This is a genomic window from Anaeromyxobacter oryzisoli, from assembly GCF_022690765.1.
GTDB classification, from domain to species: Bacteria; Myxococcota; Myxococcia; order Myxococcales; family Anaeromyxobacteraceae; genus Anaeromyxobacter; species Anaeromyxobacter oryzisoli.
The window spans coordinates 1-42,716 of sequence record NZ_JALCZA010000040.1; the positions used below are offsets into that span (position 1 = coordinate 1).

Consider the following 42,716-nt stretch of genomic DNA (forward strand, 5'->3'; position numbering starts at 1 on the left):
ACGCCGCCAGCCCCGCCGCCCCGGCGGCCGCCTGGAGCGACCCGGTGATCGCGCCGCCCGATCCCCCGATCGCCCCGGAGCCCGAGGACGCGGCGGCGCCGCTCGCCCCGCCGCCGCCGCCGCTCCGCGCCGGCGCGCTCGCCGACCTACCCGCGCCGCGGCTCCTCGCCCTCGCCGCCCGGGCCCGCCTCTGCGGGCGGATGGACTTCGACGGCGAGCTCTCGCGCTCGCTCTGGTTCGAGGATGGCCGGGTCGTGGGGGCCTCGAGCGCGGATCCCGCCGAGCGCGTCGAGGAGCTGGCCCTCCGGCTCGGGCTCGTCACCCGCGAGCAGCACCGTCAGATCGCCGGGGCCGCCGCGTCGCTCCCCTCCCGCCGCGCGGCGGTCCTCCTGCTCGAGCGCGGCTTCCTCAAGCCCACCGAGCTCACCGGCCTCGTCCGGCGCCGCACCGAGGAGGTCGTCTTCGGGGTGTTCGCCGACGCGGAGGCGCGCTTCGGCTGGGCCGGAGAGGCGGTCCCGGGCGACGAGCGGACCGCCCTCGAGCGCGGGACGATCGCGCTCGCGGTGGAGGGCGTCCGGCGCCGCTGGCTCGCGCCGCGCGTGGACGCGCTGCTCGGCGGGCCCGGGACGCTCCTGTCCCCCGCCGAGGGCGGCCCCGGCCCCGCGGATCTGGGGCTGTCCGCGGAGGAGCGGCGCGCGGTGGCGCTGGCCGACGGGCTGCGCACGCTCGACGAGATCGTCGCGGCGAGCCCGCTCGACGCGCTCACCACCCGGCAGCTCCTCGCCGCGCTGGTCCTCGTGGGGGCGCTCGCCGTGCGGGTCCTCCAGGCCGGGGGCCCCCAGGCCCAGCGCGCCCAGGCGATCGACCTCGGGCGCGTGCGGGAGAAGCTCGATCAGGTCCGGCGCGCCGACTACTTCACGGTCCTCGGGGTCGGGCGGCTCTGCACCCCGCACGAGGTGCGGGAGGCTTCCGACCGCCTGCTCGCCGAGCTGGATCCCCAGCGATACGGCGGGGCCCGGGACGAGAGCCTGCCGGCCACGCTGGCCGAGATCCAGGCGGTGGTGAAGGACGCGCGCGACGTCCTCGCCGACGACCGGCTCCGCGACGAGTACCTGCGCGGCCTCGGCGAGTAGGTCCGTCGGAGCTGCCGCGTGCACGGCAGCCCCTTCCGCGTTACAGGAGGGATCCGGTAGAAGAGGCAACAATGGTTCGTGAAATCGTCATCTGGCCCGATCCCGTCCTGAAGCAGATCGCGAAGCCGGTGGACCGGGTGGACGACTCCATCCGCCGCCTCCTCGACGACATGGCCGAGACCATGTACGCGGCCGAGGGCGTCGGGCTGGCCGCCCCGCAGATCGGCGTGCAGAAGCGCGTGATCGTCATCGACACCTCGCCGCGGCAGGAGGGGCAGCGCCTGCTCCACCTCGTGAACCCGGAGATCGTGCGGCTCGAGGGGAAGACCACGTACACCGAGGGGTGCCTCTCGATCCCCGGCGAGGCGGAGGACGTCGAGCGCGCCGCGAAGGTGTGGGTGCGGGCGCTCGACTACCACGGCAAGCCGTTCGAGCTCGAGGCGGACGACCTCCTCGCGATCGCCCTGCAGCACGAGACGGATCACTTGAACGGCACGCTGTTCGTCGATCACCTCTCGAGCCTCAAGCGCGAGCTGATCCGGAAGCGGATGAAGCGGCTCAAGGCCGACCGCGCCGCCGAGCAGCGCGAGCGCGCCGCCAGCCGGGAGAGCGCGCTGTAGGCCCGAGAACCCGGGACGCGGAGATCGGTCACGGGCACGGCCTCTCCGTGTGCCGTCACCGTGACCGTGACCGGGGTCTCCGTGACCCGTGAAGCGTGTCCCCTGTCCCGTGACTCGATCCCGTGCTCCGTCGGAGCCCGGGGCCAGGGGCTACGGGAGGCGGGACACGGGACACGGCAGATCGGTCACGGTGACGGGCACGGTCACGGACGCCGCCGCGAGCGCCCGCGCCCCGCCTAGAACTCGCCGATGGGGAGCACCTTGCGGCCGTAGACCTCGTTCAGGATCTGCGCGGCGCCGAGGTACATCGCGCCGAGGCCGCAGAGGATCCCCTCGTAGCCGGCGATCCGGGTGATGAGCGGGTTGCCGGTGGCGTCGCCGAGCCCGAGCAGGATGAAGAGGACCACGAGCGCGAAGAACACCAGCATGATGGCCCGGTTCATCTTGAGCGTCGCGATGAAGAGGACGATCGAGAAGAGCCCCCAGAGGAACAGGTAGGCCGCCATCGCGTTCTTGTCGGACGCCTCGACGATGCCGAAGCGCGGCATCACGATGAGCGCGACGAGGGAGATCCAGAAGAAGCCGTAGGACGTGAACGCCACCGTCCCGAACGTGTTCTTCTTCTTCCACTCCATCGCGCCGGCGATGATCTGGGCGATCCCACCGTAGAACAGCCCCATCGCCAGGATCATGCTCCCGATGCCGATGATCCCGGCGTTGTGGAGGTTGAGGAGCACGGTGGTGAGGCCGAACCCCATGAGGCCGAGGGGAGCCGGGTTCGCGGTCGTGTCCTTGATGACGGTCTCGGCCAGCGCTGCGGCGCGCTGCAGCTCGACGGGCGCGACGTCCTGGAGTGTCGTCGTCCCGGCGGTCCTGGTCTGGTTCACGGCAACCTCCATTCGATGAGTGAGTCTGCCGTGTAGCACGAATTGCGCACGATTTGAACGCGACACACCAACCATTGCGCGTACCGGCTGACGCCCGTCAATCCACATGGACGCCCAGGGGCGACCAACCGTCGCAACGCACCAGATGCGCGCACGTCATGCAGGGCCGCATCCGGCTGCCATCGGTTTTCGCGCAGTCGGTGCGCCGCGGCGTTCGGCCCCCGGAAGCGTGCGCGCGATCGCGCCTCTCCCTAGAACTCCTGCCATGCACCCCGCCGAGACCGACCGCGAGCACCTCCTGCCACTCTCCAGCGACGAGGTGCTCCGGCGCCGTTTCCTCGTGGTGAGGGATCGCATCCCCGGCAACCTGCGGTTCGGCGTGCTCCTCGAGGCGCTCGACCTGCTCGCGGGCGAGGCCGCGATGATCCACGCGCGCCGCACCGTCCCCGGGGCGCGGGTCGTCACCGCCGCGGTGGACGAGATCCTGGTGCGCCACGTGCTGACCCCGGAGACCGACCTCCGCTGCCGCGCGCGGCTCAACCACGTCGGGCGGAGCTCGATGGAGGTCGGGATCCGCGTGGACGCGCCGGCGACCGGGGTCCACCTCGCGTCCTGCTACTTCACGATGGTCGCGCGCGACGGCGACGGCCCCGACGCCCGGAGCGTCCCCGTCGAGCCGCTGGAGCCTGCCGACGACGTGGACCGGGCGCGCGCGACCCGCGCGATCGCGCGCCGCGAGGCTTACCGCGCGCAGGCGGCGAGCGCCGTCGAGCCGCCCCGGCGAGACGAGTTCGACCTGCTCTCGCGCCTCCACCGCGAGCAGGCCGAGCGGAGCTTCGCCGGCGCGCGCGCGCGCGACCTGACCGCCGAGAGCTGGGAGCGCACCTACCCGGAGCAGGAGAACGCCTCGCGCATCATCTTCGGCGGCTACATCATGCGGCGCGCGTACGAGCTGTCGTCCATCTGCGCGGAGCGGATCGCGCCCGACCGGCCCATCGTGGCGGCGGTGAACCGCGTCAACTTCTTCCACCCGGTGAGCATCGGCGACAAGCTCCGCTTCACCAGCCGGATCGTCTACACCGAGGACGCCGCGATCTGCGTCGAGACGGCGATCGAGCGGGTGAGCCGCGATCGCGCGGTCCGCGCGCTCTCCAACTCCTGCCTCTTCACGTTCGTGAACGTGGACGCGGAGCTCCGCCCGAGGGCGGTGCCGGAGGTCCACCCCTCCGACTGGGAGGAGGACGCGCGCTACCTCGTCGCGCGCCGGGCCCTCGCGGCGCTGCGCCGGCGGACCGGGACCTGGCTCGGGGGGTGAGAGCTTGTCGAAGAATTCGACGAGCTCTCAGGCCGACCCGCGTGAGCGGGGCGGCGGGTGGGGTGAAGCGCCCGAATTCACTTCGGGCGCGAGGGGCGGGCGACGGCCCGCCCCTCCTGGATGGTCAAGGCCCGTCGATTGTTCGACGGGCCTTGAGCGCGCGCGCCGCTCCGCTTCGGGCCCGCCGCGGAGCTCCCATGCCCCGAGGCCCGACGCCGGTTAGAGGCGTGCCGGCCTCTCATGGCCATCACAGCCGCTCGTCGATGGCGCGGTTCGACATCGCGTCCGCCTGCGCGTTCTCCTCGCGCGAGATGTGGCGGACCTCGATCGAGGAGAAGCCGTGCAGGAGCGCCTGCGCCTCCTCGTGCAGCGGCCGGAGGTGCTCCGCCTTGACGGCGTAGTCCCCGTGGAGCTGCTTCACGAGCAGCTCGGAGTCGGAGAGCACCTCGAGCTCGTGGATCCCCATCGCCTTGGCCCGCTTGAGGCCGAGGATGAGCCCCATGTACTCGGCGACGTTGTTGGTGGAGTCGCCGAGGAACTTGCCGACCTTCGCGACGATGTGGCCTTCGGGGTTCACGATCACCGCGCCCGCGCCGGCCGGGCCGGGGTTCCCGCGAGCGGCGCCGTCGGTGTAGAGGCGCGTCCGCCGCGCGGCCTCGGCGGCCTCGGCCGCCTCCTGCGCGGCCCGCTCGGCGGCCTCCGCCGCGGCGCGCTGCTTCTTGCGGCGATCGCGCTCCACCTTCGAGAGCTCCATCGCCTCGTCGAGCTCGGCGGCGGAGCGCCGCGCGGCCCGCTCGACGTCGCTCTGCTTGCGAACCTTGACGCCCTTGGAGCCGCCGCTCGGCGCCGGCTCCTTCGCGCCCTCGATCTCCTCGACCCGATCCGCGGCGGCGTCGATGAGGCGCCCGAGCGCGTCGCGGTCGTAGCCCGGGTAGCGGGCGAGCGTCCGCGGGAGATCCTCGTTCGCGGCGATGAAGCGGAGCAGCTCCGCCAGGACGGCCCGGGCCACGTCTACGCCGTGGAGACGGCGGGCGGGTTCACCGCCTCGGCCGCGTAGATGATGCGGTTGCAGTTCGGGCAGGTCTCGATCGAGTTCGCGCGCTGGAGCGTGATCGCGAGCTGCGGGGGGATGTTGCGGTAGCACCCGTGGCACGTCATCCCGACGACCTGCGTGACGGCGACGCCGCCGCGGCGCTTCTTGATGTGCTCGTACTTCGCGAGCAGCGCCGGGTCCACGGACTTGGCCGCCTCGGCCCGCCGCGACTCGAGCGCCTGGAGCCGCTGCTCGGCGTCCGCCCGCGCGGTGTCGAGCGCCTTCGCGTCGGACTGGGCCCCCTCCTCACGCTCGGCGAGCGCCTCGCCCTTCGCGGCGAGCGCCTTCTGGACCTCGCCCGCCTGCTCGGCCAGCTCCTTCACGTGCTCGGCCTGGCTCTCGTTCGCCTTCTTCGCGATGTCGATCTCGCGGGAGAGGGCGGCGTACTCGCGCGGCGTCTTGATCTCGCCGAGCCGGCCCTCCCACTTCTTCACCTTGTCGCGCTCCAGGCCGAGGAGCGACTCGAGCTGCCGCCGCTCGCGCTCGTTGCCCTCCATCCGGCTCTTCTCGTCGTCGTAGGCGCGCCGCGCCTCGAGGACCCCTCGATCGACCTCGGCGCGTCTGGCGGGGATCGCGTCGAGCTCCCCTTTCACCTCGTTGCTCTCGAGGTCGATCCGTTGCAGCTCCTCCAGCGCCTTCAACTTCTCACGCAGCGACGACAAGTCTTTCTCTCCTCGTATCGGTGGGCCCACCAGGATTCGAACCTGGATCGCATCGGTTATGAGCCGAGCGCTCTGACCGTTGAGCTATGGGCCCGGTCCGGCCCTGGGGAGCACCCTGTATCACAATCCCCGTCACCTGGGTGCCCTCCGCCTAGTTCTCCACGAAGCTCTTGAGCCGCTTCGACCGCGACGGGTGGCGGAGCTTGCGGAGCGCCTTCGCCTCGATCTGGCGGATGCGCTCGCGCGTGACCTCGAAGTCCTGTCCGACCTCCTCGAGCGTGTGGTCGCTCTTCTCGCCGATGCCGAAGCGCATGCGGAGGACCTTCTCCTCGCGCGGCGTGAGCGTGGCGAGCACCTTCCTGGTCTGCTCGGCCAGGTTCATGTTGATGACCGCGTCCGAGGGGCTGACGAGCGACTTGTCCTCGATGAAGTCCCCGAGGTGGCTGTCCTCCTCCTCGCCGATGGGCGTCTCGAGCGAGATCGGCTCCTTCGCGATCTTGAGGACCTTGCGGACCTTGTCGAGCGGCAGCTCCATCTTCGCGGCGATCTCCTCCGGCGTCGGCTCGCGGCCGAGCTCCTGCACGAGGTAGCGGCTCGTGCGGATGAGCTTGTTGATCGTCTCGATCATGTGGACCGGGATGCGGATCGTGCGCGCCTGATCCGCGATCGCCCGCGTGATCGCCTGGCGGATCCACCACGTCGCGTAGGTCGAGAACTTGTAGCCGCGCTTGTACTCGAACTTGTCCACCGCCTTCATGAGGCCGATGTTGCCCTCCTGGATGAGATCCAGGAACTGCAGGCCGCGGTTCGTGTACTTCTTCGCGATGGAGACCACGAGGCGGAGGTTCGCCTCGACGAGCTCGGTCTTCGCCCGCTCGGCCTTCCGCTCGCCGTCGCCGATCATCCGGTAGGTCCGGCGCAGCTCCTCCACCGGGACCTCCGCCTCCTCCTGGACGCGCAGGATCTTGCGCCCCGCGGTCCGGACGGACCGGTCGAGCTCCTCGACCTCCTCGAGGGGGACGCCGAGCTTCTTCGCGAGCTTCTTGCGCTCGCCCTCGTCCTCGCGCGTCTCGCGGAGGAGCCGCCGCAGCTCCTTCACCGGGACCGACGTGCGGCGCTCGCACTCGTACAGCTCGCGCTCGGCCTCCTCGACCCGCTTGATGAAGCTCTTCAGCTTCAGGACGATCCGGTCGATCTGCTTCTTGTTGAGCTGGATCGCCTCGAGGTTCTCCATCATGTCCGCCTCGACGGCGCGGACCTCGTTCCTCAGCTCCTTGCGCTTCACCTCGGAGAGCTTCTTCCCGCCGAGGGCCTCGCGGAGCTTCGCGGCGTCGCGGTCGAGCTTGCGGATCAGGTCGATGTGCGTGAGCACGTGCTCGACCTTCCGCTCCTCCTCCTTCGGGATCTTCGGCCGCTCCGGCTCGGCGCCCTCGGCGACGGCGACGGCGGCCTCGCCCTCGACCGGCGCGGCGCCCCCGCCCTCCTCCTCGGCGCCGCCCTCGGCCTCGGCGCTCTCGAGCGACTCGTCCTCGGTCTCGGTCTCCTCCTCGCCCTCGCCCTGCTGCTCCTCGCCGGCGTCCTTGATGATCTCGCGGACGCGGATCTTGCCCTTCCGGAGCCGCTCGCCGAGCTCGAGGATCTCGCGGATGGCGATGGACGACGAGAGCACCGCCGCGAGGATCTCCTTCTCGCCCTCCTCGATCCGCTTCGCGATCTCGACCTCGCCCTCCCGCGTCAGGAGGGAGACCGACCCCATCTTGCGCAGGTACATGCGCACCGGGTCGTTCGACTTGCCGTAGCCGGCGTCCTCCTCCTCCTTCTCCTCGGTCTTGTCCGCCGCCTCCTTCTCCTCCGGCTCCGGCGGCTTGTCCGGGAGCTTCATCTTCTTCTCGGCGCCGTCCACGACCTCGATGTCGTGCTCGCCGAACATCGACATGACGTCGTCGATCTGGTCCGACCCGACGTCCGACGGCAGCGCGTCGTTCACCTCGTCGAAGGTGACGAAGCCCTTCTCGCGCCCGCGCTCCATGAGCGCCTTCATCCCGGGGCGCTCGGTGATGTCGGACATGTCGTCCTGCGCGAGGTCGACGTCCTCCTCCTCCTCCACCTCCGCCTCGTCGCCCTCCGCCTCGGCCTCGCCCTCGGCCTCGACCTCCTCGGCCTCCTCGGACGGCGGCCCGCCGCGGCGCGGCTTGGCGCCCTTCACCGCCGCCTTCTCGGGGGCGTGCTCGACGACCGCCTGGACCTTCTTCCGTTCGGGCTTCTCCGCCGCGGCCTTCTCGGCGCGCTCGGCCCGCTCGGGGCGGGCGTCGGGCTTCCCCGCCTTGCGGATCGCGGGGCCCTTCGCGCGGACGACCTCCGCCGCCTTCCTCGCCTTGACGCCGCGCTCCTCCCTGCCGCGCTCCTCCTTCCGCGAGGCGGGCTTCACCTTCGCCTTCGCGGCGGGCTTCTTCGTCGGCTTCTTCGCGGCGTGGGCCTTCGTGGTCATCTTCCTCTTCTCCTTCGACGACGGCGCGGCTGCTCGATGGTGCTCGTTCTTAACGCGTCCCGGGCGAATGAGCCCGGACAACTCTTCGAGAATGCTCCGGAGTCGGCCTTTCATCCGGATCGCTCCAGCTCCCGCAGGATCTTCTTCTGATCGCGGATGGCGTTCAGCAGGCGCTGGGCGTCGTCCATCCTCGCGCTCCCCGCCCCGGTCACCCGCCTCAACGCCTCCGCGTATTCCTCGTCCAGATGCTCCAGCCGCGCCTTGACCGCGGACCGCCGGAGCTCCCGATCCGCGTGCTGCGGCTCGAGCCGGGCCGGCCCGGCCAGCTCCCGGACGCGCGTGACGATCGCCCGGTTGGCGGTCGCCTCCAGCCGGGCGATGGCCTCGTCAAGGGCGACCGCCCCGCGGCTCAGGTCGCGCGCCAGGTCGGCGAGCGGCCCCGGCGGGAGCAGCTCGGCGAGCTTCACCTCCTCGGCGACCGGCCCCAGCTCGGGGTGGGAGGCGAGGATCCCGAGCGCGTCCGCGGCGGGCCCCGGCAGGAGCAGCTTCACCCGCGCGCCCCTCCCGCCCATGCCGGTGCGGGGCGGTCGCGCGGGCGCCGGAGCGGGCCTCGGCCCCTCCGGGGGAGGACCGGCGTCCGAGCGTCCGGCGCCGGGCTTCCCGCCCGCGAGCTCCGCGTGCAGCGCGCCGCGGTCGAGGTCGAGCCGCTTCGCGATCGCGTCTTCGAAGACTGAACGCGCGAGCCCCTCCGGAATCATCCGGACGAACGGGAGGAGCTCCCGGATGGCCGCGAGCTTCTGCTCGAGCGCCGCCTCCCGCGGCCGGCCCTGGCAGGTCCGGTCGACGGCCCGGTCGATGAGGAACTCCGACAGCGGCGCCGCGCGGGCGAGGAGCGCCTCGACGCCGGCCCGGCCGTTGGCCCGGGCGTACTCGTCGGGATCTTGCTTGCCCTGCTCGGAGGGGAGCACCGCCACCTTGCCCGCGAGCCCGGCCGGGAAGAGCGCCTGGGCGGCCTTCGCCGGCGCGGCGAGCCCGGCCACGTCCCCGTCGAAGAGGACGGTCACCTCGCGGCAGTCGCAGCGCTGGAGCAGCTCGACGTGCTCGTTGGTGAGGGCGGTGCCGCAGACCGCGACGGCGTTCCGGACCCCCGCCTGGTGCAGCCCGATCACGTCGAAGTAGCCCTCGACCAGGATCGCCTGCCGCGCCCTGCGGATGCTCTCGCGGGCGAGATCGAGGCCGTAGAGCACGCGCGACTTCTTGTAGAGCGGGGTCTCGGGCGTGTTGAGGTACTTCGCGCCCTTCGAGGCGCCGAGGGCGCGGCCGCCGAACCCGATGACCTGCCCGTCCATGCCGGAGATGGGGAACATGAGGCGATCGCGGAAGCGGTCGTAGGTGCCGCCGTCCTTCTCCCTCTCGATGACGAGGCCCGCCCGCTTCAGGGCCTCGAGCCCGATCCCCTTCTCCGCGAGCCGCCGCGGGAGGTCGTTCCACGCGTCCGCCGCGACCCCGAGCCGGAACGTCCGGATCGAGTCCTCCGAGACCCCCCGCCCCGCGAGGTAGGCGCGGGCCGGCTCGCCGTGCCGGCTCGCGAGGCGCGCCGCGAAGTACCGGGCCGCGGCGTCGCTCGCGGCGAGGACCTCGTTGCGCTCCTTGCGCCGAGCCCGCTGCTCGGCCGAGTCCTCCTCGGCCGACTCCGGGATCTCGACGCCCACCTCGAGCGCCAGCGCCCTCACCACCTCGGGAAACTCCTTCCCCTCGAGCCGCTGCAGGAACCCGAAGACGTCGCCGTGCGCCCCGCAGCCGTAGCAGTTGAAGTGCTTGTCCTCGGGGTAGACGTGGAAGCTCGGCGTCCTCTCCCCGTGGAAGGGACAGTTGCCCTTCCAGGTCCGGCCCGACCGCTTGAGCTCCACGTGGCGGCCGATCACCGCCACCACGTCCACGCGCGCGCGGATCTCGTCGATGAGCGCGTCGGGGATCAGGGACTCCCACCGCCTTTCGATCGCAGCGGGGGGAACCGAGACCTCCCGGCTCCCCCCATCCCGCGCGCTCGCCGCGGGCCGCCCGTCCTGCGGCCGCCCGGGCCTACTTCCCGGTCAGCCGCGCCTTCACCATGTCCGAGACGGTCTTCCCCTCCGCCCGGCCCTGCACCTCCGGCATGAGCGCCTTCATGACGGCGCCCATGTCCTTCGGGCCCTTCGCGTTCGTCTGCGCGATCGCCGCGTCCACCTTGGCGCGGAGCTCCTCCTCGGTGAGCTGCTGCGGCAGCCACGTCTGGAGGATCTTGATCTCCGCCTCTTCCTTGTCGGCGAGATCCTGCCGGCCGCCGGCCTTGTACTGCTCGACCGAGTCGCGGCGGCGCTTGACCTCCGAGGCGATCACGCCCAGCACGCCCGCGTCGTCGAGCGGCTTCATGAGCTCGATCTCGCGGTACTTGACGGCGCTCTTGAGCATCCGGACGACGCTGAGCTTCAGCGCGTCCTTCTCGCGCATGGCGGCCTTGAGGTCCTGATCGAGCTGTTCCTTGATCGCCATGATCCGATCCGGGGTGCGAGACGGTGTCGGGGAGACTAGAAGCCCTTCCGCATCTTCTTGAGCGCGCGCTTCTTGGCGGCGAGGGCCTTCTTCTTCCGCTTCACGCTGGGCTTCTCGTAGTGCTCGCGCTTGCGGACCTCGGAGAGGATCCCGGCCTTCTCGCACTGCTTCTTGAAGCGCTTCATGGCGTTCTCGAACGACTCGCCATCCTTGACGCGCACTCCGGTCATTCGCTTCCTCGTGTCCTGCAGTTGTTGTTGTCGAGGCTCGCGCCTTCGAAAGTGAAGGAGCCGGGCGCCCTCGGACGCCCGGCTCTCCACGCGGCTGAACGGCGGCTATTACGCGAAAACCCTCTCCGCGTCAAGGGTTTCCGGGCTTCACGGGGTGGGGCTGACCCTGCCGGTGCTCGAGGATCGTGTAGACCTCGCTCGGCGTCACGTCGGCCGACGCGAGCAGGACGAGCAGGTGGTAGATGAGGTCGGCCGCCTCGTGGGCGAGGTGATCCTTCGTGTCCTTGCCGTCGAAGAGCGCCTGGTGCGCCTCGTTCACCTCGTAGGCTTCCTCGATGATCTTCCGCCGGATCCGCGGCGGCGCGTCGAGGAGCTTGCGGGTGTAGCTGCCCGTGGCGGCCGCGTGGTCCGCCTTGCGCGACTCGATGATCGCCCAGAGCTTCGCGAGGAAACGCTCGTCTGCCATTCGAACTCCTGCCTTTCGGAGAAACAGCTTCGGGTCCCCGTGTGACACGCTGGCCCGGTCTGCCGCACGGTGTAGAGCACGGCATCCCCGTCGCAGTCGAGGGCGATCGCACGGAGCTCCTGGATGTGGCCGCTGGTGTCCCCCTTTCGCCAGAGGGACCTGCGGCTGCGCGACCAGTAGGTCGCCCGGCCCCCCTCGGCGCTCGCGACGAGGGCCTCGCGGTTCGCCCAGGCGAGCATCAGGACGGTCCCGTCCTCCTCCTGGGCGATCACCGGGACGAGGCCCCGGTCGTCGAACTTCACGCGGGCGAGCAGCGCGGGGGATAGCTCCACGGGGCGTGCCGCCACGGAGCGTGCCGCCTTCTTCGGGCTCACGGGGCTCATGGCCGGACGTCGATCCCCTTCGCGCGGAGGTACGCCTTCGCCTCCTGCACGGTGTGCTTGCCGTCGTGGAAGATCGAGGCCGCGAGCGCCGCGTCGGCGAAGCGGAGCCCCTCGGCGAGGTGCTCGAGCGTGCCGACGCCGCCGGAGGCGATCACCGGGACCGTGACGGCGGCGCAGACCTTCTCGAGCAGCTCGAGGTCGTAGCCCGCCTGCGTCCCGTCGCGATCCATCGACGTGAGCAGGATCTCCCCCGCGCCGCGATCGGCCACCTCGCGGACCCAGGCGAGCCCCTCGACCCCGGTCGGCCGCGAGCCGCCGGCGACGAAGACCTCCCACTCCTGCGGCCCGCTCCCCTTCGGCCGGCGCTTCACGTCCACCGCGACGACCAGGGCCTGCGCGCCCGCGATCCGGGAGAGGCGGTTCACGAGCGACGGGTCCTTCACCGCCGACGAGTTCACGCTCACCTTGTCGGCGCCGGCGTGGAGCAACGCCACGAAGTCGTCCTCGCTGCGGACCCCGCCGCCCACCGTGAGCGGCGCGAACACGCGGGCCGCGGTCCGGGTGACGAGGTCGAGCAGCGTGCCGCGGTTCTCCAGGGTGGCGGCGATGTCGAGGTAGGTCACCTCGTCGGCCCCCTGGGCGTCGTAGCGCGCCGCGGCCTCCACGGGGTCGCCCGCGTCGCGCAGGTTCTGGAAGTGGATCCCCTTCACGACGCGCCCGTTCTTGACGTCGAGGCAGGGGATGATCCGCTTGGCCGGCATGTCGTCTCGTCCTCTAGGCCTTCGCGGCCGCGATCGCGTCGCGGAGCGCGATCCGGCCCTCGTAGAGCGCCTTGCCCACGATCACCCCGGCGACGCCCGCCGCGCGGCACGCCTCGACGTCGGCGAGGCTCGCCACGCCGCCGGAGGCGACCACCTGCACCCCGGCGTCGGCCTGGAGCCGCGCCGCGCCCGCCGCGTCCACCCCGGCGAACATCCCGTCCCGCCCGACGTCGGTGTACTCGACGAGCGAGACGCCCGCCGCCTTGACCCGTCGCGCGACCTCCGCCGCGGCGAGGCCGGTCCCCTCGAGCCAGCCCGCGATCTTCACCTCGCCGTTCCGGGCGTCGATCCCGCACCGGATCCGGCCCGGGAACCGGCGGCACGCCTCCTCGACGAGGCCGAGCCGCTCCACCGCCGCCGTCCCGAGCACCGCGTACCGCACGCCGAGGGCGAACACCTTCTCGAGGTCCGCGATGGTGCGGAGCCCGCCGCCGAGCTCGACCTCGATCCCCCGGACCTCGCAGATCGCCCGCACCGCGTCGAGGTTCACCGGCCAACCCGCCTTGGCGCCCTCGAGGTCCACGACGTGCAGGAGGGTGGCGCCGGCGCGGGCGAACTCCTCCGCCTGCAGCGCGGGGCGCGACGCGTAGACCTTCTTCGTCGCGTAGTCGCCCTTCTCGAGGCGGACCACCTCGCCGCCGATGAGGTCGATGGCCGGGATGACGAGCATGCGCGCGGGCTCCTAGATCGAGACGAACCGCTGGAGGAGCGCGAGCCCGACCTTCTGGCTCTTCTCCGGGTGGAACTGGACCGCGAACAGGTTGTCCTTCGCGAGCGCGGCGCAGTAGTCGCCGCCGTGCGTCGCGACGAGGGCCACGCCCGGCGCGTCCGCGGGGGCGGCGTACGAGTGGGCGAAGTAGACGTACTGTCCGTCCATCGGCGCGAACAGCGGCACGTCGCGGGCGACGAGCCGGACCGGCGACCAGCCGATGTTCGGGAGCTTCGCGCCGGCGGGGAGCCGGGCGACGGTGCCGGCGAGGACGCCGAGCCCCCGGGCGCCGCCCGCCTCCTCCCCGCGCTCGAAGAGGATCTGGAGGCCGACGCAGATGCCGAGCACCGGGGTGCCCTTGCGGATCGCCTCGAGGAACGCGTCGGCGACCCCGCTCCGCCGCATCGCCTCGGCGCACTCCGGCATCGAGCCCTGGCCGGGGACGACCACGCGGTCGGCGCTCCGGACCACGGCGGGATCGCGCGTCACCACGACCTGCGCGCCGACCTCGCGCAGCGCGTTCTCGACGGAGCGGAGGTTCCCGGCGCCATAGTCCACGAGCGCCACGGTCCCGGCGGGCTTGCGCGCCACTAGAGCATCCCCTTCGTCGAGGGCAGCGCCGTCCCCTCGCGCGCGGTCGCGGCGCGGAGGGCGCGCGCGGTCGCCTTGAAGATCGCCTCCACGACGTGGTGGAGGTTCCGCCCGTAGCGGACGTTCACGTGGAGGCAGATCCGGGCGTGGTTCACGAGCGCCTGGAGGAAGTCCTGCGTGAGGTCCACGTCGTAGGTGCCGATGAACCGCTTCCCGGACGGGAGGCCCGCGTTGAAGGTGAGGTGCGGGCGGCCGGAGAGGTCCACCACCGCCTCGACCAGCGCCTCGTCGAGCGGCACGATCGCGTGGCCGTAGCGGGCGAGGCCGGCCTTGTCGGCGGTGGCCTGCCGCAGCGCCTCGCCGATCCCGATCCCCACGTCCTCGACGGTGTGGTGGGCGTCCACCTCGAGATCGCCCTTCGCCTGGACCGTGAGCGCCATCCCGCCGTGGCGCGAGATCTGGTCGAGCATGTGGTCGAAGAAGGGGACGCCCGTCGCGATCCGCGCCTCGCCCGGCTCGAGGCGGAGCGCCACCTCGACCTGGGTCTCCTTCGTCCGGCGGGCGACCTCGCCGCGGCGGACCTTCGGCCGCGCCGCCGCTCCCGCCGGCCTCCTCGCCTGCGCGCGCCTCATCGCCGGCTCCGGGGGGCGCGGCGCCCGGCTCGCGGCCCGCGGCGCGCTGCGCGGGCGTCCTTCTTCCCGCGCGCGCCCTTCTTCCCGTGCGCCGCCCGCCGCGCCGGCGCCGCCTTCGCGACCCGCACCGCGACCGCGCGCCAGTGGCCCTCGAGCCCCTCGGCCCGCGCGAGCGCCTCGACCGCCGGCGCCACCGTGGCGAGGGCCGCGGGGGTGAGCTCGAGCACGCTCATCCGCCGCCGGAACGTCGCGACCGAGAGCGGGGAGGCGAACCGGGCCGTCCCCGCCGTGGGGAGCACGTGCGAGGGGCCGGCGAGGTAGTCTCCCACCGCCTCGGGCGTGCTCGTCCCGACGAACACCGCGCCGGCGCGCGAGAGCTTCGGCACGAGCCGCGCCGCGTTCCGGGCGTGGAGCGCGAGGTGCTCCGGCGCGAACTCGTCGGCGAGCCGGACCGCCTCGGCGAGACCCGCCGCGACCACCACCGCGCCGCGATCCTCGATCGAGCGGGTCGCGATCTCGCGCCGGGGGAGGTCCGCGAGCTGCCGCGCGACCTCGGCCAGCGCCGCGTCGGCCACCTTCGCCGACGGGGTGACGAGCACCGAGACGGCCCGCGGATCGTGCTCCGCCTGGGCGAGGAGGTCGGACGCGACCTCGGCCGGATCCGCGGCGGCGTCGGCGAGGACGAGGATCTCGCTCGGCCCGGCGATCATGTCGATGTCGACCTTGCCGAACACGAGCCGCTTGGCGGCCGCGACGTAGGCGTTGCCCGGCCCGCAGATCTTGTCCACCGCGGGGATGGTCGCGGTGCCGTAGGCCATCGCCGCGACGGCCTGGGCGCCGCCGACGCGGTAGAGCCGCCCCACCCCCGCGACGTGGCAGGCGGCGAGCGTCCAGGCGTCCATCTCGCCGGTCCCCCGCACGCCGGGCGAGCAGACGATCACCTCGCGGACCCCGGCCACCCTCGCCGGGATCGCGGTCATGAGCACGGAGGACGGATACCGGGCCGTCCCGCCCGGCACGTACAGCCCGACGCGGGCGAGCGGCCGGACCACCTGGGCGAGCGTCGCCCCGGTGGCGTCGCGGCGGGCCTTCACCTCGGAGTCGGTCTCGCGGGCGTGGAAGTCGGTCACCCGCTTCGCGGCGAGGGAGAGCGCCCGCCGCCCCTCGGCGGGGAGGCTCCGGAAGGCGGCGCGGAAGTCGTCGGGGACGAGGGCCACCCCGGCGGCGGTGCCCGGATCCCAGCCGTCGAAGCGGCGCGTGTACTCGAGGAGCGCCTCGTCCCCACGGGCGCGGACGTCCTCGACGATGCGCAGGGCGGCCTCGCGGACGGGGGCTTCGTCCTCGTCCGAGCCACGGGCGCAGACCTTCTCCCAGGCGGCGCGGAACGAGGGATCGCGGCTGTCGAGCTTCTGCACGGCGGGGTCCTCCGGAAGAACCCTGTCTTATAGACGACTTCGCTTCGCGGGGCGACTTCCGCCTACCGAGCCGCCCATCGCCGCCCGCCCGCGCCCCCGCGCGCACCGAGGTCCATCTTCTGTGCAGGACATCGAGGACGGGTTCAAGCGCGCGGCCCCGCGCGCACCGGGGTCACGGCTCAGGCGCCGCGGCCGCGACGGCCCTGCTACATTGAAACGATGGATCCGCGGACGGACCTGTGGCTGCAGAACCTCGTGGACGAGCGCGACGGCGCCGCCCTGTACGAGGGGCTGGCCCGCCACGAGAAGGATCCAGCGAGGGCCCGGAGCTTCCGCGAGCTCGGGGAGGCGGAGCGCCGGCACGCGGAGATCTGGCAGCGCAAGCTCGAGAAGGAGGGCGTCGCCCTCCCCGCGGACCACCCGAGCTCGCGGGTGCGCGCGCTCGTGTGGCTCGCGCGGCGGCTCGGCTCGGCCGCCGTGGTCCCGATGGTCCTCGAGACCGAGGCGGGCGACGCGGACAAGTACGACGAGCAGGGCGGCGAGGCCACCGCGATCGCCGAGGAGGAGCGCGCCCATGGCCAGGTGCTGACCCGGATGAAGGGGACCGGCCCGGACGGCGCGCGGTACCTCATCGCGCAGCGCGAGCGGTGGCACCGCGGCGGCGGGCGCGCCGGGGCCGTCCGCGCGGCGATCTTCGGCATGAACGACGGGCTCGTCTCGAACCTCTCGCTCATCCTCGGGGTCGCCGGGGCCGGGGTCGCGCCTCGCGCCGTCGTCGTGACCGGCTTCGCCGGGCTCCTCGCCGGCGCGTTCTCGATGGCGGCCGGCGAGTACACCTCCGTGGCGAGCCAGCGCGACCTCCTCTCCCGCCAGATCGCGCTCGAGAAGCGCGAGATCGAGGAGGCGCCGGAGGAGGAGGCGGCGGAGCTCGCGCTGATCTTCAAGCAGAAGGGGCTCTCCACGGAGCAGGCGAGCCGGACCGCGGCGGAGCTCCTGAAGGACCCGGCGAGCGCGCTCGACACGCTGGTCCGCGAGGAGCTCGGCCTCGACCCCGAGGACCTCGGCTCGCCGCGCGAGGCGGCGGTCTCGTCCTTCCTGATGTTCTCGGTCGGGGCGATCGTGCCGCTCGTCCCGTTCCTCGTCGCGTCGGGGAACGCCGCCGCCGTCGGGAGCGCCGCCCTCGCGGCCGGCGTCCTCGCCGGCGTGGGCGGGCTGATGGGGTTCCTCTCCGGCACCGGCGTGTGGAGGTCGGCGGCGCGGATGGTCGGCCTCGCCGCCCTCGCCGCGGGCGTGACCTACGGCGTCGGCCGGCTCTTCGGCGCGACCGCGGGGTGAGGGACGTGGGCGCGCGCGGGCCCGGACCCGGACCCGGACCCGCACCCGAACCCGCACCCGAACCCGTCACCGTGCCCGTGACCGTGACCGTTCCCCGTGCCCGCATCCCGCCTCCCGTGTCCCGTGATCCGTGTTCCGACGTCGGAGTCGGACGGATCACGGGAACCGACGGGCGCGCTCGGACGGTCACGGGAACCGACGGCTTGGTCGGACCACGGAAATCGGGCCACGGGCCACGGAACCCGGTCCACGGTCACGGAGCAGCCGGTGACGGTGACGGGCACGGAACACGCCAACGGGTGCCGCTGCCGGACGGGGCAGCGGCTCGGCCGTCACTCGACGTCGCCCTCGTCCGCCCTCGGCGGCGGCGCCGGCTCCTCCTCCTCCGCCGCCTCCGCCGCCGCGAGCACCTCCTCGCGGATCCGCTCGACGAGCTCGCCCGCGACCTTCCCGGTGCGCCGTCTTGCGTAGTAGCGCGAGACGCTCGGGAGCGAGAAGCGGTTCATCGTGACGCTGTGGGTCGCCATCGCGTTGAGCCGATCAATGTCGATGAACCACTCCGGGAGGTACACCGGGCCGACGCAGAGCCCCTCGTCGATGAGCCCCCGGACCAGCTCCGCGTCGTCCACGCTCATCTTCCCGGCGAGGAACGCCCGGACGAGATCGACGTCGCGCGCCTCGAGGGAGGCCCGGAGGAAGTTGAAGGTCCGGCAGTAGCCGCGCTGGTAGGCGGCGTCCTTGGTGAACGGCGCGCCCCCCTCGACGACGCCGCCGCGGAAGACCCGCTCGCTCATGAGCGCGGCCTTCTCGGGCGGGAAGCGGGCGAGCAGGTACCGGTAGACCTCGAGGAAGTCGGCGCCGCGGGCCGCCATGTCGATGGCGATGGTGCGCTCGCCGAGCTCGATGTAGCGCTCGTCGGAGATGTTCCCGGTGAGGAACTCCGAGATGATCCCGCCGCCCTCCTGCGACTCCGTGTAGCGGGGCAGCCCGACCCCGAGCACGGTCAGCACCGGCTGGAGGTAGCCGTTCATCGAGGTGAGGACGTGCCAGAGCCCCTCGTGGTGGGCGAGCGCGCGGACCTGGCGGTCGGAGAAGCGGGCGCCCTTGCGGAGCGTGACGCGGGTGGCGCCCGCGGCGGCGTTCGCGGTGAGGCGCGTGGCGACGACCACCTTCACGTCCCCGCCGAGGAGCGGGCCGCAGATCTCGGCGATGCGCTTCGCCGCCTGCTTCGCCGTGAACGTCGCCTCCTCGTCGCGCGCGCGCGGGCGCGACGCCCACATGCGCGCGATGGCGAGGTTGTCGGCGTTGTGATCGGGGAAGCGGTCGCGCGGATCGCCGTAGATCCGGCGCGAGAGCTCGTAGAAGCGCCGGGTCCCCCGCGCGGCGACGAGCTCGACCATCATCGCGAACTCGTCGCACTTGCGCCGGAGCAGCTCCTCCACCGGGTTCCGCCCGCGGATCTGGCGCCGGATGTCCCGGAGCTCCCGCCCCTTCTCCGCCGGGTCGAAGCCCAACGCCGGGTACTCGGGGCGCGGCAGCTCCCGGGCGCCCCGCTTGAAGAACCGCTCGTGGACCTGTGGCCCCCAGTTGATGGCCCGGAGCACGCGGATCGGCCGCTGCGCGTGGACGATCGCGTCGGAGAGGCGTCGGAGGTACTCGCGCGGCACGCCGGGACCGTACCACGGTCCGCCGTCCGGCCGGTCGCGGGCGCGCGGCGGCCCCTCGGCGTCCGCGCGATCGCGTGATCTCGCTCCTTCGGCGCGGGCACGCCCGTTGCTCACCGGCCAGGCGAGGAGACCGCCATGAAACGAATCGAGTCGATCCACGTCGCCCCCACCAGCGAGACCCGTGCCCTGCCCGGCCGCTTCCAGTCCGCCCTGCAGGGCGCCGCCAGCGGGCTCGCCCGCGGGCTCGCCGCCACCGTGCAGCTCGCCGCCCCTTACGTCCCGGGCGGGACGGTGCTCTCGGCCGCGGTCAACGGGGCCGTCGCCGGCGCCAGCGGGAGCGCGCGGGCCGGCGCGCCGGCCGGGTCGAGCGCGCCCGACGACGTGCTCGGCGCGACGCGCCAGCTCCAGGAGGAGGCCCGGACCTTCAACCTCCAGTACCTCCAGCTCCAGGAGAACATGCAGCGGGAGAGCCGCGAGTTCACCGCGCTGTCCAACGTCATGAAGGTGAAGCACGACAGCGCGAAGGCGGCGATCCAGAACATCCACTAGTCAGCGCCGCCCCCCGAACCCCCGCCCGCGTGGCGCGCGCATTCGTGGGCTCATCTCCCCTGTCGCGCGCCACCAGGAGCCACCATGCCCCTCGCCCCCGTCGCGGCGCCGGCGCTCCCTGCGTCGGCGCCCACCGTCACGGCCCGGCCCCGCTCCTTCGGGGCGGTGCTCGAGGCGCTCGGACCGCGCCAGCCCGCGGCCGCTCCGCCCGCACGCCCCGCCGTGCCCGTCGCCCTCGCGATGGTGGAGCGGGCCCAGGCCCGGCTCGACGCCGTGCTCGCCGCGGCACGCTCCGGAAGGACCTTCACCGCCCAGGAGCTGCTCTGGCTGCAAGCGGAGGCCTACCGGACCGCGCAGACGGTGGACCTCGCCGCGAAGCTGGTCGAGCAGGGCGCGCAGAGCGTGAAGCAGGCGATCAACACGCAGGTGTGACTTCAGGCGCCGGGCTTCAGGTGCCTGAGCCCGAGGCCGAGGGTCGTCGCTCCCCGGACGCCCGGCCGATCACGAAAGGATCTCCGATGCGCTCGCTCATCTGGCTCGCCCTGCCCGCCGCTCTCGCCGGCTGCGGGCGCGAGGAGCTCTTCCACCGGCTCGACGAGCCCCAGGCGAACGAGGTGCTGGTGGCGCTCGACGAGGGAGGGATCGCGGCGCGCAAGGAGCCGGAGGACGGGACGGAGGGCGGCTGGCTCGTGTCGGTCGCCTCCGGCGACGCGGCCCCGGCCCACCGCCTCCTGTCGGCGCGCGATCTCCCGCGCGCACGCCCGCCGGGGTTCGGCGACGTGTTCTCGAAGGGGTCCCTGGTTCCGACGCCGGTGGAGGAGCACGCCTTGTACCTGCACGCGCTCGCCGGCGAGCTCGCGCGGAGCGTCGAGGCCATCGACGGCGTCGTCGGGGCGCGGGTGCACCTCGGGCTGCCGCAGCCGGATCCCCTCCGCCCGGGTGAGCGCGCCGCGCCGCGCGCCGCCGTGCTGGTGCGGTGCCGGCCGGCCGCGTGCGCGGCGGTCCGCAGCCTCGAGCCGGGCGTGCGCGCGCTCGTCGCGGGCGCGGCGGACGGGCTCCGCCCCGAGGCGGTCGCGGTGGTGATCTCGGAGGCGACGGAGGCGAGCCCGCCTCGCGCCGACGGGCGCCGACGTTCGCCGGTGCTCCTCGCGATCGCCGCGCTCGCCGCGCTCGCCGCCGCCGGGATCGGCGGCGCCGGCCTCTTCAGCGGACTCCGGAAGGGGAGCGCGTCGTGACCGCGTGCCGCGAGGCGCTCGCCTCGGAGGATCGCCGCCTCGCCGCGCTCGCGGCGACCCTCCTGCCGGAACGGGCGCGCGTCCTGCTCGCACGCGGTCCAGTCCCCGTCGCTGCGGACGAGACCGCGCGCCTCGCAGCGCTGCCCCGGGGCGACCGCCTCGCCGCCCTCGCCGGAGCCCTCGCCGTCGAGCTTCCTGCCGCACGCGTGACGGCGGCAGCTGCCGCCGAGCGTCCGGCGGTGGCGAGCCTGCTCCGCTGCGTCGCGACCCGAGGCGCGGCGTTCGCGGCTTCCGCGGCCCTGCTGCGGCTCTGCCGCGAGCGGCTCGGGGGTCCCGACGACGCGCCGTAGCGCGGCACGATTCGCGCGAGCAGATGCCAGCGTCTGGCGGTACCTGCGCTCGTGCCGGGGTTCGCAGCGCTCCTGGGCACCTCGCGGTCCGGCCGCCACACGGCGGGACCGCTCCGCGGGGCGGGCGATCCGCGAAGCCGTCCAGGTTCCCGTGCTCCGTGGCCCCGTCCGTTCCGCGGACCGTGGGGTCGGCGCCGCGGCCGATCGGCGTACGGGGGCGCTCGCCAACCCCGCGTGGTTCCTCGGAGCACGCGCCGGCACGTCCCTTGGACTCGATGTCGGCGATGCCGTTCCCGTTCGAGCTCCCCTCGCTCTCCTGCGGCTTCGCCGAGCTCACCCGCGCGGCGCGGGCGTCCGGTGCCGAGATCGCGCGCGCCGCGGCCGCGTCCCTCGCTCGCGTCACGGGCGGCCCCGTCTCGGTGCAAGGCGTCCCCGTCCCCGGGCCGGCCGCTCCCCGCGCGGTCGCTGCGCGCGTGGCGATCGACCTCGCCGCCCTGCCCGCCCCGGCGGTCCTCGAGATCGAGCCGGCGCTGGTCGTGCGGCTCGTCGCCCGCCTCGCCGGCGGGGACGGGGCGCCGGAGCCCGCGAGCGCGCTCACGCCGATCGAGGCGACCGCCCTCGAGCTCCTCGCCCTCGCCGCGGTGGACGGGGCGTGCGAGGTCGAGGGGATCGACGCCGCGCTCGCGCCGCGCCTCGCCCGCGGCGTGCGCGAGCCGGCCGGCGCGCTGGCGATCGAGCTCACCGTGGACGTGCGCGGTCTCCGCGGCCGTGGCCGCCTGCTCGTCCCGTCCGCGGCGCTCCGCGCCCTCGCCGGCCCGCTCGATCCCGCAGCGTCCCCGGTGCGGGTTCCGGCCTCCGTCCGGCGCGGAACGGCCGCGCTCGACCGCGAAGAGCTCCAGGCCCTCGCGCCCGGCGACGTGGTCCTCGTGGATGGGACCGACGGCCCGGCTGCGCTCGTCCTGCCCGGCGGCGCGTCCGCGCGCGGGCTGCTCGACGAGGACGGCACCTTTCACGTGGAGGAGACGCAGATGGCCGATCGGCTGGTGGAGCTGCCGGTGACGCTCGCGGTCGAGCTCGCGCGGGTGGAGCTGACCCTCGGCGAGCTCGCGAGGCTCGAGCCAGGGGCCGCCCTGCCCCTCGCGCTCGACCGGCGCGGCCTCGTCACCCTGCGCGCAGGGGAGCGGGCCGTGGCCCGCGGAGAGCTGGTGGACGTCGACGGGGCGGTCGGGGTCCGGATCCTCGCGGTGGAGGGCGCGCCGTGACCCCCGGTTGCGCCCGCCTCCTCCGCCTTCGGAGCGGCCGCGCGGCCCTGCTCCTCGGGGTCGGCGTGGTCGCCGCGGGGATCGCCGCTCCCGCGCCGGTGGCGCTCACCGCGGCCCGCGCCGCGATCGCCCTCGCCGCGCTCGGCGCTGCGGCCGCCCTCGTGCGACGCCGACCCGCCCCCTCGGTCGTTCCCGACCTCGCGGTGCTGGCGCGCGCGCCGCTCGGGAAGGAGACCGGGATCGCCCTCGTCGAGACGGGCGGGCGCCGGCTCCTCGTCGGCTTCGGCCCCGGCGGGGTGGCCGTGCTCGATCCGGCCGCGGGCCGAGGGCGAGAGGAGGACCGACCGTGATCGCCTCACCGCTCCTCGCCTCGCCTGGGCCGGTCGCGGAGCGCCCGGCGGAGATGCTCGTCCTGCTCGCCGCCCTGGCGCTCGTGCCGGTGGCGCTCGTGATGCTGACCTCGTTCTTGAAGATCGCCGTCGTCCTCTCCATCGCACGCTCCGCCCTGGGCGCGCCGCAGGTCCCCCCCAACACGGTCGTGACGGGGCTCGCGCTGGTGCTGACCCTCCTCGTGATGGCGCCCGTCGCGGAGCGCGCCGCCGAGCGCGTGCGGGCGGGCCCCGTGGAGCGCGGCGCCGCGGGCAGCCTCTCCGCCCTGGCGCGCGGGGCCGGTCCTCTGAAGGAGTTCCTCGCGCGCTTCGCCCGGCCCGACGATCGCGCCGCCTTCCTCGACGTCGCGACGCGGCTCCGCGGACCGGATCGGCCCGCGCCCGGCGAGGACGATTTCGCCGTCCTCGCCCCCGCCTTCGTCGTCTCCGAGCTGCGCCGCGCCTTCGTCATCGGCTTCCTGGTGTTCGTGCCGTTCCTGGTCGTGGACCTGGTCGTCTCGAACGTGCTGCTCGCGCTCGGGCTCACCCAGCTCTCGCCGACCTCCGTCGCGCTCCCGTTCAAGCTCCTCCTCTTCGTGGCGGTGGACGGGTGGAGGCTCCTCGCCCGCGCCCTCGCCCTCTCCTACGCGGGGTGACCGATGGATCCCGTCCTTCTGCACCTCGGCCGCGAAGCGCTCCTCCTCGTCCTCCTCGTCTCGGCCCCGCCCCTCGGCGCCGCCCTCCTCGTCGGGATCGTCGTCGGCGTCCTCCAGGCCGCGACCCAGGTCCAGGAGCAGAGCGTGGCCGTCGTCCCCCGGCTCGTCGCGGTGCTGGGCGCCCTCGCGATCGCGGCACCCTGGATCGGCGCGCGCGTCGTCCGGTTCGCGGCCGCCTGCCTCGAGCTCGTCCCGAGGGTCGCCCCGTGACGGCGCCCCTCGTCGAGGCGGGCCTCCCCGCCGCCGCCGCGCTCCACGCCCTCCGCCTCCTCCCGGTCGCGCTCGCCTCGCCGTTCCTGGGCGGCCCGCTGGTGCCGCCGGTGGTCCGGGTCGCCCTGGCCGGCGGCCTCGGCCTCGCCGCCGCGCTGCTCCGTGGCGGCCCGGCGCAGGCGCCCGACGCGCTCGCCCTGGCGGTCGCCGCAGCGCGCGAGCTCGCCGTCGGCGTGGCAATCGCCGTCCTCGCCTCCGCGCCGGTCGAGGCCGCCCGCGCCGCGGGACGCCTCGCGGACACCTTCCGCGGCGCGACCCTCGCCGAGCTCCACGTCGCCCCCATCCGCCAGCGCGAGAGCGCCTCGGGCGACCTCCTCGCCCAGACGGTGGTAGTCCTCGCGGCGTCGGCGGGCGGCGACCGGCTCGTCGTCTGCGGGCTGCTCGACGGGTTCGCGGCGCTCCCGGCCGGCGCGCCGTTCGCCCCAGGCCCGCTGCGGGAGCTCCTCCTCGCCGCGACCGCGGCGGTGCTCTCGACGGCGGTGGCGATCTCCGCCCCCGCCGCGGCGGGCGTGCTCGCGGCCGATTTCGCGCTCGCTCTGGTCGGCCGGGTCGCCCCGCAGCTCGGCGCCGTGAACGCCGCCCAGCCCGCGCGCGCCGCCCTCGGCCTCCTCGCCCTCGCGGCCGGGGCGAGCGCCGCGGCCGGGCGGCTCGTCGCCCTGGTGGCGCTCCCCGGACGGCTGACCGGCGCGCTCGGGGGGACGTCGCCGTGAGCGGGAACCGCACCGAGGAGCCGACCCCACGCCGCCTGCGCGAAGCGCGGCGCCGCGGCGAGGTCGGCGCGAGCGGCGAGCTCACCGCCGCGGCCGCCTTCGCCGGCGGCCTGCTCGCGCTGGCGATCGCCGGGCCCTCCCTCGCGAGGGACCTCGCGGCGCGCCTGCGGAGCGCCCTGGTCCGCGCGCCGATCGAGGCGCTCGATCCCCGCGCCGTGCTCGCCGATGCGTCCTCCGCGGTGCTCACCCTGTCGCTCCCTTTCTGCGCGGGCGCCCTCGCCGCGGCGGCGCTCGCCGGCGCCCTCCAGGCCCGGTGGAACCTCTCGCTCGAGGCGGTCCGTCCGCGGCTCGAGCGGGTGAACCCGGCCGGCGGCCTGAAGCGCCTCCTCTCGACGGCGCAGCTCGCGGCGGCCGCCCTCGCCCTCGTGAAGGCGGCGGTCCTCGTCGCGGTGGCGTGGACCTGGGTCCGCGGCGCCGGCCCCGCCCTCTCCGGCCTCGCCCGGGTGGAGGTGCCTGCGATCTGGCGAGCGCTGCCGCTCCTCGGCAGCCTCGCCGCGCGCCTCGCCCTCGCGGCCGCGCTCCTCGGCCTCGCCGATCTCGGCCTCGCCCGCCGCCGTCACCGGCGGGCGCTCCGGATGACGCGCGACGAGGTCCGCCGCGAGCAGCGCGAGGACGAGGGCGACCCGGCGCACCGCGCCGAGCGGCGCCGGCGCCACCGCGGGCTCCTCGAGGCGGGACCGATCTCGCGGGCGACGGTGGTGGTGGTGAACCCGACCCACGTCGCGGTGGCGCTCCACCACGACCGGGCAGGCGAGGACGCCCCGCGCGTCGTGGCCAAGGGGACCGGCGAGGCGGCCGCGCGGATCCGGTCCGCCGCGCGCCGCGCCGGCGTGCCCGTCGTGCGCGAGGTGGCCCTCGCCCGGGCGCTGCACCGGCTCGCCGAGGTCGGGGACGAGATCCCCGAGGAGCTCTACGAGGCGGCCGCCGCCGTGCTCGCCCACCTCTACGGCCGAGAGGAGATCCCGGCGTGAACGTCCTCCACCTCTTCCTCGGCCGCCTCCGCGGCGCCGGCGACGCGCTCTTCGCGCTCGCGGTCCTCGGGATCGTGCTGCTCCTCGTGACGCCGCTCTCCCCCGCCGCGCTCGACGCCCTCCTCGCGCTGAACCTCGCCACGGCCGCGACCATCCTGGTGGTCACCCTCTTCGCCCGCGACGCGCTCCGGTTCGCGAGCTTCCCGACCCTGCTCCTCCTCACCACCCTGTTCCGGCTCGCGCTGAACGTGAGCTCGACGCGGCTCGTGCTCTCCCGCGGCGAGGCCGGGCGGGTCATCGAGGCCTTCGGCCGCGTCGTCGTGCAGGGCGACTACGTCGTCGGCGCGGTGGTGTTCGCCATCCTGACCCTCGTCCAGCTCCTGGTGATCGCGAAGGGCGCGGAGCGAGTCGCCGAGGTCGCCGCCCGGTTCACGCTGGACGCCCTCCCCGGGAAGCAGATGGCCGTGGACGCCGACCTGCGCGCGGGCGCCATCGAGCAGGCGGAGGCGCGGCGCCGCCGGCGCGCGCTCGAGCGGGAGAGCCAGCTCTACGGGGCGATGGACGGCGCCCTCAAGTTCGTGAAGGGCGACGCCATCGCGGGCGTCGCCATCGTGCTCGTGAACGTCGCCGGCGGGCTCGTCGCCGGCATGCTCCGGGGGATGGACGCGGGCGAGGCGGCGCGGCGTTACACGCTCCTCGCCATCGGCGACGGCCTCGTCTCCCAGCTCCCGGCGCTGCTCGTCGCAGTGTCGGCCGGCGTGGCGGTGACGCGCGTCGCGGCGGAGGAGGAGGGCGCGAGCCTGCCCGCCGAGATCGGGCGCCAGCTCCTCGCGCACCCGGCCGCCCTCGGCGCCGTGGCGGCGCTCCTCGGGGGGCTCGCCCTCGCGCCGGAGAGGAGGAGGAACGGCGGGGCCGCCTTCGGCGCCCACCGGCTCGCCCGGCGCCGCGCCGGGGCCGGGTCCGGCGCCGGGCCCGCGCGCCCCTCCGCGCCGGACGCGGCGGACGCAGGCGAGGACGACCCCTACCCTCCTCCGGCGCCGGTCGTGGTCGAGCTCGCGGACGACCTGCTGGCGCTCGCGCGCGACGGCGGGTTCGCGTCCGAGGGGCTCGCCGGGCTGCGCGAGGCGCTCTGGCGCGACCTCGGCGTCCGCCTCCCGGGGATCGCGATCCGCCGCGCGGCCGCGCCGGCCGGGACCTGGCGCCTCCTCGTGGACGAGGTCGCCGCGGGGTCGGGCCGTGCGCCCGCGGACGAGGTGGTCGCCCTCGCGCCCCCCGACGACCTCGCGCTGGTCGGGATCGCGAGCGCTCCCGAGCTCGACCCGGTGACCGGCCGGACGGTCTGCGTCGTCGGCACGGCCGACGCGTCACGCGCGGCGGCGCTCGGGCCGATCCGCGGCCCCCTCGAGCGCGTCCTCGCCGGGGCCGCCGGTGCGCTCGCCGCCAACGCCGCCGACCTCGTGGGGGTGCAGGAGGTGCAGGTGCTGCTCGACGCGCTCGAGCCCGCCGCGCCCGCGCTCGTGCGCGAGGCGTCCCGCCAGCTCCCCGCGCCGCTCCTCGCCGACGTCCTCCGCCGGCTCCTCCAGGAGCGCGTCTCGGTGCGCCCCCTGCGGACCATCCTCGAGGCGCTGCTCGAGGCGGGAGGCGCGCCGCGGGGTCCCGCCGCGTTGACGGAGGCGGCCCGGAGGGCGCTGCGGCGCCACCTCGCGGAGGTTCATGCGGGAGAGGGGCCCCTCCCAGCCCTGCTCCTCGATCCGGCCGCCGAGCGATCCCTTCGCGAGGCGATCGCCGGGGAGGCGATCGCGCTCGACCCGGCGGTCGGGGCGGCGCTGCTCGAGTCCGTCGGGGCGCAGCTCGACGCGCACCGGGATCCCCCGGTCCTGCTCGTGAGCCCCGATCTGCGCCGGCCGCTGCGCGCCTTCCTCGCGGCGCGCTGGCCCCGGATCGCGGTCCTCGCGTACGAGGAGCTTCCGCCCGAGCTCGCGATCCGGCCCCTGGGTCGGATCGAGCTCGGCGCGGCGTGACATGGAGCGGCCCGCCCGCTCGCGAGGAGCGGCGCGGGCCGGTCGTGAGAAGTCGCGAGGTTAGGTGAAGGATCCGTCAGACGCCGGCGGCCACGGGCGGCGTCCCCTCGGGCGTGCCCTGGTTCTCGCCCGGCGTGGTCTCCCCGCTCCCCTCGGGCTTCGCGCCCTCGGGCTTCGTCAGGAGATCCGGACGGTTCACGCGGTCGCGCAGCTCCTTGCCGGTCCGGAACAGGATCCCGCGCTTCGGCTTCACCGGAATCACCTCTCCGGTCTTGGGGTTGCGCCCCTGGTAGCCGTCGTAGTGCTTCACGTGGAAGGCGCCCAGGCCACGGATCTCGATGTTCTCGCCCTTGCAGAGCGCATCTTTCATCGAGTCGAAGATCGTCTCGATGGTGGCTTCCGCCTGCTTCTGCGTCACACCACGCTTCACGACGAGGATGTTGATGAGGTCCGACTTCAGCATCGGCGCTCCGAGATCGCTTGCGGCCCCCGCCCATGGCGAGCCGATCGGGATGCGCAAAGCCTAGCCGAAGGCTCCGAAATCAGCAAGGGTTCCACGGGCATGCGTAGTTCCGGGCCCGTTCGGGGTCGGGCGAGGCGCCACGGCTCAGCGCGTCGGGACCGGCCGGGCCCCCGCCTGATCGGGGGGTGGCGGTCGGATCATCCGGTCGGTATCGCCCCGCTCCGAGGCCCGTTCCTGGTCGCAGAGCGCCCGGAACGTCACCGTCTCGAGATCTCCGGCAGCCCGCTGCTCTATCCCATCCAGAACACTCGCCAACACCCCGGCGCTGCTGCCGCCCGCCCCCTTGGTGATCCGGCGGGGACCCGCGGCCGCCTGTCGCACATCCCAAAGGGTGAGCCTCTCGAGCGGCCTGGAGGGCACCAGGCCGCCATCGGCGACGGCGAGGATCAGCCCATGTTGCCGCAGCGCCGAGATGGCGTCCCCCGCCTGATCGGCCGCGACCGCGAGACGCGTCGCGAGCTGGCCCGAGTCGGGTGCCGGCCGCCCCTCGTCGTAGGCGCGCGCCACGATCAGCAGCGCCTGCCCGGCGAGGAGCTCTCGGCTCACCCGGGAGCCGCCGTTCCCCGCCCCGATCAGCGTGGAGGCGTACTGGACGACGTAGGCGAGCCGGGCTCCGAAGAGCAGGATCGTCCACGACACGAACAGCCAGAACAGGAAGATCGGCACCGCCGCCACCGAGCCGTAGATGGCGTGGTACCGGAAGATCTTCGCGACCGCGAAGGTGTAGCCCCACTTCGCGAGCTCCCACGCGACGCCGGCCGCCAGACCGCCGGCGAGCGCGGCGGTCGGGCGCACCCGCGCGTTCGGGACGACCTGGAACAGGAGCGCGAAGAACGCGCTGGTGAGGACGGTCGAGGCGATCACCGCCAGCGCCTGGATCCCGGTGCTCGCGAAGAACGTCCGCGTCGCGTGGCCCAGGGTCACGGAGCCGGCGAGGAGGAGCGGGCCGAGGGTGAGGCCGAACCAGTAGATCACCCCCTGCTGCGCGAGGGAGCGGCGCCGCTTGATGCCCCAGACGTCGTTCACCGCCCGCTCGACGTTCGAGAAGAGCGTGACCGCGGACCAGACGAGCAGCGCGCCGCCGACGAGCCCGGCGCTGGTCGCGTGGGCGTTGCGGATGAAGCGGTCGAGGTAGGGCCCGATGGTGGACTGGGCCCCGACGGCGAGGTTCTCGAACAGGAACTCGTGGACCCGATCGGCGATCCGCTCGGTCCCGGTGAAGGCCTGCATCACCGAGAACGCGACGACCAGCGCCGGCACGAGGGCGAAGAGCGAGATGTACGTGAGCGCCATCGCCCGGAGGCGGACGCTCTCGACCTCGATGACGTGGAGCGCGGTCTCGATCGCGCCGGACGCGTTCCGGGCCCAGCGCCGGATCCGCACGCCGGGACCGTCCGCATCCGCTGCCATCACGCCTTCTCGCCGCCCGAGCCCGCCGAGCTCGCGGCCGGGTCCGCCGCGGCGTTCGCCCCGCCGGAGGTCGCCGGCGCGGCCTGCTCCACGCCGCCGCGGTTCCGGTCCTGCCCGCCGCCGCGGTCGCCCCGGCGCTCCCGCCCGCGCCGCTCCCGGTTCCCGCCGCCGCCACCACCCTGCTCGGCGCGCTCCTGGCGGCCGTAGATGTCGAACTGCTCCTGGTGGTAGCCGTTCTGCGTCTTCACCTGGATCGTCTTGTTGAAGCGGTCCATCAGGTAGCGCAGCTCGTCCCGCTCGGTGTTCTGGAGGATGCGCGCGACCTCGGGGTGGCAGTTCACCACCAGCACGGGCTCCGGGAAGTGCGGCGCCTCGCGGCGGATCTCGCGGAAGATCTCGTACGCGACGGTGATCTTCGACTTCACGTGCCCCTTGCCCTCACAGTAGCTGCAGGGCTCCATCATCATCCGGGTGACCGACTCGCGGACGCGCTTGCGCGTCATCTCCACGAGGCCGAGCTCGGAGATCTTGAGGACGTTGGTCTTGGCCTTGTCCCGCCCCAGCGCGTCCTGCAAGGCCTTGAAGACCTTCTCGCGGTTCTGGGCCTTGTCCATGTCGATGAAGTCGATGATGATGATGCCGCCGATGTTGCGCAGCCGGAGCTGGTAGACGATCTCCTTCGCCGCCTCGACGTTGATCTTGGTGATCGTCTCCTCGAGGTTCTTCTTCCCGACGTAGCGCCCCGAGTTGACGTCGATGGCGGTGAGCGCCTCGGCCTGGTCGATGATCAGGTAGCCGCCGCTCTTGAGCCAGACCTTGCGCTGGCTCGCGCGCTTGAGCTCCTGCTCGATGCCGTACGCGTCGAAGATCGGCTCCTTCTCCGCGTAGTACTCGATCTGGCTCTCGAGGTGCGGCGCCTGCTCGCGCACGAAGCGCAGGATCCGCTCGTACTCGTCCTGGTCGTCGATGACGAGCTTGCCGACGTCGGCCGTGAAGAGGTCGCGCGTCGCGCGGAGGATGAGGTCGAGGTCGCCGTGCAGCAGGGCCGGGGCGGAGACCTTGTCCTTCGTCCGGATGATCTCGTTCCAGACCTGGATGAGGAAGCGGATGTCGGCCTCGAGCTTCGCGGCCTCGACGTTCTCGGCGACCGTGCGGACGATGAACCCGGTGCCCTCGGGGCGCATCCGGTCCACGATCTCGCGCAGGCGCCGGCGCTCGCCGTCCTTCTCGATCCGCCGCGAGATGCCGATGTGATCGACCGTCGGCATGAAGACGAGGTGGCGGCCCGGGAGCGAGATGTGGCTCGTGATTCGGGCGCCCTTCGTCCCGATCGGATCCTTCGCGACCTGGACGATCACCTCCTGGCCCTCCTTGAGGAGGTCCTGGATGTTCTTCGGCTCCTTCGAGCGCTTCTCGTCGCGGTGCCCGTTGCGACCGCCGCGATCGCGCTCGCCGCGCTCGCGCCCCTCGCGCCGGCCGCGCTCCTCGCGCCGCCGGCCCTCGCGCTCGCGATCCCCGCGCGCCTCGCGGGCGGACTCGCGCCCGGGCGCCTGGATCCGGTCCTTCTCCGGAGCGACCTCCGGCGCCGGCGCGACGGCGACCGACGGCTCGGCCGGCGTCGCGGCGGTCTCGGCGGCGGCAGTCGACGGCTCGACCGCGGCGGCCGGCGCCTCGGCCGGGGCGGCGGCAGGCTGCGACGCGACCTCGCTCGTGGCGGTCGAGGCGGCGTCGGCGAGCTGGGGAACGGGGAGGCCGGGGACTGCGGGGACCGGCTCCATCCCCACCGCCCGCGTGAGCGGAATCGGGGTGAGCGGGGGCGGCAGCTCGGCCTCGCCCGCCGGAGCGGCTGCCTCGGGAGCGGCGACGCTCGCGGCCTGCGCTGCCGACGGCTCCGTCGCGACCGCGCCCTCGGCGGGGACCGCGGCCGCCGCGACCTCGGAGACGGGCGCAGGGGCGCCCTCGGAAACGGGCGCAGGAGCGCCCTCGGATGCGGGCGCGCCCTCGCCGGCCGCCGTGGGAGCCGGAGGCTCCGCGACGACGAGCCGGGCGCGCTCCTCGGCCTGCTCCGCCTCCTCCTCCGTCGGGACCTCGGGCACCTCCGCGCGGTGCTCGCCCTCGGTGAGCTCGAACTCCTCCGAGAAGTCCGGGTCGCCGTAGACGTCGCCGACGTACAGGAAGGCGGCCTTCTCGAGGCCGATGTCCACGAAGGCGGCCTGCATGCCGGGGAGCACGCGGACCACCCGCCCCTTGTAGATGTTGCCGACGATCCCCTGCTCGCGCTTCCGCTCGAGGTAGTACTCGTGGATCGTCCCGCTCTCGACCAGCGCCACGCGCGTCTCCGCGCCGGCGGCGTTGATCACCAGGATGCTGTTGCCCGCCATGGGTCACCTCTCTCGCCCCGGCGAGGCGCGGGGAGAGCGAGGCCCCAACCGGCGGGCCACGATCGCGTGCGCCCCGGTGGTGCCGGGCGCCTCGGATCGGCTGTCGAGCTCACGCTCAAAGCTTCGCGTCTCCTCGCGCCCGGCGGCCGCGTCGTTGTTCGCGGCACCAGCGGGGCGCGTTCGTTTCCTTCAGGCGTCTACGTAGCGAGGCGCGCGGGGCTGCCCTCCGGGGCTCTGCCCGCTCCTCGCGAAGCTCACGCCTTCCTTCAGAACCTTCACTCCCTGGGGCGGCATCCCGTCACCGAAGATGGCCGCCAGCACCTCGGCTGGCTTGGCGCTCCCCGACGGATCCGCCCTCAAGCTGAACGCGACCGACCCCGCACCTTCGACCGCGAGGTGTGTCACGATTTCCTTCAAGTCTATCTCCCTTCCCTTCCTCGCCGCGACCTTCTGGTTGCGGCCACGGTGGCGGCTCTTCGGGGCGGCCGCCCGGGTGACGAGCGCCCGGTCGGCCTCCTGGAACGCGGCCACCCGCGCTGCCAACGCCGCATCGTCCCAGATTTCCACAGGGAAGTCGGCGCGGTAATGGACGGCACGCTGCGCCTCGGAGATCGACGGCGCCCGCGGATCGAGCAGCGTCGCCTCGTCCGCCCGTAACCCCTCCGGGAGCTGTGCGGCAAGCTGCCGCAGAACCTCGGCCGGCTCGGCCGGGCCGACGAGCTCCAGGTCGAGGTGCTCGCAGACGCTCTCGACGCCGACCGGCAGCGCCGGTCCGAAGGAGACGCGCGGCTTCGGGTGGAAGCCCTGCGAGTACGCGACCGGGAGGCCGGCCCGGCGGATCGCCCGGAGCAGCGCGTGCATGGTCTCGAGGTGCGACAGCGCCACCAGGCGGCCGAGCTTTGCGTAGCGAACGCGCACGAACGAGCGGGTCGCCGGCTCGGGCGACCGCGGGGGCGCGGGCGGCTCCGGGACGTAGTCCTTCGCCTCGTAGATCCGGTTCTTCACCACGCGGTGGTCGCAGGCCCCGCAGACGGTGCACGGGCCGCTCACGCAGTCGCGGACCTCCTCCAGGCCGCGCGAGGCCGCGAGCTGCTTCGCCAGGTAGCCCTTCGTGACGCCGCAGTCGATCCGATCCCAGGGCAGGACCTCGTCGAGGCCGCGCCGGCGGTGGGCGAACCAGTCGAGCCCGACGCCGTGCTCGCGCTCGCAGGCCTCGAACGCGGCGATCCAGCGCCCCTCGTCGAACCACTCGGTCCAGCCGTCGAGCCGCTGGCCCATGCGGTAGGCGGCGAGGACGGCGGTGCCGGCGCGGCGGTCGCCGAGCGCGAGCGCCCCCTCGATCGACGACTGGCGCGAGTCGTGCGGCTTGAACTGGATCGCGCCGCTCCGGCCGCCGAGCGCGGCGGTGACGAGCCCCTGCCGCCGCCGCGTCTCCGCGGGGGAGATCATCGGCTCCCACTGGAACGGCGTGAAGGGCTTCGGGACGAAGGTGGACGCGCCGAGGTGGATCGCCACCGAGCCCTGCCCCTTCGGCAGCGCGCGCCGCGCCACGGAGAGGCACCGCCGCGCGAGCTCCGCGATCGCGATCACGTCCTCGTCCCGCTCCTCGGGGAGCCCGATCATGAAGTAGAGCTTCAGGAGCGACCAGCCGTTCGAGAAGATCGACTCGACGGCCCGGAGCAGGTCCTCCTCGCGGTTGCCCTTGTTGATCACCGCGCGCATCCGCTCCGTCGCCGCCTCCGGCGCGAGCGTGAACCCCGTCTTCCGGATGCGCCCGATCCGCTCCGCGAGGGCGTCGCTCATCGTCTCGGTGCGGAGCGACGGCAGGCTCAGCGCGATCTTCTCGCCCTCCCAGCGGGCGAGGAGATCGTCGAGGAGCGGGTTCAGCGGGGCGTAGTCGCCGGAGGAGAGCGACAGGAGGCCGACCTCCTCGTAGCCGGAGGCCCTGAGCCCGACCTCCGCGAGGTGGAGCACCTGCTTCGGATCGCGCTGCCGGGTCGGCCGCGTGATCATGCCGACCTGGCAGAAGCGGCAGCCGCGGGTGCACCCGCGCTGGAGCTCGACGGGCAGGCGGTCGTGCACCGTCTGCATGAAGGGCACGAGGGGGCGGGAGTACGCGGTGGTCGGGAGCGCGTTCAGGTCCGGCATCAGCCGGCGCACGACCTGCTCGTACCCGGGGAGGAGCGGCTCGAGGGCGGCGAGGGTCCGGCTCGCCGGGTCGTACACCGGCCGGAAGAAGGATGGGACGTAGACGCCCGGGATCCGCGCGAGCCGCTCGAGCAGCTCGCGCCGGGTCGCGCCGCCGCGGCGGAACCCGCTCGCCGCGACCGCGTCGGCGATCTCGAGCGAGACCTCCTCGCCCTCCCCCACCGCGAAGCAGTCGAAGAAGTCGGCGACCGGCTCCGGGTTGTAGGCGCACGGCCCGCCGCCCACCACCAGCGGCTCCGAGTCGCCGCGCGCGCGGGCGAGGAGCGGGATGCCGGAGAGGTCCAGGAGCGCGAGCGCGCTCGTGTAGGCGAGCTCGAACTGGAGGGTGATCCCGAGGACGTCGAAGTCCCGGACCGGCGCGCGGGACTCGAGCGTGAACAGCGGGTACCCGGCCTCGCGGAGCATGCCCTCCATGTCCGGCCACGGCAGGAACACCCGCTCGCACGCGACGTCGGCCCGGTCGTTGAGGAGGTGGTAGAGGAGCCTGAACCCCAGGTTCGACATCCCGACCTCGTAGGTGTCGGGGAACGCCAGGGCGAACCGGACCCGGGCGGCGTCGAGGTCCTTGCGCACCGCGCCGAACTCGACGCCGACGTAGCGGGAAGGCTTCTGGGCGCGCAGGACGAGGGCGTCGAGCGCGGCTTCGGAGGGGAGCTCGGTCTTCATGGGCCTCGCCGGGCCGCGGGTTCGAGCCGCGTGTCGCCCGTCGCTCACGTCGTAACCCGCGGGATCCGGATGGGAATCCGGTGGGGCGGGGGATCTACCACGCCGGTCCCCGCCGCCACAACATTTCGCCCGTGCCGGTGGGCGGGCGGAGGCGCCGGGGAGCGCCGATCGCCCGTGGGCTCGAGCCGCCGCCCGGTCCCCTACCGGAGCCCTACCGGCGAATCACGAAAGGCTCCGCGGGATCGCTCCCGTGCGCCCTCCACGTCACCTCGACCCCGTCCACGCGCGCCGCCGGCGGCCCGCGGTGGCACCAGGCGACGAGCGCCTCGACGTCGTCCCGCCTCCCCTCCGCCTCGGCCTCCACCCGCCCGTCGGCGAGGTTGCGGACCCAGCCGCCGAGCCGCAGCCGGCGGGCCTCGTCCACGGTGGCCTGCCGGAACGCGACCCCCTGCACCAGGCCGGAGACGACGATGTGGGCACGGACGCGATCCATCTCTCCTCCATTCGGCCGACGCGCGAGGCGCCGGGCGCGACGATCACTCGGCGAGGAGCCTCGTGAACTCCTCCTCGCCGATCACCCGCACCCCAAGCTCGGTCGCCCTCTTCAGCTTGGATCCGGCGTCCTCGCCCGCCACCACCAGGTCGGTCTTGCGCGAGACGGAGCCGGACACCTTCCCGCCCCGGCGCTCGATCTCCGCCTTGGCCTCGTCGCGGCTCAGGCCGGCGAGCGTCCCGGTGAGCACGACCGTCTTCCCGACGAACGGCCCGCGGGCCTCGACCCGCTCCGGCGCGGGGCGGACGCCGGCGGCGAGGAGCCGCTCGACCACCCGCCGGTTCTGCGGCTCGCCCGTCCAGGCGCGGATCTCGCGGGCGGTCTCCGGGCCGACGTCGCGGACGGCGAGCAGGTCCTCCTCCGTCGCGTCCATGAACCGCTGGATCGTCCCGAAGTTGCGCGCGAGGGTGGCCGCGGTCGCCTCCCCGACCTGCGGGATCCCGAGGGCGTTGAGGAGGCGGCGCAGCGTCGTCGCCTTGGACCGCTCGAGCGCGTCCACCAGGTTCTGCGCGCTCTTCTCGGGCAGCTCGGGGGCCTTCTCGCCCGGCGCGAGCTTCCGCGGGCGGCTGAACGCGCGCTGCCAGGCCTCGAAGGGGACGTCGTAGAGATCGGCCGCGTCGCGCACGAGCCGCTGCTCGACGAGGAAGGCGGCGGTCTTCTCGCCGACGCCCTCGACGTCCAGCGCGCGGCGGGAGGCGAAGTGGACCAGGCGGCCGGCGAGCTGCGCCGGGCAGGCGGCGCCGGTGCACCGCCACACCTTCTCGCCCTCCTCGCGCACCACCTTCGCCCCGCACACCGGGCAGCGCTCCGGGAACCGGAACTCCCGCTCGGCGCCGGTCCTCCGCTCCGGGAGCACCTTCACCACCTCGGGGATGACCTCGCCGGCGCGCCGCATCAGCACCCAGTCGCCGATCCGGACGTCCTTGCGGCGGAGCTCGTCCTCGTTGTGGAGCGTCGCGTTGGTCACGGTCGCGCCCGAGAGCTGCACCGGGTTCACCACCGCCACCGGCGTGAGCACGCCCGTCCGGCCCACGGAGGCGAAGATGTCCACGACCTGGGTCGCCTCCTCCTGCGGCGGGTACTTGTACGCCACCGCCCAGCGCGGCGAGCGGGACGCCGCGCCGAGGCGCAGCCGCCAGTCGAGGTCGTCCACCTTCACCACGATCCCGTCGGTGTCGTACGGGAGCTCGAAGCGCCGCTCCGCCATCCGATCGCGGTAGGCCTTCACCTCGGCGATCCCGCGGCAGCGCCGGTTCTCCGGGTTGGTCTCGAAGCCGAGGGCGGCGAGCTCCTCGAGCTTCTGCCAGTGCGTCTTCCAGCGGCCGTTCCCGGGGATGAGCGCCTCGTAGGCGATGAACGAGAGCGGGCGCCGCGCGGTGATGCGCCAGTCGAGCTGGCGGAGCGAGCCGGCCGCCGCGTTGCGCGGGTTCGCGAAGGGCTCCTCGCCCGCGCGGAGGAGCTGTCGGTTCATCGCCTCGAAGTGGGCCTTCTGCAGGAGCACCTCGCCCCGGACCTCGAGGCGCGGGGGCGGAGCGCCGGCGAGCCGGTGCGGGATCCCGCGGTTCGCGCCGAGCGCGCCGATGGTGCGGAGGTTCGCGGTGACGTCCTCGCCGGTGGTGCCGTCCCCGCGCGTGGAGCCCGACGCGAGCGCCCCGTCCTCGTAGACCAGCTCGACCGCGAGGCCGTCGAGCTTCGGCTCCACCACGTAGGCGACCGACTCGCCGGGCGCGAGGCCGAGGTTCCGGCGGATGCGGTCGTCCAGCTCGTCCAGCTCCCCGTCGGTCGTCACGTTGCCGAGCGAGAGCATCTGCTCGCGGTGGCGGACCTTCGCGAACCGATCGCCGGGGGCCCCGCCGACCCGGCGGGTCGGCGAGTCCGGCGACGCGAGCTCCGGGTGCGCGGCCTCCAGCTCGACGAGCTCGCGCATGAGCCGGTCGTACTCCGCGTCGGAGAGGATGGGGTTGTCGAGGACGTAGTAGGCGTGATCCGCCTTGCGGATCGCCGACACGAGCTCGCGGATCCGGGCGGCGGGGGAGGCTGCGGCCATGCGCGGAGCATCGCCCGGGCCGGCCGGGCGGGCAACGCCGAACGGCGCCCGGCCGCTCGGAAGGTGGTCGGGGCCGCGGGGCCGCCGCGACGGAGATCGCGCGGAGCGCGCGACGACGAGGCCGCCGAGCTCCGCGGGGCCGCGGTGCCCCGGGGTCGGACGCGTCCCACCGGCGCCGCCGGCGCGTCCCGGGCGGGCGGCTGCGTCCGTTGACACCTTTCAGGCGAGCGCCTACGTTTGCAGTCTCTCCTCGGCCTCCTCCTCGAGACCGCACGCCGCTCCCGACGGCCCCGCCCGCTGCACCGGGCGAACTCGCTCCCCGAGACAGACATGCCCGCCGCCGCACCGACCGCCACGCCCGCCCCGTCCAGCCTCACCGACCTCAAGCACCTGAAGGTGGCCGAGCTCGCGCGGATGGCCCGCGAGCTGAACGTCGAGGACGCCGGCGCGATGAAGAAGCAGGACCTCATCTTCGCGATCCTGCAGGCGCAGACGAAGGCGGCGGAGCAGGCGAAGGAGGAGATGGAGGTCGGGGGCGAGGGGACGCTCGAGGTGCTCCCCGACGGCTTCGGGTTCCTGCGCAGCCCGGACTTCTCCTACCTGCCGGGCCCCGACGACATCTACGTCTCGCCGTCCCAGATCCGCCGCTTCGGGCTCCGCACCGGCGACACGGTCCGCGGGACGGTGCGGCAGCCCAAGGAGGGCGAGCGCTACTTCGCGCTGCTCAAGGTGGACTCGATCAACGGCGAGCCCCCCGACGAGAGCCAGGCGAAGGCCCTCTTCGACAACCTCACGCCGCTCTACCCGACGGAGCGGCTCCGGCTCGAGCACGACCCGAACGAGATGACCACGCGGGTGGTCGATCTCTTCGCCCCGATCGGGAAGGGCCAGCGGTGCCTGATCGTCTCGCCGCCGCGCGCGGGCAAGACCGTCCTCCTCCAGAACATCGCCAACGCGGTCACGACCAATCACCCGGAGTGCACCCTCATCGTGCTGCTCATCGACGAGCGGCCCGAGGAGGTCACCGACATGGAGCGGACGGTGAAGGGCGAGGTGGTCGCCTCGACCTTCGACGAGCCCGCCTCCCGGCACGTGCAGGTCGCGGAGATGGTGATCGAGAAGGCCCGTCGCCTGGTCGAGCACAAGCGGGACGTGGTGATCCTGCTCGACTCGATCACCCGCCTCGCCCGCGCCTACAACTCCACCGTGCCCCCGTCCGGCAAGATCCTCTCGGGCGGCGTGGACTCCAACGCGCTCCACAAGCCGAAGCGGTTCTTCGGCGCCGCGCGGAACATCGAGGAGGGCGGCTCGCTCACCATCATCGGGACCGCGCTCGTGGACACCGGCAGCCGGATGGACGAGGTGATCTTCGAGGAGTTCAAGGGGACCGGGAACTCCGAGATCGTCCTCGACCGCAAGCTGATGGAGAAGCGGATCTTCCCCTGCATGGACATCGGGAAGAGCGGCACGCGCAAGGAGGAGCTGCTCCTGCCCGCGGACTGGCTCTCGAAGATCTACATCCTCCGCCAGACGATCCTGAACGGGCTCGACAACGTCGAGGCGATGAAGTTCATCCTCGACAAGTTCCGCCAGGTGAAGAACCACGACGAGTTCTTCAAGATGATGGTGGGCGGGGGCAAGTAGCCGATCCCATCGTGGCCCGGCGGGCGTCCGGCCGCGCGGCACGGCCCAGGGGCACAGACGAGGGGTTGACCTGCCCGCCCGATCCGGTTAGATCGCGCGACTCCCATTCACCGGGCCCGGACCATCGCCCGACCTGCGCGATGCAAGCGGCCCAGAGGCGAACATGAAGGAAGGCATCCACCCCGACTACAAGGCCGCCAAGGTCGTCTGCGCGTGCGGGAACGTCATCGAGACCCGCTCGGTCCGCGGCGACTTCCACATCGACATCTGCGCCGCGTGCCACCCGTTCTTCACGGGCAAGCAGAAGATCATGGACACCGCGGGGCGCATCGAGAAGTTCAAGACGCGCTACGCCGCCGCCACCGCGGCGAAGGCCGAGGCCCCCGCGAAGCCCGCGCCGGCGCCGAAGAAGGCCGCCCCCGCGGCCCCCAAGGAGAACCGGGCCGCGAAGCGTGCGAAGGCCGGCAAGTCGAAGCCGAAGACCGAGGCCGCTCCGGCCGAGGCCGCCGTCGCGCCGGCCGCCGAGCCCGCCCCCGAGGCGAAGCCGGAGTAGCCGGAGCTTCTTCGATCGAGGCTGCGGGATCTGGACGGCGCCCCCCGGGGCGCCGTCTTCGTCTGCGGGGTCGATCGGCGCGGACCGCCGGGCCGAAGGCGGACCGCCGGGCGAGCGCACGCCATCCGCGCGGTCGGGGAGGCGCGCTTGCGATCCCCTCCTCCGCGATCTAGAGGGTCGCGCATGACGACTCCCGATCGGCCGCGCCCGTCGCGGCGCGGCCTCACCGAGTACCTGTTCCTGATCGGGTTCCTCGTCCTCGCCGCCGCCGGCGCGGTCGCCGTGTTCGGCGACGAGCTCCGCGCCGCGTTCGGCGTCCGCCCGCTCCCCGGCGCGGCGGCGCGCGCGCCGGACGCCCCGCTCCGCTGACGGACGCGCCGAGCGGCGGCGGTGTATCCTCCGCCGGGTGAGCCCGCTCGTCCTCATCGTCGACGACGAGAGCCCGAACCTCGAGTCGCTCGGGAAGATCTTCGGGCGGGAGGGGTGGCGCGTCGCCCTCGCCGCCTCCGGGGCCGCCGCCCTCGACGTGCTCCGGCGCGAGCCGCCCGCGGTGGTCGTGACGGACCTCATGATGCCCGGGATGAGCGGCGAGGAGCTGCTCCGCGCCGTGAAGACGATCTCGCCCGACACGGAGGTGGTCCTCATGACCGCCTACGGCACCGTCGAGGCGGCGGTCGCCGCGATGAAGCAGGGCGCGTACGACTTCATCACGAAGCCCTTGAAGCGCCACGCGATCGTGAAGTGCGTGCGGCAGGCGCTCGAGAAGGCGTCGCTCGTCGCGGAGAACCGCGCCCTCCGCGCGCGGATCGCCGAGCTCGCCCCCGCGAGCGCCGGCCCCGGGCCGCTCCTCGGCGACGCGCCGGCGTTCCGCGCGGTGCTGGACACGCTGCGGCAGGCGGCGCCCACCTCGGCGACGATCCTCCTCACCGGCGAGAGCGGCACCGGCAAGGAGCTCGCGGCGCGGCTCGTCCACGACCTCTCCCCGCGCGCGGCCCGGCCCTTCGTCCCCATCAACTGTGCGGCGATCCCGGAGAGCCTGCTCGAGTCCGAGCTGTTCGGCCACGAGCGGGGGGCCTTCACCGGCGCGGTGGCCCGCAAGGACGGCCGCTTCGAGCGCGCCGACGGCGGCACGCTGTTCCTGGACGAGGTGGGCGAGATGTCACCCGCCGTCCAGGTGAAGCTCCTCCGCTTCCTGCAGGACGGCGTGCTCGAGCGCGTGGGCGGGACCGAGCCCGTGCGGGTGGACGTGCGGATCGTCGCCGCGACGAACCGCGACCTCGCCGCCGAGGTGCGGAGCGGCCGGTTCCGGGAGGACCTGTTCTACCGGCTCGACGTGGTCTCGGTGCGGCTCCCGCCGCTGCGCGCGCGCCGCGAGGACATGGCGCTCCTCGCGCACGCGTTCCTCCGGCGCTGCGCCGAGAAGCACGGGAAGCCGGGCGTCGCGGGGTTCACCCCCGCCGCGCTCGCCGCGCTCGAGCGCTACGGCTGGCCGGGGAACGTCCGCGAGCTGCAGCACGCGGTCGAGCGCGGCGTCATCTTGACGGACGGTGAAGCGGTAGACGTGGACGACCTCCCCGAGGCGATCCGCGCCGGCGCGCCGTCCGCCCCGCCGACGTCCGGCGGCGCCCCGGCCGGCGGCCCGCCCGCGCTCACGGTGCCGTTGGGGACGCCGATGGAGGAGATCGAGCGGCTCGTGATCCGCGAGACGCTCCGGCAGACGAAGGGCGACAAGAACCTCGCCGCGCAGCTCCTCGGGATCGCCCCGCGGACGATCTACCGGAAGCTCGATCGCGACGAGGACGGCCGGCTCGTCGAGCCCCCGCCCGAGCCCCGGGAGTAGTCCCGGCCGCGGTGCCAAATTGGCGCCCGCGCGGGCGCCGCCCAGGTGCGATTGCCAGTTTGGCAAGGGCGGCGGGCCGGCGGCCGGCCGGGCGGCGCCGGCGACGGGATTTCCCCGTGTTCGCGCGGGGTTCAACGAGCAGTCCGGACCGGGCCGATGGCACGTCCGTTGCTATTTCGGCTCCAGGGCAAGGCCCCCATGCTCGATCTCTTCTTCCGCAAGTACGCCTGGACCGCGAACCTCGCCCTGCTCTTCGTGGCGGCGTGGCTCTCGGCGAAGACGGTCAACACGTTCGTCGGCGCGGTGATCCGTCCGAAGCCGGCGGTGGATCTGAACCTCGCCGCCGTCCCTCCCTCGCGCCCGGTGCTGCCCCTCGCGATGGACGAGGCGAAGCTCTACCACCTCATCGGCCAGTCCCCGCCGAAGCGCGAGGAGGAGGCCGGCGCGACGGCGGCCCCGTCGCGGCCGCAGAACTGCCAGGACCCGCGCGCCACCCCGGTGCGCTCCGATCTGCGGCTCCAGCTCGTGGCGACGGTGATCGCGGAGCGGCCGAGCTCGTCGCTCGCGACGATCTCCGACCTGTCGAGCCGCCAGACCGCGGTCTACGGCGTCGGGGAGCAGGTCGGGGGCGCCGAGCTGCTCGGGCTCGAGCGGGTGAAGGACGACGGCGACGCGACCGGGAACGCGTTCAAGATCGTGGCGGTCATCTGCAACGCCGGGACGAAGGAGTACCTCGACTTCGAGGGCGGGGGCACGGCGGACGCGATCCCGCCGGCGGGCAACATCGGCCGGGCGCCGGTGCCTGCCCCAGGCTTCCCCGGGCGGCCGGCGGCGCCGGTCGGGGGTGTCCGGGCGGTCGGTCCGGACAAGTACACCATCGACCGGAACGTCATCGACTCCACCCTGTCGAACCTCAACAACATCGCGACGCAGGCGCGGATCGTCCCCTCCTTCAAGAACGGCGTCGCGAACGGCTTCAAGCTCTTCTCCATCCAGCCGGGATCGCTCTACGCCTCCATCGGCATCGAGAACGGCGACGTGATCCAGCGGATCAACGGGTACGAGATCAACTCTCCGGAGAAGGCGCTCGAGCTGTACCAGAAGCTCCGGGAGGTGGGACACGTGACCATCGACGTGGAGCGCCAGGGCAGGCCCATCCAGAAGCAGTACGACGTGACGCCGTGAACCCCGGTGCTCGAAGGGATGCCATGAAGACGCGCCTCGCAGCCCTCCTCCTCGCTCCGACGCTCGCGCTCGCGCAGGTGCCGCTCGGTCCCTCCGGCATGCCGCCGCGGCCGACCTCGCCGGTGCCGCCGCCCGGCGGGGCGCCGGGCGAGCCAGGCGAGCCGGAGCCCACGACGCCCGCCGTGCCGCCCCCGGCGACGCCGCCGGGCGCCGCG

The 42,716-nt window shown here is 73.9% G+C and carries 40 protein-coding genes, 1 tRNA gene and 2 pseudogenes; 21 read left to right on the forward strand and 22 right to left on the reverse strand.

The features are described 5' to 3' along the window. Both MNZ27_RS13585 and def read left to right on the forward strand, forming a co-directional pair. Positions 1 to 1,133, forward strand: a 1,133-nt coding sequence (locus tag MNZ27_RS13585; protein ID WP_242394624.1) for a DUF4388 domain-containing protein, incomplete at its 5' end; no start/stop codon positions are given. A 71-nt stretch (positions 1,134 to 1,204) separates the two neighbouring features. Further along, positions 1,205 to 1,753: a peptide deformylase gene (gene def / locus MNZ27_RS13590; RefSeq protein ID WP_242394625.1), complete on the forward strand. Its 549-nt coding sequence runs from the start codon at positions 1,205 to 1,207 to the stop codon at positions 1,751 to 1,753. 236 nt (positions 1,754 to 1,989) lie between these two features. Here def and MNZ27_RS13595 read toward each other — a convergent pair whose 3' ends face one another. Further along, positions 1,990 to 2,640, reverse strand: a complete 651-nt coding sequence (locus MNZ27_RS13595; RefSeq protein ID WP_242394626.1) for an acetate uptake transporter — start codon at positions 2,638 to 2,640, stop codon at positions 1,990 to 1,992. 265 nt (positions 2,641 to 2,905) lie between these two features. Here MNZ27_RS13595 and MNZ27_RS13600 point away from each other — a divergent pair, with 265 nt between their 5' ends. Continuing rightward, complete coding sequence (locus MNZ27_RS13600; RefSeq protein ID WP_242394627.1) at positions 2,906 to 3,955, forward strand: hotdog domain-containing protein; 1,050 nt, start codon at positions 2,906 to 2,908, stop codon at positions 3,953 to 3,955. Between the two features lie 247 nt (positions 3,956 to 4,202). Here MNZ27_RS13600 and MNZ27_RS13605 read toward each other — a convergent pair whose 3' ends face one another. From MNZ27_RS13605 to hisD, 14 genes and pseudogenes are all read right to left on the reverse strand, one after another. Then, the gene (locus MNZ27_RS13605; protein WP_242394628.1) at positions 4,203 to 4,964 is read right to left on the reverse strand and encodes a ribonuclease HI family protein; all 762 of its coding nucleotides are present in this window, start codon (positions 4,962 to 4,964) and stop codon (positions 4,203 to 4,205) included. A gap of 2 nt (positions 4,965 to 4,966) precedes the next feature. Next, on the reverse strand, positions 4,967 to 5,710 hold the full coding sequence (locus tag MNZ27_RS13610) for a zinc ribbon domain-containing protein (RefSeq protein ID WP_242394629.1): 744 nt from the start codon (positions 5,708 to 5,710) through the stop codon (positions 4,967 to 4,969). A gap of 21 nt (positions 5,711 to 5,731) precedes the next feature. Further along, positions 5,732 to 5,804: transfer RNA gene (locus MNZ27_RS13615), tRNA-Ile, on the reverse strand. Between the two features lie 57 nt (positions 5,805 to 5,861). Beyond that, a complete protein-coding gene (rpoD, locus tag MNZ27_RS13620) occupies positions 5,862 to 8,198 on the reverse strand; it encodes an RNA polymerase sigma factor RpoD (protein WP_408629691.1) in 2,337 nt (778 codons plus the stop codon). Between the two features lie 110 nt (positions 8,199 to 8,308). After that, a complete protein-coding gene (gene dnaG, locus MNZ27_RS13625) occupies positions 8,309 to 10,198 on the reverse strand; it encodes a DNA primase (protein WP_308197961.1) in 1,890 nt (629 codons plus the stop codon). An 82-nt stretch (positions 10,199 to 10,280) separates the two neighbouring features. Then, complete coding sequence (locus MNZ27_RS13630) at positions 10,281 to 10,730, reverse strand: GatB/YqeY domain-containing protein (RefSeq protein ID WP_242394632.1); 450 nt, start codon at positions 10,728 to 10,730, stop codon at positions 10,281 to 10,283. A gap of 35 nt (positions 10,731 to 10,765) precedes the next feature. Beyond that, positions 10,766 to 10,960 carry a 30S ribosomal protein S21 gene (gene rpsU, locus MNZ27_RS13635; RefSeq protein ID WP_242394633.1) on the reverse strand — a complete coding sequence of 65 codons (195 nt, stop codon included), beginning with the start codon at positions 10,958 to 10,960 and terminating at the stop codon, positions 10,766 to 10,768. 130 nt (positions 10,961 to 11,090) lie between these two features. Beyond that, entirely contained in the window at positions 11,091 to 11,426 is a 336-nt protein-coding gene (gene hisE, locus MNZ27_RS13640; RefSeq protein ID WP_242394634.1) for a phosphoribosyl-ATP diphosphatase, read from the reverse strand. A gap of 32 nt (positions 11,427 to 11,458) precedes the next feature. After that, a pseudogene (hisI, locus tag MNZ27_RS13645) lies at positions 11,459 to 11,809 on the reverse strand (phosphoribosyl-AMP cyclohydrolase); the annotation flags it as partial. Next, the gene (gene hisF, locus MNZ27_RS13650) at positions 11,806 to 12,570 is read right to left on the reverse strand and encodes an imidazole glycerol phosphate synthase subunit HisF (protein ID WP_242394635.1); all 765 of its coding nucleotides are present in this window, start codon (positions 12,568 to 12,570) and stop codon (positions 11,806 to 11,808) included. The gene hisF and the pseudogene hisI, both read right to left, overlap by 4 nt. A gap of 13 nt (positions 12,571 to 12,583) precedes the next feature. Beyond that, positions 12,584 to 13,300: a 1-(5-phosphoribosyl)-5-[(5-phosphoribosylamino)methylideneamino]imidazole-4-carboxamide isomerase gene (hisA, locus tag MNZ27_RS13655; RefSeq protein ID WP_242394636.1), complete on the reverse strand. Its 717-nt coding sequence runs from the start codon at positions 13,298 to 13,300 to the stop codon at positions 12,584 to 12,586. 12 nt (positions 13,301 to 13,312) lie between these two features. Then, entirely contained in the window at positions 13,313 to 13,930 is a 618-nt protein-coding gene (gene hisH / locus MNZ27_RS13660) for an imidazole glycerol phosphate synthase subunit HisH (RefSeq protein ID WP_242394637.1), read from the reverse strand. Next, on the reverse strand, positions 13,930 to 14,562 hold the full coding sequence (gene hisB, locus MNZ27_RS13665; RefSeq protein WP_242394638.1) for an imidazoleglycerol-phosphate dehydratase HisB: 633 nt from the start codon (positions 14,560 to 14,562) through the stop codon (positions 13,930 to 13,932). The genes hisH and hisB overlap by 1 nt, the downstream gene beginning before the upstream one ends. Next, the gene (gene hisD / locus MNZ27_RS13670) at positions 14,559 to 15,977 is read right to left on the reverse strand and encodes a histidinol dehydrogenase (RefSeq protein ID WP_242394639.1); all 1,419 of its coding nucleotides are present in this window, start codon (positions 15,975 to 15,977) and stop codon (positions 14,559 to 14,561) included. The genes hisB and hisD overlap by 4 nt, the downstream gene beginning before the upstream one ends. Positions 15,978 to 16,196: 219 nt before the next feature. On the opposite strand from hisD, the gene MNZ27_RS13675 reads away from it, so the two are divergent. Beyond that, positions 16,197 to 17,312, forward strand: a complete 1,116-nt coding sequence (locus tag MNZ27_RS13675) for a VIT1/CCC1 transporter family protein (RefSeq protein WP_242394640.1) — start codon at positions 16,197 to 16,199, stop codon at positions 17,310 to 17,312. 332 nt (positions 17,313 to 17,644) lie between these two features. Here the strand turns inward: MNZ27_RS13675 and MNZ27_RS13680 are convergent, their stop codons facing one another. Continuing rightward, the gene (locus MNZ27_RS13680) at positions 17,645 to 18,979 is read right to left on the reverse strand and encodes a flavohemoglobin expression-modulating QEGLA motif protein (RefSeq protein WP_242394641.1); all 1,335 of its coding nucleotides are present in this window, start codon (positions 18,977 to 18,979) and stop codon (positions 17,645 to 17,647) included. Between the two features lie 135 nt (positions 18,980 to 19,114). On the opposite strand from MNZ27_RS13680, the gene MNZ27_RS13685 reads away from it, so the two are divergent. The 11 genes from MNZ27_RS13685 (at position 19,115) to MNZ27_RS13735 (ending at position 27,491) form a co-directional block, all read left to right on the forward strand. Continuing rightward, on the forward strand, positions 19,115 to 19,528 hold the full coding sequence (locus MNZ27_RS13685; RefSeq protein ID WP_242394642.1) for a hypothetical protein: 414 nt from the start codon (positions 19,115 to 19,117) through the stop codon (positions 19,526 to 19,528). A gap of 84 nt (positions 19,529 to 19,612) precedes the next feature. Then, entirely contained in the window at positions 19,613 to 19,960 is a 348-nt protein-coding gene (locus MNZ27_RS13690; protein ID WP_242394643.1) for a hypothetical protein, read from the forward strand. Positions 19,961 to 20,046: 86 nt separating this feature from the next. After that, positions 20,047 to 20,763: a secretion protein gene (locus MNZ27_RS13695; RefSeq protein WP_242394644.1), complete on the forward strand. Its 717-nt coding sequence runs from the start codon at positions 20,047 to 20,049 to the stop codon at positions 20,761 to 20,763. Next, entirely contained in the window at positions 20,760 to 21,113 is a 354-nt protein-coding gene (locus tag MNZ27_RS13700) for a hypothetical protein (protein ID WP_242394645.1), read from the forward strand. Before MNZ27_RS13695 ends, MNZ27_RS13700 begins: the two co-directional genes overlap by 4 nt. Before the next feature lie 284 nt (positions 21,114 to 21,397). Next, the gene (locus MNZ27_RS13705; protein WP_242394646.1) at positions 21,398 to 22,375 is read left to right on the forward strand and encodes a FliM/FliN family flagellar motor switch protein; all 978 of its coding nucleotides are present in this window, start codon (positions 21,398 to 21,400) and stop codon (positions 22,373 to 22,375) included. Beyond that, positions 22,372 to 22,725, forward strand: coding sequence for a flagellar biosynthetic protein FliO (locus tag MNZ27_RS13710; protein ID WP_242394647.1), 354 nt, complete (start codon positions 22,372 to 22,374; stop codon positions 22,723 to 22,725). The genes MNZ27_RS13705 and MNZ27_RS13710 overlap by 4 nt, the downstream gene beginning before the upstream one ends. After that, entirely contained in the window at positions 22,722 to 23,399 is a 678-nt protein-coding gene (gene sctR / locus MNZ27_RS13715) for a type III secretion system export apparatus subunit SctR (protein ID WP_242394648.1), read from the forward strand. Before MNZ27_RS13710 ends, sctR begins: the two co-directional genes overlap by 4 nt. A 3-nt stretch (positions 23,400 to 23,402) precedes the next feature. Beyond that, on the forward strand, positions 23,403 to 23,669 hold the full coding sequence (gene sctS, locus MNZ27_RS13720) for a type III secretion system export apparatus subunit SctS (protein WP_242394649.1): 267 nt from the start codon (positions 23,403 to 23,405) through the stop codon (positions 23,667 to 23,669). Next, a complete protein-coding gene (locus MNZ27_RS13725) occupies positions 23,666 to 24,439 on the forward strand; it encodes a flagellar biosynthetic protein FliR (protein WP_242394650.1) in 774 nt (257 codons plus the stop codon). Before sctS ends, MNZ27_RS13725 begins: the two co-directional genes overlap by 4 nt. Further along, positions 24,436 to 25,470 (forward strand): EscU/YscU/HrcU family type III secretion system export apparatus switch protein, encoded by a 1,035-nt coding sequence (locus MNZ27_RS13730; RefSeq protein WP_242394651.1) that lies wholly within the window; start codon positions 24,436 to 24,438, stop codon positions 25,468 to 25,470. The genes MNZ27_RS13725 and MNZ27_RS13730 overlap by 4 nt, the downstream gene beginning before the upstream one ends. Next, entirely contained in the window at positions 25,467 to 27,491 is a 2,025-nt protein-coding gene (locus MNZ27_RS13735) for a flagellar biosynthesis protein FlhA (protein ID WP_242394652.1), read from the forward strand. The genes MNZ27_RS13730 and MNZ27_RS13735 overlap by 4 nt, the downstream gene beginning before the upstream one ends. 76 nt (positions 27,492 to 27,567) lie before the next feature. Here the strand turns inward: MNZ27_RS13735 and MNZ27_RS13740 are convergent, their stop codons facing one another. From MNZ27_RS13740 to ligA, 6 genes are all read right to left on the reverse strand, one after another. After that, positions 27,568 to 27,954 (reverse strand): HU family DNA-binding protein, encoded by a 387-nt coding sequence (locus tag MNZ27_RS13740; RefSeq protein WP_242394653.1) that lies wholly within the window; start codon positions 27,952 to 27,954, stop codon positions 27,568 to 27,570. 144 nt (positions 27,955 to 28,098) lie between these two features. Then, a complete protein-coding gene (locus tag MNZ27_RS13745) occupies positions 28,099 to 29,424 on the reverse strand; it encodes a YhjD/YihY/BrkB family envelope integrity protein (RefSeq protein WP_242394654.1) in 1,326 nt (441 codons plus the stop codon). Further along, complete coding sequence (locus MNZ27_RS13750; protein ID WP_242394655.1) at positions 29,424 to 31,805, reverse strand: Rne/Rng family ribonuclease; 2,382 nt, start codon at positions 31,803 to 31,805, stop codon at positions 29,424 to 29,426. The genes MNZ27_RS13745 and MNZ27_RS13750 overlap by 1 nt, the downstream gene beginning before the upstream one ends. Before the next feature lie 189 nt (positions 31,806 to 31,994). Beyond that, positions 31,995 to 34,679 carry a TIGR03960 family B12-binding radical SAM protein gene (locus tag MNZ27_RS13755; protein WP_242394656.1) on the reverse strand — a complete coding sequence of 895 codons (2,685 nt, stop codon included), beginning with the start codon at positions 34,677 to 34,679 and terminating at the stop codon, positions 31,995 to 31,997. Positions 34,680 to 34,890: 211 nt separating this feature from the next. Further along, the gene (locus MNZ27_RS13760) at positions 34,891 to 35,172 is read right to left on the reverse strand and encodes an acylphosphatase (protein WP_242394657.1); all 282 of its coding nucleotides are present in this window, start codon (positions 35,170 to 35,172) and stop codon (positions 34,891 to 34,893) included. A 43-nt stretch (positions 35,173 to 35,215) separates the two neighbouring features. Then, positions 35,216 to 37,279 (reverse strand): NAD-dependent DNA ligase LigA, encoded by a 2,064-nt coding sequence (gene ligA, locus MNZ27_RS13765; protein WP_242394658.1) that lies wholly within the window; start codon positions 37,277 to 37,279, stop codon positions 35,216 to 35,218. 330 nt (positions 37,280 to 37,609) lie between these two features. Between ligA and rho the strand changes: the two genes are divergently transcribed. The 6 genes and pseudogenes from rho to MNZ27_RS13795 all read left to right on the forward strand — a co-directional run. Beyond that, a complete protein-coding gene (gene rho / locus MNZ27_RS13770) occupies positions 37,610 to 38,923 on the forward strand; it encodes a transcription termination factor Rho (protein WP_242394659.1) in 1,314 nt (437 codons plus the stop codon). A 163-nt stretch (positions 38,924 to 39,086) separates the two neighbouring features. After that, on the forward strand, positions 39,087 to 39,476 hold the full coding sequence (gene rpmE / locus MNZ27_RS23625) for a 50S ribosomal protein L31 (RefSeq protein ID WP_277957928.1): 390 nt from the start codon (positions 39,087 to 39,089) through the stop codon (positions 39,474 to 39,476). Positions 39,477 to 39,659: 183 nt separating this feature from the next. Continuing rightward, the gene (locus tag MNZ27_RS13780) at positions 39,660 to 39,845 is read left to right on the forward strand and encodes a hypothetical protein (protein WP_242394660.1); all 186 of its coding nucleotides are present in this window, start codon (positions 39,660 to 39,662) and stop codon (positions 39,843 to 39,845) included. Positions 39,846 to 39,882: 37 nt separating this feature from the next. Then, the gene (locus MNZ27_RS13785; protein WP_242394661.1) at positions 39,883 to 41,316 is read left to right on the forward strand and encodes a sigma-54-dependent transcriptional regulator; all 1,434 of its coding nucleotides are present in this window, start codon (positions 39,883 to 39,885) and stop codon (positions 41,314 to 41,316) included. Between the two features lie 156 nt (positions 41,317 to 41,472). Next, entirely contained in the window at positions 41,473 to 42,501 is a 1,029-nt protein-coding gene (gspC, locus tag MNZ27_RS13790; RefSeq protein WP_242394662.1) for a type II secretion system protein GspC, read from the forward strand. A 23-nt stretch (positions 42,502 to 42,524) separates the two neighbouring features. Next, a pseudogene (locus tag MNZ27_RS13795) lies at positions 42,525 to 42,716 on the forward strand (response regulator); the annotation flags it as partial.

What these genes read in the sequence shown, in the direction of transcription:
- def (WP_242394625.1), top strand. Translation starts at nt 1,205, where the DNA reads ATGGTTCGTGAAATCGTCATCTGGCCCGATCCCGTCCTGAAGCAGATC.
- MNZ27_RS13600 (WP_242394627.1), top strand. Translation starts at nt 2,906, where the DNA reads ATGCACCCCGCCGAGACCGACCGCGAGCACCTCCTGCCACTCTCCAGC.
- rpoD (WP_408629691.1), bottom strand. Translation starts at nt 8,198, where the DNA reads ATGACCACGAAGGCCCACGCCGCGAAGAAGCCGACGAAGAAGCCCGCC.
- MNZ27_RS13630 (WP_242394632.1), bottom strand. Translation starts at nt 10,730, where the DNA reads ATGGCGATCAAGGAACAGCTCGATCAGGACCTCAAGGCCGCCATGCGC.
- rpsU (WP_242394633.1), bottom strand. Translation starts at nt 10,960, where the DNA reads ATGACCGGAGTGCGCGTCAAGGATGGCGAGTCGTTCGAGAACGCCATG.
- hisE (WP_242394634.1), bottom strand. Translation starts at nt 11,426, where the DNA reads ATGGCAGACGAGCGTTTCCTCGCGAAGCTCTGGGCGATCATCGAGTCG.
- hisF (WP_242394635.1), bottom strand. Translation starts at nt 12,570, where the DNA reads ATGCCGGCCAAGCGGATCATCCCCTGCCTCGACGTCAAGAACGGGCGC.
- hisA (WP_242394636.1), bottom strand. Translation starts at nt 13,300, where the DNA reads ATGCTCGTCATCCCGGCCATCGACCTCATCGGCGGCGAGGTGGTCCGC.
- hisB (WP_242394638.1), bottom strand. Translation starts at nt 14,562, where the DNA reads ATGAGGCGCGCGCAGGCGAGGAGGCCGGCGGGAGCGGCGGCGCGGCCG.
- MNZ27_RS13675 (WP_242394640.1), top strand. Translation starts at nt 16,197, where the DNA reads ATGGATCCGCGGACGGACCTGTGGCTGCAGAACCTCGTGGACGAGCGC.
- MNZ27_RS13685 (WP_242394642.1), top strand. Translation starts at nt 19,115, where the DNA reads ATGAAACGAATCGAGTCGATCCACGTCGCCCCCACCAGCGAGACCCGT.
- MNZ27_RS13690 (WP_242394643.1), top strand. Translation starts at nt 19,613, where the DNA reads ATGCCCCTCGCCCCCGTCGCGGCGCCGGCGCTCCCTGCGTCGGCGCCC.
- MNZ27_RS13695 (WP_242394644.1), top strand. Translation starts at nt 20,047, where the DNA reads ATGCGCTCGCTCATCTGGCTCGCCCTGCCCGCCGCTCTCGCCGGCTGC.
- MNZ27_RS13705 (WP_242394646.1), top strand. Translation starts at nt 21,398, where the DNA reads ATGCCGTTCCCGTTCGAGCTCCCCTCGCTCTCCTGCGGCTTCGCCGAG.
- sctS (WP_242394649.1), top strand. Translation starts at nt 23,403, where the DNA reads ATGGATCCCGTCCTTCTGCACCTCGGCCGCGAAGCGCTCCTCCTCGTC.
- MNZ27_RS13740 (WP_242394653.1), bottom strand. Translation starts at nt 27,954, where the DNA reads ATGCTGAAGTCGGACCTCATCAACATCCTCGTCGTGAAGCGTGGTGTG.
- MNZ27_RS13745 (WP_242394654.1), bottom strand. Translation starts at nt 29,424, where the DNA reads ATGGCAGCGGATGCGGACGGTCCCGGCGTGCGGATCCGGCGCTGGGCC.
- MNZ27_RS13750 (WP_242394655.1), bottom strand. Translation starts at nt 31,805, where the DNA reads ATGGCGGGCAACAGCATCCTGGTGATCAACGCCGCCGGCGCGGAGACG.
- MNZ27_RS13755 (WP_242394656.1), bottom strand. Translation starts at nt 34,679, where the DNA reads ATGAAGACCGAGCTCCCCTCCGAAGCCGCGCTCGACGCCCTCGTCCTG.
- MNZ27_RS13760 (WP_242394657.1), bottom strand. Translation starts at nt 35,172, where the DNA reads ATGGATCGCGTCCGTGCCCACATCGTCGTCTCCGGCCTGGTGCAGGGG.
- ligA (WP_242394658.1), bottom strand. Translation starts at nt 37,279, where the DNA reads ATGGCCGCAGCCTCCCCCGCCGCCCGGATCCGCGAGCTCGTGTCGGCG.
- rho (WP_242394659.1), top strand. Translation starts at nt 37,610, where the DNA reads ATGCCCGCCGCCGCACCGACCGCCACGCCCGCCCCGTCCAGCCTCACC.
- rpmE (WP_277957928.1), top strand. Translation starts at nt 39,087, where the DNA reads ATGAAGGAAGGCATCCACCCCGACTACAAGGCCGCCAAGGTCGTCTGC.
- MNZ27_RS13780 (WP_242394660.1), top strand. Translation starts at nt 39,660, where the DNA reads ATGACGACTCCCGATCGGCCGCGCCCGTCGCGGCGCGGCCTCACCGAG.
- gspC (WP_242394662.1), top strand. Translation starts at nt 41,473, where the DNA reads ATGGCACGTCCGTTGCTATTTCGGCTCCAGGGCAAGGCCCCCATGCTC.